The organism is Bradyrhizobium sp. NBAIM14, from assembly GCF_020193895.1.
Lineage (GTDB): Bacteria > Pseudomonadota > Alphaproteobacteria > Rhizobiales > Xanthobacteraceae > Bradyrhizobium > Bradyrhizobium yuanmingense.
Genome location: NZ_JADYVQ010000002.1, coordinates 115,343 through 172,434 on the forward strand (window position 1 = coordinate 115,343; position 57,092 = coordinate 172,434).

General features: G+C 65.2%; 52 protein-coding genes and 1 pseudogene (2 of these 53 running past the window's edge). 34 read left to right on the forward strand and 19 right to left on the reverse strand.

All coding sequences use genetic code 11. From position 1 onward, the window contains the following. Together I6F28_RS06315 and I6F28_RS06320 are read left to right on the forward strand one after the other, a co-directional pair. Positions 1-235 carry the 3' portion of a DUF5330 domain-containing protein gene (locus I6F28_RS06315; protein WP_036023185.1) on the forward strand. It extends 224 nt beyond the left edge of the window, so the window shows 235 of its 459 coding nt (coding positions 225-459); the start codon falls outside the window, past its left edge; its stop codon occupies positions 233-235. Between the two features lie 70 nt (positions 236-305). Next, positions 306-734 (forward strand): SufE family protein, encoded by a 429-nt coding sequence (locus tag I6F28_RS06320; RefSeq protein ID WP_225139497.1) that lies wholly within the window; start codon positions 306-308, stop codon positions 732-734. A gap of 111 nt (positions 735-845) precedes the next feature. On the opposite strand, the gene I6F28_RS06325 is transcribed toward I6F28_RS06320, so the two are convergent. Beyond that, entirely contained in the window at positions 846-1,262 is a 417-nt protein-coding gene (locus I6F28_RS06325; protein WP_036005917.1) for a Ros/MucR family transcriptional regulator, read from the reverse strand. A gap of 147 nt (positions 1,263-1,409) precedes the next feature. Beyond that, a complete protein-coding gene (locus tag I6F28_RS06330) occupies positions 1,410-2,276 on the reverse strand; it encodes a hypothetical protein (protein WP_074447485.1) in 867 nt (288 codons plus the stop codon). A gap of 329 nt (positions 2,277-2,605) precedes the next feature. Between I6F28_RS06330 and I6F28_RS06335 the strand changes: the two genes are divergently transcribed. Together I6F28_RS06335 and I6F28_RS06340 are read left to right on the forward strand one after the other, a co-directional pair. Beyond that, the gene (locus I6F28_RS06335; RefSeq protein ID WP_074447486.1) at positions 2,606-4,255 is read left to right on the forward strand and encodes a glycosyltransferase family 39 protein; all 1,650 of its coding nucleotides are present in this window, start codon (positions 2,606-2,608) and stop codon (positions 4,253-4,255) included. 208 nt (positions 4,256-4,463) lie between these two features. Then, on the forward strand, positions 4,464-5,243 hold the full coding sequence (locus I6F28_RS06340) for a class II aldolase/adducin family protein (RefSeq protein ID WP_036005973.1): 780 nt from the start codon (positions 4,464-4,466) through the stop codon (positions 5,241-5,243). Between the two features lie 297 nt (positions 5,244-5,540). Here the strand turns inward: I6F28_RS06340 and I6F28_RS06345 are convergent, their stop codons facing one another. The 3 genes from I6F28_RS06345 to I6F28_RS06355 form a co-directional block, all read right to left on the reverse strand. Beyond that, on the reverse strand, positions 5,541-6,935 hold the full coding sequence (locus tag I6F28_RS06345; RefSeq protein WP_225139498.1) for a M20/M25/M40 family metallo-hydrolase: 1,395 nt from the start codon (positions 6,933-6,935) through the stop codon (positions 5,541-5,543). A 5-nt stretch (positions 6,936-6,940) separates the two neighbouring features. After that, the gene (locus tag I6F28_RS06350; protein WP_225139499.1) at positions 6,941-8,287 is read right to left on the reverse strand and encodes a glycosyltransferase family 87 protein; all 1,347 of its coding nucleotides are present in this window, start codon (positions 8,285-8,287) and stop codon (positions 6,941-6,943) included. A gap of 170 nt (positions 8,288-8,457) precedes the next feature. Beyond that, a complete protein-coding gene (locus tag I6F28_RS06355) occupies positions 8,458-10,086 on the reverse strand; it encodes a helicase HerA-like domain-containing protein (RefSeq protein WP_057027177.1) in 1,629 nt (542 codons plus the stop codon). Between the two features lie 337 nt (positions 10,087-10,423). Between I6F28_RS06355 and I6F28_RS06360 the strand changes: the two genes are divergently transcribed. From I6F28_RS06360 to I6F28_RS06405, 10 genes are all read left to right on the forward strand, one after another. Further along, positions 10,424-10,789 carry a DUF2267 domain-containing protein gene (locus I6F28_RS06360; protein ID WP_225139500.1) on the forward strand — a complete coding sequence of 122 codons (366 nt, stop codon included), beginning with the start codon at positions 10,424-10,426 and terminating at the stop codon, positions 10,787-10,789. A gap of 24 nt (positions 10,790-10,813) precedes the next feature. Then, a complete protein-coding gene (locus tag I6F28_RS06365) occupies positions 10,814-11,221 on the forward strand; it encodes a DUF4332 domain-containing protein (RefSeq protein WP_036005985.1) in 408 nt (135 codons plus the stop codon). 238 nt (positions 11,222-11,459) lie between these two features. Then, positions 11,460-12,320, forward strand: a complete 861-nt coding sequence (folP, locus tag I6F28_RS06370) for a dihydropteroate synthase (RefSeq protein WP_225127230.1) — start codon at positions 11,460-11,462, stop codon at positions 12,318-12,320. Then, complete coding sequence (folB, locus tag I6F28_RS06375) at positions 12,317-12,685, forward strand: dihydroneopterin aldolase (RefSeq protein ID WP_036005989.1); 369 nt, start codon at positions 12,317-12,319, stop codon at positions 12,683-12,685. Before folP ends, folB begins: the two co-directional genes overlap by 4 nt. Before the next feature lies 1 nt (position 12,686). After that, a complete protein-coding gene (gene folK, locus I6F28_RS06380) occupies positions 12,687-13,178 on the forward strand; it encodes a 2-amino-4-hydroxy-6-hydroxymethyldihydropteridine diphosphokinase (protein WP_036042932.1) in 492 nt (163 codons plus the stop codon). An 82-nt stretch (positions 13,179-13,260) separates the two neighbouring features. Beyond that, positions 13,261-15,132 carry a methylmalonyl-CoA mutase family protein gene (locus I6F28_RS06385; RefSeq protein WP_225139501.1) on the forward strand — a complete coding sequence of 624 codons (1,872 nt, stop codon included), beginning with the start codon at positions 13,261-13,263 and terminating at the stop codon, positions 15,130-15,132. Continuing rightward, positions 15,129-15,593: a GFA family protein gene (locus tag I6F28_RS06390; RefSeq protein ID WP_057027174.1), complete on the forward strand. Its 465-nt coding sequence runs from the start codon at positions 15,129-15,131 to the stop codon at positions 15,591-15,593. The genes I6F28_RS06385 and I6F28_RS06390 overlap by 4 nt, the downstream gene beginning before the upstream one ends. Before the next feature lie 23 nt (positions 15,594-15,616). After that, entirely contained in the window at positions 15,617-17,773 is a 2,157-nt protein-coding gene (gene scpA, locus I6F28_RS06395; RefSeq protein WP_109145873.1) for a methylmalonyl-CoA mutase, read from the forward strand. Positions 17,774-17,808: 35 nt separating this feature from the next. Next, positions 17,809-18,105 carry a nucleotidyltransferase family protein gene (locus I6F28_RS06400; protein ID WP_225139502.1) on the forward strand — a complete coding sequence of 99 codons (297 nt, stop codon included), beginning with the start codon at positions 17,809-17,811 and terminating at the stop codon, positions 18,103-18,105. Positions 18,106-18,136: 31 nt separating this feature from the next. Further along, positions 18,137-18,907, forward strand: coding sequence for a DUF3298 domain-containing protein (locus I6F28_RS06405; protein ID WP_524536099.1), 771 nt, complete (start codon positions 18,137-18,139; stop codon positions 18,905-18,907). Positions 18,908-18,914: 7 nt separating this feature from the next. Here I6F28_RS06405 and I6F28_RS06410 read toward each other — a convergent pair whose 3' ends face one another. Then, positions 18,915-19,394 (reverse strand): SRPBCC family protein, encoded by a 480-nt coding sequence (locus tag I6F28_RS06410; RefSeq protein ID WP_128262638.1) that lies wholly within the window; start codon positions 19,392-19,394, stop codon positions 18,915-18,917. Positions 19,395-19,611: 217 nt separating this feature from the next. On the opposite strand from I6F28_RS06410, the gene I6F28_RS06415 reads away from it, so the two are divergent. The 8 genes from I6F28_RS06415 (at position 19,612) to I6F28_RS06450 (ending at position 26,738) form a co-directional block, all read left to right on the forward strand. Next, positions 19,612-20,604, forward strand: a complete 993-nt coding sequence (locus I6F28_RS06415; protein WP_225139504.1) for a tripartite tricarboxylate transporter substrate binding protein — start codon at positions 19,612-19,614, stop codon at positions 20,602-20,604. 140 nt (positions 20,605-20,744) lie between these two features. Then, the gene (locus I6F28_RS06420) at positions 20,745-21,236 is read left to right on the forward strand and encodes a tripartite tricarboxylate transporter TctB family protein (protein WP_074447490.1); all 492 of its coding nucleotides are present in this window, start codon (positions 20,745-20,747) and stop codon (positions 21,234-21,236) included. 3 nt (positions 21,237-21,239) lie between these two features. Continuing rightward, positions 21,240-22,751 carry a tripartite tricarboxylate transporter permease gene (locus tag I6F28_RS06425; protein ID WP_057027170.1) on the forward strand — a complete coding sequence of 504 codons (1,512 nt, stop codon included), beginning with the start codon at positions 21,240-21,242 and terminating at the stop codon, positions 22,749-22,751. A 94-nt stretch (positions 22,752-22,845) separates the two neighbouring features. Continuing rightward, positions 22,846-23,160, forward strand: coding sequence for a nucleotidyltransferase family protein (locus tag I6F28_RS06430; RefSeq protein ID WP_036006010.1), 315 nt, complete (start codon positions 22,846-22,848; stop codon positions 23,158-23,160). Further along, positions 23,161-23,502 carry a HepT-like ribonuclease domain-containing protein gene (locus tag I6F28_RS06435; RefSeq protein WP_057027168.1) on the forward strand — a complete coding sequence of 114 codons (342 nt, stop codon included), beginning with the start codon at positions 23,161-23,163 and terminating at the stop codon, positions 23,500-23,502. Positions 23,503-23,529: 27 nt separating this feature from the next. Beyond that, positions 23,530-24,516: a methylmalonyl Co-A mutase-associated GTPase MeaB gene (meaB, locus tag I6F28_RS06440; RefSeq protein WP_225139718.1), complete on the forward strand. Its 987-nt coding sequence runs from the start codon at positions 23,530-23,532 to the stop codon at positions 24,514-24,516. Next, the gene (locus tag I6F28_RS06445) at positions 24,513-25,160 is read left to right on the forward strand and encodes a pyroglutamyl-peptidase I (RefSeq protein WP_225139505.1); all 648 of its coding nucleotides are present in this window, start codon (positions 24,513-24,515) and stop codon (positions 25,158-25,160) included. The genes meaB and I6F28_RS06445 overlap by 4 nt, the downstream gene beginning before the upstream one ends. A gap of 207 nt (positions 25,161-25,367) precedes the next feature. Then, the gene (locus I6F28_RS06450; protein WP_225139506.1) at positions 25,368-26,738 is read left to right on the forward strand and encodes a TIGR03808 family TAT-translocated repetitive protein; all 1,371 of its coding nucleotides are present in this window, start codon (positions 25,368-25,370) and stop codon (positions 26,736-26,738) included. Here I6F28_RS06450 and I6F28_RS06455 read toward each other — a convergent pair. From I6F28_RS06455 to I6F28_RS06470, 4 genes are all read right to left on the reverse strand, one after another. Next, the gene (locus I6F28_RS06455; protein ID WP_225139507.1) at positions 26,735-27,496 is read right to left on the reverse strand and encodes a TIGR03809 family protein; all 762 of its coding nucleotides are present in this window, start codon (positions 27,494-27,496) and stop codon (positions 26,735-26,737) included. The two genes, I6F28_RS06450 and I6F28_RS06455, sit on opposite strands and share 4 nt — an antisense overlap. Positions 27,497-28,040: 544 nt before the next feature. Next, positions 28,041-29,750, reverse strand: coding sequence for a S8 family serine peptidase (locus I6F28_RS06460; RefSeq protein WP_225139508.1), 1,710 nt, complete (start codon positions 29,748-29,750; stop codon positions 28,041-28,043). A 16-nt stretch (positions 29,751-29,766) separates the two neighbouring features. After that, positions 29,767-30,462, reverse strand: a complete 696-nt coding sequence (locus I6F28_RS06465; RefSeq protein ID WP_036023136.1) for a hypothetical protein — start codon at positions 30,460-30,462, stop codon at positions 29,767-29,769. Further along, on the reverse strand, positions 30,459-31,028 hold the full coding sequence (locus I6F28_RS06470; RefSeq protein ID WP_036006024.1) for a sigma-70 family RNA polymerase sigma factor: 570 nt from the start codon (positions 31,026-31,028) through the stop codon (positions 30,459-30,461). The genes I6F28_RS06465 and I6F28_RS06470 overlap by 4 nt, the downstream gene beginning before the upstream one ends. A gap of 437 nt (positions 31,029-31,465) precedes the next feature. On the opposite strand from I6F28_RS06470, the gene I6F28_RS06475 reads away from it, so the two are divergent. Both I6F28_RS06475 and I6F28_RS06480 read left to right on the forward strand, forming a co-directional pair. Continuing rightward, the gene (locus I6F28_RS06475) at positions 31,466-32,623 is read left to right on the forward strand and encodes a GGDEF domain-containing protein (protein ID WP_225139509.1); all 1,158 of its coding nucleotides are present in this window, start codon (positions 31,466-31,468) and stop codon (positions 32,621-32,623) included. A 63-nt stretch (positions 32,624-32,686) separates the two neighbouring features. Further along, entirely contained in the window at positions 32,687-33,790 is a 1,104-nt protein-coding gene (locus tag I6F28_RS06480; RefSeq protein ID WP_225139510.1) for a DUF2336 domain-containing protein, read from the forward strand. A gap of 112 nt (positions 33,791-33,902) precedes the next feature. On the opposite strand, the gene I6F28_RS06485 is transcribed toward I6F28_RS06480, so the two are convergent. Then, positions 33,903-34,541 carry an NrsF family protein gene (locus I6F28_RS06485; RefSeq protein WP_036023131.1) on the reverse strand — a complete coding sequence of 213 codons (639 nt, stop codon included), beginning with the start codon at positions 34,539-34,541 and terminating at the stop codon, positions 33,903-33,905. 2 nt (positions 34,542-34,543) lie between these two features. After that, entirely contained in the window at positions 34,544-35,089 is a 546-nt protein-coding gene (locus I6F28_RS06490; RefSeq protein WP_036006032.1) for a sigma-70 family RNA polymerase sigma factor, read from the reverse strand. Positions 35,090-35,379: 290 nt separating this feature from the next. Between I6F28_RS06490 and I6F28_RS06495 the strand changes: the two genes are divergently transcribed. From I6F28_RS06495 to I6F28_RS06515, 5 genes are all read left to right on the forward strand, one after another. After that, complete coding sequence (locus tag I6F28_RS06495; protein ID WP_109144412.1) at positions 35,380-36,036, forward strand: hypothetical protein; 657 nt, start codon at positions 35,380-35,382, stop codon at positions 36,034-36,036. A 109-nt stretch (positions 36,037-36,145) separates the two neighbouring features. Continuing rightward, a complete protein-coding gene (locus I6F28_RS06500; protein WP_036006037.1) occupies positions 36,146-36,925 on the forward strand; it encodes an enoyl-CoA hydratase in 780 nt (259 codons plus the stop codon). Between the two features lie 187 nt (positions 36,926-37,112). Next, a complete protein-coding gene (locus I6F28_RS06505) occupies positions 37,113-38,543 on the forward strand; it encodes a TolC family outer membrane protein (RefSeq protein ID WP_085972056.1) in 1,431 nt (476 codons plus the stop codon). Positions 38,544-38,568: 25 nt separating this feature from the next. Beyond that, a complete protein-coding gene (locus I6F28_RS06510; RefSeq protein ID WP_225139511.1) occupies positions 38,569-39,126 on the forward strand; it encodes a P-loop NTPase family protein in 558 nt (185 codons plus the stop codon). A 52-nt stretch (positions 39,127-39,178) separates the two neighbouring features. Further along, the gene (locus tag I6F28_RS06515) at positions 39,179-40,141 is read left to right on the forward strand and encodes an amidohydrolase family protein (protein WP_225139512.1); all 963 of its coding nucleotides are present in this window, start codon (positions 39,179-39,181) and stop codon (positions 40,139-40,141) included. A 3-nt stretch (positions 40,142-40,144) separates the two neighbouring features. Here the strand turns inward: I6F28_RS06515 and I6F28_RS06520 are convergent, their stop codons facing one another. The 3 genes and pseudogenes from I6F28_RS06520 to I6F28_RS06530 all read right to left on the reverse strand — a co-directional run. After that, positions 40,145-43,261, reverse strand: coding sequence for an efflux RND transporter permease subunit (locus tag I6F28_RS06520; RefSeq protein ID WP_225139513.1), 3,117 nt, complete (start codon positions 43,259-43,261; stop codon positions 40,145-40,147). A 29-nt stretch (positions 43,262-43,290) separates the two neighbouring features. Next, complete coding sequence (locus tag I6F28_RS06525; RefSeq protein ID WP_225139514.1) at positions 43,291-44,541, reverse strand: efflux RND transporter periplasmic adaptor subunit; 1,251 nt, start codon at positions 44,539-44,541, stop codon at positions 43,291-43,293. A gap of 145 nt (positions 44,542-44,686) precedes the next feature. Continuing rightward, positions 44,687-44,900: pseudogene (locus I6F28_RS06530) on the reverse strand (CoA transferase); the annotation flags it as partial. A 90-nt stretch (positions 44,901-44,990) separates the two neighbouring features. On the opposite strand from I6F28_RS06530, the gene I6F28_RS06535 reads away from it, so the two are divergent. Both I6F28_RS06535 and I6F28_RS06540 read left to right on the forward strand, forming a co-directional pair. Continuing rightward, on the forward strand, positions 44,991-45,278 hold the full coding sequence (locus I6F28_RS06535) for a hypothetical protein (protein WP_036006055.1): 288 nt from the start codon (positions 44,991-44,993) through the stop codon (positions 45,276-45,278). Between the two features lie 200 nt (positions 45,279-45,478). Further along, positions 45,479-46,249 (forward strand): SDR family NAD(P)-dependent oxidoreductase, encoded by a 771-nt coding sequence (locus I6F28_RS06540; RefSeq protein WP_225139515.1) that lies wholly within the window; start codon positions 45,479-45,481, stop codon positions 46,247-46,249. Between the two features lie 167 nt (positions 46,250-46,416). Here the strand turns inward: I6F28_RS06540 and I6F28_RS06545 are convergent, their stop codons facing one another. The 3 genes from I6F28_RS06545 to I6F28_RS06555 are packed head-to-tail and all read right to left on the reverse strand — an operon-like array spanning position 46,417 to position 52,158. After that, on the reverse strand, positions 46,417-49,881 hold the full coding sequence (locus I6F28_RS06545; RefSeq protein ID WP_225139516.1) for an error-prone DNA polymerase: 3,465 nt from the start codon (positions 49,879-49,881) through the stop codon (positions 46,417-46,419). Then, positions 49,878-51,473, reverse strand: a complete 1,596-nt coding sequence (locus I6F28_RS06550) for a Y-family DNA polymerase (protein ID WP_225139517.1) — start codon at positions 51,471-51,473, stop codon at positions 49,878-49,880. The genes I6F28_RS06545 and I6F28_RS06550 overlap by 4 nt, the downstream gene beginning before the upstream one ends. Next, positions 51,370-52,158 carry an ImuA family protein gene (locus tag I6F28_RS06555; RefSeq protein ID WP_074447494.1) on the reverse strand — a complete coding sequence of 263 codons (789 nt, stop codon included), beginning with the start codon at positions 52,156-52,158 and terminating at the stop codon, positions 51,370-51,372. Before I6F28_RS06555 ends, I6F28_RS06550 begins: the two co-directional genes overlap by 104 nt. A gap of 162 nt (positions 52,159-52,320) precedes the next feature. On the opposite strand from I6F28_RS06555, the gene I6F28_RS06560 reads away from it, so the two are divergent. Beyond that, the gene (locus I6F28_RS06560; RefSeq protein WP_036023108.1) at positions 52,321-53,556 is read left to right on the forward strand and encodes a putative DNA modification/repair radical SAM protein; all 1,236 of its coding nucleotides are present in this window, start codon (positions 52,321-52,323) and stop codon (positions 53,554-53,556) included. Beyond that, on the forward strand, positions 53,556-54,998 hold the full coding sequence (locus I6F28_RS06565) for a UdgX family uracil-DNA binding protein (protein WP_225139518.1): 1,443 nt from the start codon (positions 53,556-53,558) through the stop codon (positions 54,996-54,998). Before I6F28_RS06560 ends, I6F28_RS06565 begins: the two co-directional genes overlap by 1 nt. Positions 54,999-55,103: 105 nt before the next feature. On the opposite strand, the gene I6F28_RS06570 is transcribed toward I6F28_RS06565, so the two are convergent. Continuing rightward, positions 55,104-56,276, reverse strand: a complete 1,173-nt coding sequence (locus I6F28_RS06570) for a M20 aminoacylase family protein (RefSeq protein ID WP_036006072.1) — start codon at positions 56,274-56,276, stop codon at positions 55,104-55,106. 171 nt (positions 56,277-56,447) lie between these two features. On the opposite strand from I6F28_RS06570, the gene I6F28_RS06575 reads away from it, so the two are divergent. Then, positions 56,448-57,092 carry the beginning of a GMC family oxidoreductase gene (locus I6F28_RS06575; protein ID WP_036006074.1) on the forward strand. 975 nt of this gene lie beyond the right edge of the window, so 645 of the gene's 1,620 nt are visible here — the first part of the coding sequence; the start codon lies at positions 56,448-56,450; its stop codon lies off the right edge, out of view.

Below are 57,092 nucleotides of genomic sequence, written 5' to 3' on the forward strand. Positions count from 1 at the left end.
CGGCGCGAAGAAGCTCTATCAGATCATCAACGACAAGAAGGAGCAGATCACCAACGACAAGAACGACGGCGGCAGGAACGACGGCAGCAAGACCGACAGCAAGAAGGCGCCCGACCATACCGGCTCGATCGCGCTGGCCGGCGAAGGCGATTTTGCAGCGAGCGAGGCGCCGCGCGATACCCTGACCCAGGACGACCTTGCGCTCGAATGGCGCGGACCGGGGCCGGCGAATTAAGCGTCCAGGCCCTATCGATTTCAGGGCTTCGCGTCTCTATATTGGCGGTAGGCGGGGACTGCGGGCCGATATGACGACGATTGACGACATCAGGGACAATTTCGAGCTTCTGGACGAGTGGGACGACCGCTACCGGTACGTCATCGAGCTCGGCCGCACTCTGGAACCGCTGCCGGAGGCGGAACACTCGGCCGAGAACAAGGTGCAGGGCTGCGTCAGCCAGGTCTGGCTGCAGAAGACGGTCGATCGCAGCAATGGCGAGCCGGTCCTGAAATATCGCGGCGACAGTGACGCCCATATCGTGCGCGGGCTGGTCGCGATCGTGCTCGCGCTGTATTCGGGCCGCACGCCGCGGGAGATCCTCGATACCGACGCGATCGCCGTGTTCAACGAGTTCGGCTTTCGCGATCATCTGACGCCGCAGCGCTCCAATGGCCTGCGCTCGATGGTCGAGCGCATCAAGACCGATGCGAGAGAGGCGCTCGCGGAAGCGACCTAAGATGCTCTCGTAGGGTGGGCAAAGCGGAGCGTGCCCACCTTCTGTGTGCAATCAACGTAAACGCGTGGGCACGGCGCTTTGCGCCTTTGCCCACCCTACGAAATCCTCCTACTATTTCCGCTTCCGCTGCTGCTGCCCGAGGCCCATCTGCTTGGCCAGTTGCGAGCGCGCCACCGCATAGTTCGGGGCGACCATGGGATAGTCGGCCGGCAAGCCCCACTTCTCGCGGTACTGCTCCGGCGTCATGTTGTACTGCGTGCGCAGATGGCGCTTCAGCGACTTGAAGCGCTTGCCGTCTTCGAGGCACACGAGATAATCGGGCGCGATCGACTTCTTGAGCGAGACGGCGGGCTTGGCCGGCTCCAGCGGCGCGGTCTCGGTGCGGCCTGACGAAACCCGCACCAAGGCGCCATGCACCTGACTGATCAGGTTCGGAATCTCGGCCGCCGGCGTCGGATTGTTGCTGAGATAGGCCGACACGATGCTCGCGGTCAGCTCGATGAAATTCTTCGCCCCCGCATCCGACATGCGCCCTCCCTTGTCCGCTTGTGGCTTACAGGATTGACGACACCGAAGTATTCCCTGTCAAGAATACATTCGGCTGAAACACGATGACTGACGGCGACGCACTGATTACTGGTGAAAGGCGCCGGTCTACTTGAGCGCGCGGTCGCTTTAACCGCGCTGGTCGAGATGGGCACGGAGCTCGTCGATCGAGGCAAAGCGCATCATGCCCTCCGGCATCTGCGCCTCGATGGAGCCATCGGAATAGAGCGAATAGGCCATGCCATCGACGACGCCGGACTTGAGCACCGTCACCGGCGGGGGCTCCACGGGCGGCGGCGGCTCGGGCGCTGGCGCAGGAGCGGTCTCCGCCAAGGTCGACGGCGAGCGCGGCGGCGGCGGACGGCGTTGGGCGGCCGGCGGCTCCGGCGGGCGCGCACGGTCCGGCTTCGGCCAGGCGACGTCGAAGCTCGCAGGGGGCGAAAGGTTCGGGGCCTCGCTGGGCTCCGCAGACGGCGGGGCAGTTTCAGTGGATTTTGCCTCCGCGCGCTCGCGCTCCTTGCGCGAGGTCGAGGCGAACAGCAGGTTGCGCCGGCGCGACGCTTCCGGAGCGGGAGGCGGTGTCGGGGCTTCCGGCTCCTGCTGCGGTGCCTCGGCACGCGGCCGCTCGCGCGCTGCAGCTTCGCTCTGCCACGGCGGCGGACTTGCGGGCGGTGGCGGCGGCGCCGGCTCGGCTCTCACCGCCGCAGCGGGCACCGGCTCGGGCGCGACTACGCCAGGCACAGCGAGGCCCGGCAGCGCGGGCCTGACCCGAACCTCCGATGGCGCGACCGCACCGGCCAGCCGGCGTGCGATGCCCCTGAGCTCGAGCAGCACCAGATGCAGGCCGACCAGTAACATTCCGGAGCAGACGCCAATGGTGCCGGAGACTATGAGAGTCCCACCGAGGCTGAATTCCCTGATCGTCATGCCGAAAATCACCGCGAGGAGACCCGCCAGCACGGCGCAAATCCCCACGATCAGCAATGCCAAATTCATCGAACTCACCCCCGGCCGCGCATCACGCGCGAGAACCGCTACGCCACGATACCGTCATACGCTGTTCCACGCCAACGGCCAATTCTGGGCAGTGTTCCTAAAGGGAAGGAAATCAGGGACTTATTCACATTCCCTTCAGCCGGGGCTCGCTACTGCTAAAGCTGCTCGCAAAGTCATCTGAATGGGTGCCAACCGGAATTGCTGCGTCGCATCAGGAATTTAGCCATAATGCCCAATTACTTGGTAATGGAACTGCGCTATAGGGAGTCCGGGGTTGAGGCCCGCGCGCGCCAGCAGGGCCAAAAGGGGATTCCGGGGCACCGATAGCCATGACATCCATCACGACTTCGGCGATCGACACGCCTCAGCGGCGCTCGATCGAACGGACTTGCGACGATCTCGCCATGCTGGTGCTGGCCGCGGTCGCCGTCATTGCAGGCTTGACCTTCCGCGACTACGGGCTCGGCTGGGACGACTACACCCACGCCGAATATGCCGACCTGCTGCTGCGCATGTTCGGTTCCGGCTTCAAGGACACCGCGGCGCTCTCCTTCGCCAATCTCTACATGTATGGCGGCGGCTTCGACATGGTCGCGGCCCTGCTGCACAAGGTCATTCCGCTCGAGCTGTTCGAGACCCGCCGTCTGGTCGGCGCCATCGTTGGCGTAATCGGGCTTGCCGTGACATGGCGGCTCGGCCGCCGCATCGGCGGACCGCTTGCCGGTCTGGCTTCCCTCCTCCTGCTTGCGCTCTGCCCGACCTTTTACGGCCACATGTTCATGAACCCGAAGGATGCACCCTTCGCGGTCGCCATGGTCGTCCTGATGCTCGGCCTCGTCCGGCTCGCCGAGGAATATCCGCAGCCATCGCCGCGCACGATCCTGATCGTCGGCTTGGGGGCCGGCCTTTCGCTCGGCTGCCGTGTTCTCGGCGGACTCGCGCTGGTCTACGCCGTGGTCGGCTTCGTGCCGCTGTTCCTGGAGGAATTGCGCACCGAAGGTCCGCGCGAATCCGTTCGCCGCTTCGCCCATGTCGTCTATGTGTTGCTGCCAGGCCTCGTGCTCGGCTACCTCGTGATGGGCCTGATCTGGCCGTGGTCGATCATGGAGCCCGGCAATCCCTTGGCGGCGCTGACCTACTTCTCGCATTTCTTCGAGAAGCCATGGAAGGAGATGTTCGACGGTGCGATCGTGTCGGTGCCCGACATGCCCTGGTCGTATCTGCCGACGCTGTTCGCCCTGCAGCTGCCCGAGGTGATGCTGGTTCTGATGGGCGGTGCGATCGTCAGCACCTTCGCCATGCTGCCGCGGCGCGAGGTTCCGGCACGCCGCAAGACCATCCTCCTGATGCTGACGCTGGCTGCTACCCTGCCGCTCGCGATCGCGATGGTGAAGCGCCCGGCGCTCTACAACGGCATCCGCCATTTCGTCTTCGTGATCCCGCCGATGGCGGTGCTCGGCGGCGTCGCCTTCGCCTGGACCATGGAGCGCCTGCGGGCCAATCACCGCACCTGGCAGCCGGTCGTGCTCGCCACCTTCTGCTTCGGCCTTGCGCTGTCGCTCGCCGAGATGATCCGGCTGCACCCCTATCAATACACGCACTTCAACCACATTGCCGGCACCGTGCGCGGCGCCGACGACCGCTTCATGCTGGACTATTGGGGCCTCGCCTTGAAGCAGGCCTCCGACGGATTGCGCGAGCAGCTCGTCGAGCGCCAGGAAGTGCCGCCCGGCAACCGCAAATGGAAGGTGGCGGTGTGCGGTCCGCAGCGCCCGGCCCAGGTGGCGCTCGGGCCCGACTTCACCATCGGCTGGGATTCCAACGCGGCCGATTTCGCCATGACGCTCGGCGAGTTCTACTGCAAGGGCCTCACCGCCCCGGTCATGGTCGAGATCAAGCGCGACGACGTGGTGTTCGCCCGCGTCTACGACATCCGGGGGCGCGGCATTTCCAGCCTGCTGTCGATCCCGGCACCGTAGGATTTCTCCGTATCCGTAGCCCGGATGGAGCGAAGCGTAATCCGGGACCTGTGGCATCGTGCGAGCTGCCCCGCATTCCGCTTCGCTCCATGCGGGCTACGCGCTCCATGCGGGCCACGCTTGACAGCCACGCTCCTCGCGCCTTGCCGCAAGTCTCTCCCGCGACTACGCTCCTCCTCCGCAACAACGAGGTTCGGAGAGATCAGCCATGTCGCCAGCAGAAGCCCGCCTGAGGGAAGTCCCCTCCAACATGACGGAGGCGGAGTGGCAGCAACGGGTCAATCTCGCCGCATGCTATCGCCTGGTCGCGCTGTACGGCTGGGACGATCTGGTCGACACCCACATCTCCGCGCGCGTGCCCGGTCCCGACCATCACTTCCTGATCAATCCCTACGGGCTGATGTTCGAGGAAATCACGGCCTCCAGCCTCGTCAAGGTCGACCTGCACGGCAATCAGCTCTCCGAGAGCGAGTACAGCATCAATCCTGCCGGCTTCACCATCCATTCGGCGATCCACGAGGTGCGCGAGGACGCGATCTGCGTGCTGCATCTCCACACCCTCGACGGAACCGCGGTGTCGAGCAGCGCGGAAGGGCTCTTGCCCCTGAACCAGACCGCCCAGCTCGTCACCCACGACCTCGCCTATCACGACTATGAAGGCATCGCGCTCGACCACGAGGAGCGGCCACGGCTGCAGAAGGATCTCGGCGACCACAACCACATGCTCCTGCGCAATCACGGCACGCTGACGGTCGGCCGCTCGGTCGCCTCCGCGTTCGAGCGCATGTACCATCTCGAGCGCGCCTGCTCGATGCAGGTGCGCACGCGCGCGCTCGGCACGCCGGTCTATCCGGTCGAGGAGATCGCGATCGAGAAGAACACCGAGCTGCTCGCCAACCGCGACCGCGCCGAGCTGCGCGCAAACAACCTCGTGTGGCCGCCCTTGCTGCGCAAGCTCGACCGCGTCAATCCCGGCTACCGGTCTTGAGATATTCACGAAATTGAGGTAGTGTTTCCGTCGAACTACCTCTGCACGTATTGGAATGAAACGCCGCCCAATTCCGGGCGGCGTTTTTGTTTGAGCCGTCATTGCGAGCGCAGCGAAGCAATCCAGAATCCCTCCGCGGAGATAGTCTGGATTGCTTCGCTGCGCTCGCAATGACGGGAGAGAGTCTTCGTAGCGAATACTCTCGTAGGGTGGGCAAAGCGAAGCGTGCCCACGTCTTCTTCCGGAGAGATGGTGGGCACGGCGCGTTGCGCCTTTGCCCACCCTACCGCACCGTGCCTATTTCACCTCCGCCAGCGCGGCGAGGATCCTTGCCCAGGAGCGGATGCCCTTCTGGAAGCTCTGCAGGTCGTATTTCTCGTTCGGCGAGTGGATGTTGTCGTCGTCGAGGCCAAACCCCACCAGCAGCGAGTCGAGGCCGAGCGTGCGCTTGAAGTCGGCGACGATCGGGATCGAGGCGCCCGAGCCCATCAGCACGGTCTCCTTGCCCCATTCCTCCGCGAGCGCCTTGCTGGCGGCGGCGAGTGGCTTCATGGTCCAGTCGAGCGCGACTGCGGGCGCGGCGGAATGGTCGCCGAACTCGACCTTGCAGTCGCCGGGAATGCGCGCCGTCACGTAATCACGGAAGGCCTTGCGGATCTTTTGCGGGTCCTGGCCCTGAACCAGGCGGAACGAGACCTTGGCCGAAGCATGCGAGGGGATCACGGTCTTGGAGCCCTCGCCGATATAGCCGCCCCAGATGCCGTTGACGTCGCAGGTCGGGCGCGTCGAGGCCTGCTCGACCAGCAGCCTGCCCTTCTCGCCAGCCGGGAGCGACAGCCCGACCGGCTTGAGAAAGGTCTCGGGCGTGAAATCGAGCTTCTTCCACTGCTCCAGGATATCGGGCGGCGTGTCCTTCACGCCGTCATAGAAGCCGGGGATGGTGATGCGGTTGTCGTCGTCGAACAGGCCACCCAGGATCTTCGTGAGCAGGCGGATCGGGTTCATCGCGGTGCCGCCGAACACGCCGGAATGCAGATCGCGATTGGCGGCGGTGATCTTGAGCTCTTCATAGAGCAGGCCGCGCAGCGAGGTCGTGATCGCCGGCGTGTTGCGGTCCCACATGCTGGTGTCGCACACCAGCACGTAATCGGCCTTGAACTCGTCCTTGTTGGCCTCGATGAAGGGCACGAAGTTCTTCGAGCCGACCTCCTCCTCGCCCTCGATCAGGAAGGTGACGTCGACCGGGAGCGAGCCCGTCACCTTCTTCCAGGCGCGGCAGGCCTCGACGAACGTCATCACCTGCCCTTTGTCGTCCTCGGCGCCGCGAGCGACGATGATCTTGCGGCCGTCGGCATGATCGGTGACGACGGGCTCGAACGGCGGACGGTGCCAGAGATCGAGCGGGTCGACCGGCTGCACATCGTAATGGCCGTAGAACAGCACGTGCGGCCGGCCGCCCGCGCGGGTCTTGCCGACGACGGCGGGATGACCCGCGGTCGGCCTCACCTCGGTGGCAACACCGAGGCTGGCGATGTCCCTGGCGAGATGCTCGGCGGCAGCCTTGCAATCATCGGCGAAGGCGGGATCGGCCGAGATCGACTTGATCCGCAACAACGAGAACAGGCGCTGCAGGCTGTTATCGAAATCCTTGTCGATGTGGTCGAGCACGGATTGGAGCTGCGCGTTGGCCATGATTGCTATCCTGATTGTTGAGTCTCAAGAGGTCCGGGTTTTAGCGCCGGTGCGGCCTTAGGGCTAGCCGCAAGCGGCGGATGCCGGATGTGCCAGGCGAGACACCCTGCGAGGATGGCGGTCGCAGCGAGGTTGTTGCCCCAAGCCTGGAAGGCGAGCGGAAACCACGGCAGCGACAACAGCATGAGGATGCCGGCCGCACTGAGGGCAAGCCAGGTTCCCAGGCGCACATGCGCTCGCTCGTCGAAGGCGGCCCGATGCATCAACACCGTCACCGGGAAGTACAGCCACATGAAATAGTATTGCCGGGCCAGAGGCGAGGCGACCGTCATGAGGCAGAACAAGATGCCGAGCTCCTCGGCATCCGAGTGCGCCGTCCGCCGCGCTTGCCGCGGCATGATCGCAACGAAGCCGAGCCCGAGCAGCGCCGACAGCGCGAGCACGATCCAGTTCGCCGTCCTGTAGTCGACCTCGATCAGATTCATGGTGCGCGGCGGCTTGCTGGGATCGTCCTGATTGTAGTTGATCGGCCGGACCAGCCGATGCGTGACGGCAATGAGGGACTGGTTGACCCACGACCAGTTCTGCTCGTCACGCTGGCCAAAGCCCTTTTCCGAGCTGGTCTCGACCATGCCCTGGTACCAGGTCGCCAGCTCGGCCGCGTTGCGCTCGAAGCCGCGGATCGGTGCCGGCACGACATAGAGAAGAATGCCGGTGAAGACGATCGCGCTGACCAGGGCCGCCCATTTGCGCCGCCAGGCCAGATAGGGCAGCACGGCGATCGGGAACACCTTGATGGCGGCGGCGAGCGCGAACATGAAGCCGGCCAGCCACGATCGCTGATGCCGCAAGCTCCAGAAGCCGTAGAGCATCATCGCCAGAAGGAGGAGGTTCGGCTGGCCGAGGTCGAACATGTCGAACACGAAGGTCACGGTGGCGACGACCGGCAGCGCCTCGAGCCAACGACCCGGCGCGCGGTCCGAGCCGGTCATGACCTGGGAGAACGCCGCGGTGTACCACCACGCCACGGCGTTCAAGATCGACAGGACGACATAGAGCGGGATCTTGCCGAACCAGCTCGGGATCGCCAGCAGGATTGCCGGCAGCGGTGGATAGATGAAATCGAAATGCTCGACGGCCGTGGCAGGATACAGCGGCCCACCCTCCAGGACCTGCTGTCCGGCCCAGTACCAGAGCGAGTAGTCCTTGGTCTTGCCGCGGCCGAAAATCTCGGGGACGAGCACGTCGGCGATCAGGAGGACGCAGCAGAGCAGAAAAAGCAGATCCAGCGGCGCACCCAGCGACGGGCGTCTGGGTGCGTCAGGCTTGGCCAACGGGGCGGGCGGGGTCACGATGTAGTCCTGAGCGGCGACGACACAGGACCTAGCAGACCGGCGAAGGCTTGCAGAGCCCTTCACCTGAATTTGTGCGCCGTGGTAGCTCGGACGAGCAGATATCAGGCGACGGTCAACGTTCTAGAGCTTCACCGGATACGACGACTGCCTCAAACCGGGCGCTCTGCCTAACGCCGTAGCAATCCGCCGAGCGCGCCGCGGACCAGCGTACGGCCGATCGAGCCGCCGAGCTGGCCGCCGAGCGACTTGCCGATATTGGCGGCCATCCCGCCGATCACCTGGTTGGTGACCGATCGCGTCACGTCGCGGGCAATGACCTGGCCGGTCGACAGACGACCCCGCTTGACGTTGGTGCCGAAGATGGTGCCCACGATCGAGCCGATCTGGCCAAGGATTCCGCCGCCTGCGCCGGCTCCACCATTTTGTGCGTCGGCAGGCGCAGCCGTGCCGGCTACGCGCTTCTGCAGCATCTCATTGGCGGACTCACGATCCACCGCGGTATCGTATTTGCCCTTCACCGGACTCCTGCTCATGATCGCCTTGCGCTCCTCGGGCGTGATCGGCCCGATCCGCGCCGTCGGCGGCCGGATCATCACCCGCTCCACCATCGAAGGCGTGCCGTTGCCCTCGAGGAAGGACACCAGCGCCTCGCCCTTGCCGAGCTCCGTGATCACCTTGGCGGTGTCGAGTTTCGGGTTGGGCCGGAAGGTCTGCGCCGCAGCGGCGACCGCCTTCTGGTCGCGCGGCGTGAAGGCGCGCAGCGCATGCTGCACGCGACCACCCAATTGGGCCAACACCTTGTCCGGCACGTCGATCGGATTCTGGGTGACGAAATAGACGCCGACGCCCTTGGAACGGATCAGACGAACCACCTGCTCGATCTTGTCCATCAACGCCTTCGGCGCATCGTTGAACAGCAGATGCGCCTCGTCGAAAAAGAACACTAGTTTTGGCTTCGGCAGGTCGCCGGCTTCCGGCAATTCCTCAAACAACTCCGACAGCAACCACAACAGAAAGGTAGCGTAGAGCCTGGGGCTCTCCATCAGCTTGTCGGCAACCAGGATGTTGACGATGCCGCGACCGTCGCTATCGGTCTTCATGAAATCCTTCAGCTCCAGTGCAGGCTCACCGAAGAATTTCGTTCCGCCCTGGTTTTCCAGCACCAGCAGCTGGCGTTGAATGGTTCCAACCGTCGCCTTGCTCACATTGCCGAAGCTCTGCGCGGCCTTCCGGATCTCGGCTAACGGATCTTCCTCAGCATCCGGTCCCTTCTTGCCGCTGGCGGGCACGATCGCATCCAACAGCGATCGCAGATCCTTCATGTCCAACAATGGCAGGCCGTTCTCGTCCGCGACGCGGAATGCGACGTTGAGAACCCCTTCCTGCACCTCGTTCAGGTCGAGCATCCGCGCCAGCAATAGCGGCCCCATTTCGGTGACGGTCGCGCGCACCGGGTGGCCCTGCTCGCCGAACACGTCCCAGAACACGGTCGAGAACTGGTCCGGCTGAAACTTGAGACCCATTTCGCCGGCGCGCTTGAGGATGAAGTCTTTGGCCTCGCCGACTTCCGAGATGCCGGAGAGGTCGCCCTTGATGTCGGCCGCGAAGACCGGAACACCGGCGCGCGCAAATCCTTCCGCCATCACTTGCAGCGACACGGTCTTGCCGGTTCCGGTTGCACCCGTGACGAGGCCGTGGCGATTGGCCAGCGCAAGCGTCAGCCAAGCCTGCTCGTCTCCCTTGCCGACGAAGATCTTGTCGTCGGTATCGCCGAGCTTGCTGTCCTGTGCGGTCATTATTCTCTCTGATCTTTCTGCCGAGTTTCGCGTCGCGAAACCCGAATGCACCAATCCGTAGTTTAACGCATCTCGTGCGCCGATTAAATCGGTTCAGCGGCTCCTGCGCATGCGACATTGTCGGACCGGACGGACGCGATCAGCCCAAAGTAGCAACGAGGCGTTCGCATAGCGGCAATTTTTCGCCGATTCGTTCTAGGCTCTTGCACGGCGGCAACACTTTTCGCGCGTTCGCGACGGCGCCTGCGTTCATCGCTTGTATTTCACGTCACACCGGCTCAAGATCATTCTCGAAAGCAATATTCCGGCATGCAAACCGGCTGAGGGGCGGGGTCTTATGGACGAGCTGATCGGACGGCTGGCGACAAACGCCAGCATAGATGGTGCTGTCGCTGAAAAGACCGTCGGCATTATCCTGGCCTTCCTTCGCAACGAGGGCCCTTCCGACAGTGTGCAGGCCCTGATCGACCAGATCCCCGGAGCGGAAGCTGCGAGCGAAGCCTCCAAGAGCGGTGGCGGTCTGTCGCGGCTGATGGGCGGCGGCTTGATGGCCGTCGGCACCCGCCTGATGAGCCTGGGGCTCGGCATGTCCGAGATTCAAAACGTCGCCCGTGAACTTTTCCGCTACGGGCGAGACAAAATCGGAGCGGATCAGATGGGCAAGATCATCGCGGGGACGCCGGGCCTCAGCCAGTTCGCCTGAGCGACGCTTTTCACATCGAGCATCATGACATATCCGATTTCCGAGATTGAGGGCCTGCCGGCCTTTGCCGCCAACAAGTTGAAGGCGCAAGGAATCCGCACCACCGACGCGCTGCTCGAGGCGGCGTCCACCGTGAAGGGCCGCAAGGCGCTTTCGGCCAAGACCGGCATCAGCGAGCAGCAATTGCTGGAATGGGCCAACGTCTCCGACTACATGCGCATCCCCGGCATGGGCAGGGCCAAGGTCGGGCTCGTCCGCGCCGCCGGCGTCACGACGGTGCGGGAGCTCGCCTATCGAAATCCGGCAAGGTTGGCGCAGAGCATGCGCGAGGCCAACGAGAAGAAGAAGCTGGTCCGCGTCCTGCCTTCCGAGAAGTCGGTCGGCGACATCATCGCCAAGGCCAAGAAGCTGCCGCCGAAGATTACGTATTAGCGCTGCGGACCAAGCTGGAGAGGTTGGGGTACCACTGCTCCCAGATCGTCATTGCGAGCGCAGCGAAGCAATCCAGAATCTTGCCGCGGTGACAGTCTGGATTGCTTCGCTGCGCTCGCAATGACGGAGGGTGAGCAAGAACATCGCATCCTCTCGGCCGTCTGCACGCATCGGAATGGCCGCGAATGGCCCCAATCCCGTCTTGACTCCCCCTGCCCGACAGCGCAATGCCACGCGCATGAATGCCTCGCCCTCCCCTTCCGTCCCGCCGGCCGGCTCGGCCGGGATCGGCGCACTGCGGACGCTCGTGGGCCGGCGGCTTCCTGCGGTGATGGGCGTGCTCAACATCACCCCGGATTCCTTCTCCGACGGCGGCGAGTTCATCGCGCCAGCGCGCGCGCTGGAGCGGGCGCGGGCGATGATCGCCGCCGGCGTCGACATCATCGATATCGGCGCCGAATCCACCCGGCCCTACAAGGGCGCCCGGCCAGTCACGGCGGCGGAAGAGCTCGCGCGGCTGAAGCCGGTGCTCTCGGACGTCGTGGCGCTCGGTGTGCCCGTCTCGATCGACAGCATGAAGGCGGAGGTGGTGGCCTTCGCGCTCGACCAGGGCGCGGGGATCGCCAACGACGTCTGGGGCCTGCAAAACGACACCGCCATGGCGCCGCTGATCGCCGCGAGGGGCGTGCCCGTCATCGTCATGCACAACCGCGACAGCGTCGATCCCGCCATCGACATCGTCGCTGACATCAAGACATTCTTCCTGCGCTCGCTCGATATTGCCGCGAAGGCAGGTATCGCGCGCGAAAAAATCGTGCTCGATCCCGGGATCGGCTTCGGCAAGACCGCCGAGCAGAGCATGACCGCGCTGGCGCGCTTGCGCGAGCTCGACATGTTCGGCCTGCCGATCCTGGTCGGCGCCTCGCGAAAACGCTTCATCGCCTCGGTGTCGCCGTCGGAACCATCGGAGCGGCTCGCCGGCTCGATCGCCGCGCATCTGATCGCCGCGCAGCGCGGCGCCAAGATCATCCGGACCCACGACGTCGCCGAAACCCTGCAGGCCCTGCGGGTGGCGCAGGCCATCGAGAGCAAGCAATGACCGACACGATCTTCGTCACCGGCCTGTCGATCCATGCCCGCCACGGCGTGATGGATCACGAAACCGAGGTCGGCCAGCGTTTCGTCATCGATCTCGAGCTCTATACCGACCTGTCCGAGCCTGCGCGCAGCGACCGGCTCGCGGACACGGTGTCCTACGCCGATGTCGTGGCGACGACGACGGCGGCGTTCAAGAACACCAATTACAAACTCCTGGAGCGCGCGGCCGGCGCGGTGGCCGATGCCATCCTGTCGCACTTTCCGCGCATCCGCGCCGTGAAGGTCACCGTGCACAAGCCGCATGCGCCGATCGCCGCGATCTTCGACGATGTCGGCATCGTGCTGACGCGCTCGCGGCATCCCTAGCATGGCGAGCGTGCTGATCGCACTCGGCGGCAATGTCGGCGATGTCCGCGCGACGTTCAAGAAGGCGATCGCTCATATCTGCGGCATGGCACAGGCGGCGCTGATCGCGCGCTCGTCCGACTATACGACCCCGCCCTGGGGCGACGAGGACCAGGATCCCTTCATCAATGCCTGCATCGAGATCGAGACCAGCCTCGATCCGCATGCGCTATTGTTCGTGCTGCAGAAAGTCGAGCAGAAGTTCGGCCGCGCGCGAACCAAGGCGCGGCGCTGGGGTCCGCGCACGCTCGATCTCGATATGATCGCCTATGACGATGTCTCCTTGCGGAAGCCCGACCTGACGCTGCCGCATCCGCGCCTGTTCGAACGCGCCTTCGTGCTGGTGCCGCTGGCCGAAATCGCACCTGACCGCGTGATCTCGGGCATTCGTGTGCGTGACGGGCTCGCCGGCGTCTCGACGCAAGGCATTGAGCGGCTTCCGGATACCGGTTAACCAAAAACAACCGTTTGCAGGAACGGTCCGCCGTGGCAATTTCGCCTGCGAATAACAAGACGTTTCGGGAGCCCCGCGCCGCATGACCTCCGTGACTGACGACCTGCCGCTGGCGGCGGATTTTCCCAAGGCCACGCCTGAGGACTGGCGCAAGCTGGTCGACGGCGTGCTGAAGGGCGCGCCGTTCGAGAAGCTGGTCGGCAAGACCTATGACGGCATCAAGATCGAACCGCTCTATCCGCGCGTGAAGGGCGTTGCGCCGGTGATGGGCCGGCCGCCGGCCGCACCGTGGCAGGTCTTGCAGCGGATCGACCATCCCGATGCGGCGCTCGCGAATGCGCAGGCACTGCAGGATCTGGAGAACGGTGCGACCGGGCTCGCGCTGGTGTTCGCCGGCGCCAATGGCGCGCGCGGTTTCGGCCTGGAACCGTCGGCCGAGGCGGTGGCAAAGATCCTGAAAGACATTCACCTCGACGCCGGCATCGGCATCGAGCTCGAGATCGGACCGCAATCGCGGATGGCCGCGATCCATGTCGCGGAATATGTGAAGAGCAACGGCCTCGATCCCGGCACCTGCAACATCCGCTTCGGGCTCGATCCGCTCGCGGCGGGCGCGGTGTGGGGCCACAGCCCCTATACCTGGGACGAAATTGCTCCCGCGATTACGGGCGCCATCAAGGGCCTCGCCGGGCTCGGCTTCAAGGGGCCGTTCGCCTCCGCCGACGGCCGCGTGGTCCATGATGCCGGCGGCTCGGAGGTGCAGGAGCTCGCTTTCGTGCTCGCCTGCGGCGTCGCTTACCTGCGCGCGATCGAAGGCGCGGGCATTCCGCTGGAAGCCGCGCAGGACATGGTCTATGCGCGGCTCGCCGCCGATGCCGACCAATTCCTGACCATGGCCAAGTTCCGCGCCCTGCGGCTGCTATGGGCGCGCATCGAGACCGCTTGCGGACTGACGCCGAAACCGCTGTTCATCGCGGCCGATACCGCCTGGCGCATGCTGACGCAACGCGATCCCTACGTGAACATGCTGCGCGCGACGATGGCGGCGTTCGCCGCGGGACTGGCCGGTGCCAACGCCATCAACGTGCTGCCGCATACGCTGGCGCTCGGCCTGCCCGATCCGTTCGCGCGGCGCGTGGCGCGCAACACGCAGCTTCTGCTGCTGGAAGAATGCAACCTCGCCAAGGTCAGCGATCCCGCGGCGGGGGCTGGCGGCATCGAGACGCTGACGGCGCAGCTGTGCGATGCCGCGTGGGCCCTGTTCCAGGAGAGCGAGAGCGCCGGTGGCGCGTTCGCGGCGCTTCAGCAGGGTGTGTTCCAAAGCAAGGTCGCGGCCACGCGAAAGGCGCGCGAGGCCAATATCGCGAAGCGCCGGGACATACTGACCGGCGCCAGCGAGTTTCCGAACCTGCACGAGAGCGAAGCCACTGTCCTGAAGGCAGCGCCGATCGCGCTTCCGCCCTACGGCGGAGAGACCTACAAGTTCGAGGCGCTGCCTCCGATCCGTCTCGCGGAACCGTTCGAGGCTCTGCGCGACAAATCCGACGCGAGTTTGAAGGCTCGGGGCGCACGGCCAAAGGTGTTCCTGGCCAATCTCGGCACGCCCGCCGATTTCACCGCGCGCGCGACGTTCGCGAAGAGCTTCTTCGAGGCGGGCGGCATTGAGGCCACAGGCAGCGAGGGCTTTGCCGATCCGGCCAAGCTGGCTGCGGCCTTCAAGGCCTCCGGCGCCGAGCTGGCCTGTCTGTGTTCCAGCGACAAGGTCTATGCGGAACACGCCGAAGCCGCGGCAAAGGCCCTGCAATTGGCCGGCGGGCGACATATCTACCTAGCGGGCCGGCCGGCCGAGGCCGAGGCGGCGCTGCGAGCCGCCGGCGTCACGGGCTTTGTCTTCGCCGGAGGCGATGCGCTTGCGGCACTGCAGGACGCCTACCGACGGATGGAACAGCGATGACTGACACCAGCAAACCCGTTCTCACCGGCGGCTGCCAATGCGGCGCCGTGCGATTTGCGGTCATGACGGCGCCGACCAGGATTTCGATCTGCCACTGCCGGATGTGCCAGAAGGCGAGCGGCGCGCCGTTCGCCTCTTTGGCCGACATCAACAAGACCGATTTCGCCTGGACCAAGGGCAAGCCGTCGTTCTTCCGCTCCTCCTCGATCGCCGATCGCGGCTATTGCGCCGCCTGCGGCACGCCGCTGAGCTTCGGCCGCATCGACGGCGATCGCATCGAGATCATGACCGGTACCTTCGATCGCCCTGACCGGGTCGTGCCGACGCGGCAGTTCGGCATCGAATCCCGCCTCGGCTGGGTGGTCGGCATCGCCAACCTGCCGAGCCAGACCACGCAACAGAACTACGGACCGGAGAAGATGGCGACCATCGTCAGCCATCAGCATCCGGATCATGATTGAGCGCTTATGAAATGGTTGAAGCCATGAGCCGCATTCCGAATTTCGCCGACGTCGCCTTCGAGCGGACCGCAACCGCCGCGCCCACTGGCAGCGCCGAGCCGTGGCTGACACCGGAGGGCATCCTGGTGAAGCCCGCTTATGGCGAGGCTGATCTGACCGGGCTCGATTTCCTCGAGACCTATCCGGGCATCGCGCCGTATCTGCGCGGCCCCTACCCGACCATGTATGTCAACCAGCCCTGGACGGTCAGGCAATATGCCGGCTTCTCCACGGCGGAGGATTCCAACGCGTTCTATCGCCGCAATCTCGCGGCGGGGCAAAAGGGCCTCTCGGTCGCGTTCGATCTTGCCACCCATCGCGGCTATGACTCGGATCATCCGCGCGTCGGCGGCGATGTCGGCATGGCCGGCGTTGCCATCGATTCCATCTACGACATGCGCACGCTGTTTGCAGGGATTCCGCTCGACCAGATGAGCGTGTCCATGACCATGAACGGCGCGGTGCTGCCGATCCTCGCGCTCTATGTCGCCGCCGCCGAGGAACAGGGCGTGCCGCCGGAGAAGCTGTCGGGCACCATTCAGAACGACATTCTGAAAGAGTTCATGGTGCGCAACACCTACATCTATCCGCCGGCGCCCTCGATGCGGATCATCTCGGACATCTTCGCCTACACCTCTCAAAAGATGCCGAAGTACAATTCGATCTCGATCTCCGGCTATCACATGCAGGAGGCCGGTGCGACGCAGGATCTCGAGCTCGCCTATACGCTGGCTGACGGCGTCGAATATTTGCGCGCCGGCCTTGCCGCAGGGCTCGACGTCGACCGCTTCGCGCCGCGGCTGTCGTTCTTCTGGGCGATCGGCATGAACTTCTTCATGGAGGTTGCCAAGCTGCGCGCGGCGCGCCTGCTTTGGGCCAAGCTGCTCAAGCCGTTCAACCCGAAAGACCCGCGCTCACTGTCGCTGCGCACGCACAGCCAGACCTCGGGCTGGTCGCTGACCGCGCAGGACGTCTTCAACAACGTGATGCGTACTACGGTGGAGGCGATGGCGGCCACCCAAGGCCACACCCAATCGCTCCACACCAACGCGCTCGACGAGGCCTTGGCGCTGCCGACCGATTTCTCGGCGCGCATCGCCCGCAACACCCAGCTGTTCCTGCAGCAGGAGAGCGGCACCACCCGCATCATCGATCCCTGGGGCGGCTCGTATTATGTCGAGCGGCTCACGCGCGACCTCGCCGCCAAAGCCTGGGGCCACATCCAGGAGGTCGAGGAACTCGGCGGCATGGCGAAGGCGATCGAGGCCGGCGTGCCAAAGCTGCGCATCGAGGAGGCCTCAGCCAAAACGCAGGCGCGGATCGACGCCGGCAAGCAGGCGGTGATCGGCGTCAACAAGTACAAGCCGACCGACGAGGACAAAATCGAGATCCTGAAGGTCGACAACACCAATGTGCGCCGGCTTCAGATCGACAAGCTCAAGCGACTGAAAGCCGAGCGCAACCAGCAGGAGGTCGATGCCGCCCTCGCCGCGCTGACGCGCTCGGCCGGCGAAGGCAACGGCAATCTGCTGGCGCTCGCGATCGATGCGGCCCGCGCCAAGGCGACCGTTGGCGAAATTTCTGACGCAATGGAGAAAGTGTTCGGCCGACATCGCGCCGAGATCAAATCCATCACCGGCGTCTATAAGCGGGAGGCGTCCAGCATGGGCACCCAGGTCGAAAAGGTTCAGGCGCTGATCGACGCCTTCGAGGAGGCCGAGGGCCGCCGCCCGCGCATCCTGGTCGCCAAGATCGGCCAGGACGGCCATGACCGCGGCCAGAAGGTGATCGCCTCGGCGTTCGCCGATATCGGCTTCGACGTCGACATCGGGCCGCTGTTTGCCACCGCCGACGAAGCCGCGCGGCAGGCGGTCGAGAACGACGTGCACATTCTCGGTGTCTCCTCGCTGGCCGCCGCCCACCTCACAGCAGTGCCGGAGCTGAAAGCCGCACTGAAGAAGCAGGGCCGCGACGACATCATGATCATCGTCGGCGGCGTGGTGCCGCCGCAGGATTACGATGCGCTCTATGCCGCCGGCGCCGAGGCGATCTTCCCGCCCGGCACGGTGATCGCGGACGCCGCCGAGGAGCTGATCCGCAAGCTGAACGCCCGGCTGGGGCATAGCGAGGCGGCGGAGTAGATGATAGACTGGCCGTGTGACGGCCAGGTGTGTCCATGACGCGTGACGAAATCGTCGCTGCGATACGCAAGAACGCGGATGCCATCCGAGGCAAGGGCGTAGCAAAGCTTGCCATCTTCGGCTCGCGAGCCGGCAACGATTATCGGCCTGATAGCGATATCGACGTGCTCGTCGAGATCGAGCCGGACACCTCGTTTTCCCTGCTCAACTTGATCGATGTCGAGCACATCATCGAGGATGCGACTGGCTTGCAAGCACAGGCAACTGTTCGCCGCTCCATCTCTCCCCGCTTTGCGGAGCGGATCGCAGTCGATATTGTCGAAATATTCTGACGCTCACGCAGGAGCACTAACCTTGAAGTTCATCGCCGGTTTGAGCGTCGCCCTGGCGCTGAGCGCAACATGTGCGTTTTCCGCCCACGCCGCCGATCCCAAACCCGATGCGATCGTCAAGACCAAGAGCATCGAAGCGCGCGTCTTCCTCGGCGACAGGATCAAGGCGGATGCGGCGCTGGCGGCGGACTGCCTCGCGGAGGGCAAGAAGTGGCTCGACAAGAATGCCGCGGAAGCCGCTGCCGCGCGCAAAGCGGACCCGCAGTTCTTCAAGGAGGGCGGCTGGGAGTTCGAGCGCAAATATGAAATCCGCTCCGTGGCTACCGACCGCTATGTCAGCGTCCTGCGCAACGACTACATGAACACACGCGGCGCCCATCCTAATTCGGACGTGAACACGATCCTGTGGGACAAGGCCGCCAACAAGCGCATCTCGATCCGTCCATTCTTCACCGAGACCGCCGATGGCGGCCCCACCATGAAGGCGATGGTGAAGGCCATCATCGCTTCGCTGACGGACGAGAAGAAGAAGCGCGGCGCCGGAGAGACCGCGACCGACGAGTGGTTCAAGTCCGTGGAGCCGCGCCTCCTCAAGATCGGCGCGGTGACGCTCGCGCCCTCCACCGAGGCCGGCAGGAGTTCCGGCCTCAACTTCCACTATCCGCCCTATGCCGTCGGCCCCTACGCTGAGGGCGAGTATGTCGCTTTCGTGCCGTGGGAGACGCTGAAACCTCACCTCACATCGGAGGGCGCCCGCATCTTCGGCGGCGCGCGGCCCAAGGGCGACGCGGACGAGCCGTGAGCTGAGGCTAACGGGATCGCAAACGGGTCCGGGCCAATGTCCGCGCGAGGGAATCCGTCCAATCGGGAATCCAGGAGGCAAACAGCGCTTTCCAGCGCTCGGCGTCCGCAGGTTCAGTTTCGAGCGCAACCGACCATTCGATGAAGGTTCGGTTGCCCTCGATGATCGGACGCAGATGCATGGTGCCTTGGTAGCGCGTCGGCGCCGGACTCGGGCTAGCGTCGTCTTGCGGATAGGGTATCGCTTCGAGACCGGCATAGGTCAGGCTGTGCTGCAGGTCCGAGTGATCGACCAGGCGCTGGCGGATCCAGTTTCCGAGATAGCAGAAGCGCCTGACGGCGCCGACTTCATCGCCGCGCCTGTTGTCTTCGATCTCGCTCTCGCTCACGCCGTCGATATAGGCGGGGTAGTTGTTGAAATCGCGGATCAGGGACCAGACGTCGTCGAGCGGGTGGTCCAGCACGGCGCTGTAATAGGCTTGGGTCATCGGTGGCTTGCCTTTGGTTTCGTTGCGCGCACAGGTTGGCTAGGCGCGCGGACAAAACCCACCCGATTTCCGACCGCCCATTCGACGGGCCGTCTGCTTTCACACAACATGGCGATTCCAGTTGGTAGCGCTACCTTGCGGCGGCGACGTAAAGCCGACTAGAATGCCGGAGTTGACAAGAGCGCCCGACATCACGGGCGCCGCTGGGAGGCATTAAATGTCCAAGATTTCGCGCCGCAGCTTTGCGGCTTCCACCGCCGCTATCGCGGCCTCCGCCGCTTTCGGCTTCAAGCCCGCGCTCGCACAAGCCTATCCGGCGCGGCCCGTCACCGTGATCGTGCCCTGGGGCGCCGGCGGCGGCACCGATGCCACTGCGCGCATCGTCGCAGCGCTGCTGGAGAAGGACCTCGGCCAGCCCTTCAACGTGGTCAACCGCACCGGCGGCTCCGGCGTGGTCGGCCATAGCGCGATCGCGACCGCGCAGCCCGACGGCTACACCATCGGCATGCTGACCGTCGAAATCTCAATGATGCACTGGCAGGGTCTCACCGACCTGACGCCGAAGAGCTACACGCCGCTGGCGCTGATGAACGAGGATCCGCCCGGCATCCAGGTCTCCTCCTCCTCGCCCTACAAGACGGTCAAGGAGCTCGCCGACGCGATCAAGGCGGCGCCTCCGGGGAAGTTCAAGGCTTCCGGCACCGGCCAGGGCGGCATCTGGCATCTGGCGCTGGTCGGCTGGATGCAGGCGATGGGCCTGCCCGCCAACCAGGTCGCCTGGGTGCCGTCGAACGGCGCGGCACCCGCAATGCAGGATCTCGCGGCCGGCGGTGTCGATCTCACCACCTGCTCGGTGCCGGAAGCGCGCGCCATCATCGAGGCCGGCAAGGCCAGGAGCCTTGCCATCATGGCGCCCGCGCGCAATCCGGTGTTCAAGGACGTGCCGACGCTGAAGGAGGCCATGGGCATCGACTACGCAACCGGCGCCTGGCGCGGCATTGCCGGGCCGAAAAATCTGCCGCCGGAGATCGCAACCAAGCTCACGGCGGCGCTGAAGAAGGTCTACGACTCCGCCGAGTTCAAGGACTTCATGAGCAATCGCGGCTTCGGCACCGTGTGGGGCGATGCGGCCCATTTCGCGGGCTTCATGGACAAGGGCGACGCTCAGATGGGCCAGGCGATGAAGGCCGCGGGCCTGAGCAAGGCGTGATCCGCACCTGCGACGCCGTGATCGGGGTGCGAGGAACTCTCCGCGAGTCCATCTCTCACCTCCCCCGCGGAGACTTCCCCTCACCCCAACCCTCTCCCCGCAAGCGGGGAGAGGGAGCGCACCTCCTGTAGGACTCCCCTATGCGTCTTCCCGACTCCGTCACGGGATCGTTTCTCGTCGCGCTCGGCGCGGCTGCCGCCTACGGCGGCTACATTCTGCCGCCGGTGCCGGGGCAGCCGGTCGGCCCCAATGTATTTCCGCTGGTGATCGGCTGCGGCCTTGCACTGTGCGGGCTCGCGATCGTGTTCGGCATCGGGCGCTCCTTCGAGGAGGAGGAAGAGCTGGTCCCGTTCGAGGACGGCCAGGCGGCTGCTCCGCCACCGCAGGGCAAGCTCTACGGCCTGCGCGCGCTGCTGCCGCCGGCGCTGCTGCTGTTCTACGTTCTTGCCGCCGACCGGCTCGGATTCGTCATCACCGCGGCGATCATGGTTTACGTGACCTCGACCGCGCTCGGGGCGAAATGGAAGCTGGCGCTGCCGCTCGCGGTGCTCTCGCCGTTCGCCATTCATCTCATCTTCGGCAAGCTGCTCCGCGTGCCGCTGCCGGTTGGCCTGCTGCCGACGCCCTGGTGATCGATGTTGAAGACCCTGATTGATGCGTTCGCGCTGATCTCCACCTGGGAGGTCATCATCTCCATGTTCGCAGCCTCCGTGTATGGGCTGGTGATCGGCTCGCTGCCGGGCCTGTCGGCGACGATGGCGACCGCCCTGCTCGTCCCGGTCACCTTCTATCTGTCACCGATCGCGGCGATCGCGACTATCGTCGCGGCGTCCTCGATGGCGATCTTCTCCGGCGACATTCCCGGCGCGCTGCTGCGTATCCCGGGCACGCCCGCATCCGCGGCTTACGCGGATGAAGCCTACGCCATGACGCGCAAGGGCCAGGCCGAGCTGGCGCTAGGGGCCGGCGTCTGGTTCTCCGCGGTCGGCGGCATCGCCGGCGTGCTGTCGCTGATGATCCTGGCGCCGCCGTTGGCCGAGATCGCGCTGTCGTTCTCGACCTTCGAGTATTTCTGGCTGGCGCTGCTCGGCCTGATGTGCGCCACCCTGGTGGCGCGTTCCTCCCCGGTGAAGGCGATCGCCGGCATGTTCATCGGCCTGCTCGTCGCCTGCATCGGCATCGAGAATCCCGGCGGCGTCCCGCGCTTCACCTTTGGGCTTACGGACCTGTTCGGCGGCATCGAGCCGATCCCGGCCCTCGTTGGCGTGTTCGCGGTGGCGCAGGTGATGCGCGCGATGCTGACGCCCGAGCCGCCGCCGCTGCCGCGGCGCAAATTCGGAAGCATCATGGCCGGCCAATGGAAGCTGACCAAGCTCTATCGCTGGCAGATGACGCGCGGGAACATCGTCGGCATCATCATCGGCGTGCTGCCCGGCGCCGGCGCCGACATGGCCGCCTGGGTCTCCTATGCGATGTCGAAGCGTTTCTCCAAGGAGCCGGAAAAGTTCGGCACCGGCCATGTCGAGGGCCTGGTCGAGGCCGGCGCCAGCAACAATGCCAGCATCGCCTCCGGCTGGGTGCCTTCGCTGCTGTTCGGCATCCCCGGCGACACCATCGCCGCGATCGCGATCGGCGTGCTCTACATGAAGGGCCTCAATCCCGGCCCGACGCTGTTCACCGAGAAGGCGTCGAGCATGTATGCGATCTACCTGATGTTCATCATCGCGAATATCTTGATGATCCCGCTCGGCATCGCGATGATCCGCGTCGCCACCTACATCCTGCTGGCACCGCGCTCGGCGATCATGCCGATCATCATGCTGTGCTGCGCGGTTGGCTCGTTCGCGATCGGCAACAACATGTTCGGCGTCGTCACCGTCGCCGCCTTCGGCGTGATCGGCTATGTCATGGAGACGAACGGCTATCCCGTCGCCGCCATGGTGCTCGGCATCGTCATGGGCACCATGGTGGAGCAGGCCTTCGTCACCTCGCTGATCAAGTCGGACGGCAGCATCTTGCCGTTCTTCGAGCGTCCGGTCGCGGCCATCCTCGCCGCGATGGCGATCGGCGCGCTGCTCTGGCCGGTCATGGTGTGGATCTGGCGCAAGGTGAAACAGCCGCAGACCGCCGCGGCAACGACCCGGTGATATCGGGCGGGCGGGCCTCGCCTGCCCCGCCGGGGCAGGCCGAGCAGGCCCGCTATCGCTGGGCCGGGCCCTCGCCCTGTGCTAATGTCCGGCCATGACCGAGGTCGCAGACATTCCACTCCAGACGATTGTCGGAAAGCTCCGAGAGCTTGCTCCCGCCTTGAGGGCTGCGGGCATCAATCGCCTGTTCCTGTTTGGGTCCCGAGCGCGCGGCGACGCGCGCCCCGACAGCGACCTCGATGTTCTGGTCGAGACGACCCCGCATGGGCAAGAGCCACGTTTCGATTACTTCAAGGCTGTAAAACTGATCGAGGATCACATCGGCCTCGAAACTCAAATATCGATGCGAAACTTACTGAAGCCCCGCATGGCAGAACGCATCGCCGACGATTTGGTCGAGGTATTCTGAATGCCGCCCACCGTCGAGGACCGGTTGCGAGACATTCTCGAGGCCATTGTCGAGATCGAGGCGTTGCTTGCGGGCTATGACTTCGCGCGATTCACCGCCGACAAGACCAGCCGTATGGCCACTGAACGCTATTTGGAAGTCATTTGCGAGGCCGCACGGCGGTTGCCCGACGAGATGAAGAAAGATGCGTCGAGCATAGATTGGCAAGCAATGGTGAATTTCGGCAATCGTTTGCGTCACGCCTATCATGCAACGGATGTTGGGATTGTATGGGCGATCGTTCAAGATCATCTCTCTCCATTGAAATCTTTCGTCGAAGGGCGCGTGCGACCGTCGAGTTGACGTGGACTCGCGCGCCCATAAGCAATGATGACTGTTCCCAAATCCACCGACATCAGATCCCTCGCCCGTGACCTTCGCGCCGGCAGTCGTGCGGCCCTCGCCCGGGCGATCACGCTGGCGGAGAGCCGGCGCGCCGACCATCAGGCGCTGGCCCGGGAGCTGGTGCAGATGCTGCTGCCCGACACCGGCAAGGCATATCGCGTCGGCATCACCGGCTCGCCCGGCGTCGGCAAATCCACCACGATCGATGCGTTGGGTACGTATCTCATCGAGCAGGGCCACAAGGTCGCGGTGCTCGCGGTCGATCCGTCCTCGGCGCGCAGCGGCGGCTCGATTCTCGGCGACAAGACCCGCATGGCGCGGCTGTCAGCCTCGAACGACGCCTTCATCCGACCCTCGCCGTCCTCGGGCACGCTTGGCGGTGTCGCGGCGAAGACGCGCGAGGCGATGCTGTTGTGCGAGGCCGCGGGCTTCGGCGTCGTGCTGGTGGAAACCGTCGGCATCGGCCAGTCCGAGACCGCCGTGTGCGACATGACCGACTTCTTCCTTGCCCTGATGCTGCCGGGCGGCGGCGACGAGCTGCAGGGCATCAAAAAGGGCCTGGTCGAGCTCGCCGACATGATCGCGATCAACAAGGCCGACGGCGACAATTTGAAGCGCGCCAAGATCACCGCGGCCGATTATCGCGGCGCGCTGCATATCTTGGCGCCGCGGTCCGAGCATTGGCATCCGCCGGTCGAGACCTATTCGGCGCTGACCGGCGACGGCATCGCAAAGATCTGGCAGAAGGTTCTGGATCACCGCAAGGCGATGAACGCCTCCGGCGATTTCGCCGCGCGGCGGCGCGAGCAGCAGGTGAAGTGGATGTGGTCGATGCTGGAGCAGCGCATGCTGGCACGGCTGCGCAGCGAGGCCTCGGTGCGGACCAAGGTTCGCAAGATCGAGGCCGAGGTCGCCGATGGCCATCTCACGCCGGCGCTCGCCGCTGATCAGATTCTGGAGTTGCTGCAATGAGCGACAAGCTCCGCATTCTTCTCACCGGCTTCGGCCCGTTTCCCGGTGCGCCCTATAATCCGACCCAGCCGCTGGTGGCGCGGCTGGCGCAATTGCGCCGGCCCGCGCTCGACGATGTCGTGCTCTCGAGCCACATCTTCCCGGTCACTTATGCCGCGGTCGACTGCCAATTGCCCGACGTGCTCGCTAGGCAAAAGCCCGACGCGCTGCTGATGTTCGGCCTCGCCGCCCGCACGCCTTATCTGCGCATCGAGACGCGGGCGCGCAACGCCGTCACCATGCTCTGGCCCGACGCCGCCAACACCCGCTCGACCAAGCGCGGCATCGCCGGCCATGCCGACGCGATGATGTTCGGCCCGCACACCGCAAGGCTGCTGCGCGCCGCGCGACTCACCGGCATCGACGCGCGTCCCTCGCGCGACGCCGGCGCCTATCTCTGCAACTACTTAAGCTGGCGCGCGATCGAGCGCGTGAAGGCGGGGGGACCCAGGCTTGCGGCGTTCATCCACATTCCGCTGCTCGCGCGCAGCGGCGGCGTGCGCCGCAAGGGCGCATCCCGCATCACGCTGGAGGAACTGGTGGATGCGGGGGAAGCGATGCTGATGGAGATGGTGCAGTTGGCACGCAAGGCGCGCGCTTCGTAGGGTGGATTAGCAAAGCGTAATCCACCTCATCTCCATCAACGGTTCCGTACTCGCGGTGACATGGTGGGTTATGCCTACGGCTAACCCACCCTACGCACCGTCTTTTGCGTAAACATTTAACCCTACCGCGAACAATCCTCACGGTCCTCGCCCTGCTGCGCTACGAAACCGCTGCGGACACCTCCCGCGTCCGCCGGAGGACGCGTCATGAACCTCAATCGCCGTCATCTCATCGGGGCTTCGACCGCGGGCATTGCCGGTGCGCTGGCCATGCCGGCCGATGCCGCGCGCGCCGCGCCGCTAACGTCGCTGCTCGGCCGCGATGCTACGCAATATGGTGTGCGGCCCGGCAGCAGCGAGGACCAGACCCGCGCGCTGCAGCGTGCCATCGACGAGGCCGCGCGGGCGCAATTGCCACTCGCCTTGCCACCCGGCGTGTACAGGACCGGTCTGTTGCGGCTGCCGAACGGCGCGCAGCTGATCGGCGTGCGCGGCGCGACCAAGCTCGTCTTCACCGGCGGCGCCTCGGCGATCCAGAGCGACGGCTCCGATGCGATCGGCCTCACCGGCATCACCTTCGACGGCGGCGGCATCCCGCTGCCGACACGGCGCGGCCTGATCCACGCCCTCGGCGGGCGCGACGTGCGCATCAGCGAATGCGCTATCACGAGCTCGGGCGGCAGCGGCATCTGGCTCGAGCAGGTCGCGGGCGACATCTCCGGCAATATCTTCACCGACATCGCGGTGACAGCGGTCGTGTCGTTCGACGCCAGGGGCCTCAGCGTCTGCCGCAACACGATTCTCGGCACCAACGACAACGGGATCGAGATCCTGCGCACCGCGATCGGCGATGACGGCACGCTGGTCGCCGACAACCGCATCGAGAACATCAAGGCCGGCCCCGGCGGCTCGGGCCAGTTCGGCAATGCCATCAACGCCTTTCGCGCCAGCAACGTGATCGTGCGCGGCAACCGTATCAGGAATTGCGACTATTCGGCGGTGCGCGGCAACTCGGCTTCGAACATCCACATCAGTGGCAACAGCGTCAGCGACGTGCGCGAGGTCGCGCTCTATTCCGAGTTCGCATTCGAGGCCGCGGTGATCGCCAACAACATCGTGGACGGCGCGGCCGTCGGCGTCTCGGTCTGTAATTTCAACGAGGGCGGCCGCATCGCGGTGGTCCAGGGCAACATCATCCGCAACCTGATCCCGAAGCGGCCGATCGGCACCGTGCCCGACGATGATGCCGGCGTCGGCATCTACATCGAGGCGGATTCTTCGGTGACCGGCAACGTGATCGAGAACGCGCCGTCCTACGGCATCGTCGCCGGCTGGGGCAGATATCTGCGCGACGTCGCGATCACGGGCAACGTGATCCGTAAGGCGCTGGCCGGCGTCGGCGTCTCCGTCGTGCCGGGCGCCGGCACCGCGCTGGTCAACAACAACATGATCTCCGAGACGCCGCGCGGCGCCGTGGTCGGCCTCGATCACGCCCGCGCGGTGACGTCGGATCTATCGGCCGAAGGCGCACAACGTTTTGCGCAGCTGGTGGTCGGCGGCAATGCGGTGCGGCGCTAGAAGGCGTTCCGCAGCAGCGGGTACTTCGCTTCCAGGCCGTCGAGGCTGAAAGTGAATTCGACGACGCGCTCGGGGGCGGCGACGATTTCCTCGGCGGGCGGGGCGAACTGCGGCAGGAGCGCCGCCATCGCTGCGGGCGCGGTCTTCGGCGGCTTCGCGGCAGGCACCGGCGGCCTCACTTCCGGCGCGGCGAATGGCCGTGTTGCGGCCGGCTCCGCGAGCGGCGATCTCACGGCAGGCGCAGTGAACGGTGCCTTCGCAGCGGGTGCCCTCAGCGGCGGCATCTCGGCAGGCGCGGTGAACGACGGCCAAGCTACGGGCATAGCAAGCGGCGCGATCGGGGCTTCGGTGATCTCCGCGAGCACGTCGGGCTTCGGATCGAGCCTGACCGGCGTGGTGGTCTCGGGGACGATGTGAACGGCCTTGGGCTGCATCGTTTGCGCCTGCTGCTCGCGCGGCGCCATGCGAGGCATCGTCGCCGGCGACCAACCGAATGCCGGCGTCACGCTCGCAGCCGCCTCGGCGACATCCGCGCCGGTCGCAAGCGCGCGCCAAGTCTGGACGGCGCGCTTGGCTTCCTGGATGTTTTCGAGGAAGGCGATCTCAGAATGATAGCGGCGCCAGCGGCCGGTCTCAAACATCTCGGAGAGATGTTGCAGGCGCTGCTCGGCGAGAGCGCACCAGCGCGCTGCGATTTGGCGGCTGCCGGCCGCGTCGCGAACGAACTCTTCGCGAGCAAATTCTTGGCGATGTGTCATGAACCAGCCCGTCAGGAGAAAACACGGACGCGGGGGACGCAACGCACACGAATCAATTTAGACGCGACATGAATATTTTGTGGAAAAGTTTTGACTTGTCCAGCAACGACGCGGCATTCGTCGTCAAACACCGTAGTCGTGCGGTGATTTTCCGTGTTTTCGAGTCAAGCTTCGCACAAGCATGACGGAGTTGCGGCGGGACTCGCTCGCGACGGCGACCGAGGCCACGGCGACCTTCAACTGCAAGCTGAACGGATGCGAAGCTTCGAAAAACGGACGCCAGAATCTTGTCTTGACGCGTTTTCTTCACGCGAACCGGCACCCACTTCGCTCGAAAACGCTCTGAAAAGAAGAGACCCGTCCGGGGGGACAACCGGACGGGTCGAGCCATATGGGCGCTTGGGGTGGATGGGCGCTCGCGCCTGATATGACTGATGGGGAGGGATGACCGCTCCCACATCAGTTGGTCGGGGCAGCGGGCTGAACGTTCAATCCGGGGTTCGCTTTTTTGACGCCGTCCCGTCGCGCAGATTTGTCGCGACCGCTATCGCGCCGCCGGCCTATCTGCCTGAGAAACCGCGGATTTATCCTCCGCGCTCGACAGCGAGGTTTGCTCGATCGCGCGTGCGCCGGGCTCCTCGCGACGCTTCGGAGCATCTTCACGTTTTGTTGTACCGGGGGCAGCAGCGACCGGCGTCGCGCTGTCGGCAGGAACAGCCATGACGGCGGCAAACGCGTCGGCCTGGCCGTCGCCGAAGAGGTCGTCGCGCCCGGGAGAGCCGAGGTCGCGTGCGGTCTTGACCAGCGTCATGCGCAGCGCTTCCGGCTTGAGTGTGTGGTTGCGCTCGAGCAGCAGCGCCGCGACGCCTGAGACATAGGCGGCCGAGAACGAGGTTCCCGACGTCACCTGGTATTTGCCGTCGGGTGCCGGCAGGAAGATGTCGACGCCGGGGGCCGCGACGGCGATGTAGTTGCCGCGGTTGGAGGCGGAGAACAGCCTGTCCTGCCGATCCGTCGCACTGACCGCAATCACGTTGGGGTTGGCCGCCGGATAGAGCGGCGGCGATTTCGCCCCGGCATTGCCGGCGGCGGCGATCAGAATGAGACCACGCGCGGCCGTCGCCGCGATCGCGCGCTCGATCACCGCGTCCTTCGGACCGGCAAAGCTCATGTTGACGATCTGCGCGCCGTGCTCGGCGGCGTAATTCAGGGAACGCAGGATGATATAGGACGAGCTCTCTGCACCGCCATTGGCACCGCCGAAGGCGCGGATGGCGATGATGCGGGCCTCGGGGGCGCTGCCCATCAGACGGGCATGGGCCGCGATCGCCCCGGCGATGCCGGTGCCATGGACGTGCGGCCCTTCGGCACTGCCGAGCGCGTCGAAATTGTCGGCGATGGAATTGGCGAGCTCTGGATGCCGGGCGTCGATGCCGGAATCGATTACCGCGATCGTGACGTTGGCCCCATGCGCCAACGTATGCGCCTGCGGCAGGCGCAGCTTTGCCAGCGCGTATTGCGCAGGATCGCCCTCGGTGGCGGCCGACGATTTCTGGTCCTGGAGCACGTAGCGGAAGTTCGGCTGCAGCGAGCGCACGCTGCCGTCGGCCGCGAATTCGCGCCGCACGGTCTCATAGGGCCGGCCGTCGGCGATGCGGAACAGGCCGAACGTGGCTCCGATCAGCGGGAAATTCTCGGAAGCGAGGCGGGTCAGGCCGTGGCGACGCGCCAGCTCGTCGGCCTCGGCCGTCGACAGCGCGCCGTCGATCTCGGCGACGAATTCGCCTGCGAAGCTGCGCGAGGTCAGCACCACCGGCGTGTTGTTCCCACGCCCTTTGCCGGCGCTCTTCTTGCCGGATTTTCCGGTGCCCTCGCCGCCCGCGTTCGGCTGCGCCAGACATTCGCCGTCGGCACTGCGATAGGCTGCGGTGCAGGCCGGATAGAGATTCGGCGAGTAACGCGCATGGGGCAGCACCGGCGTCGTCGGCCGGATGCGCGACGTCGTGGGAATGCTCGCCATCGTCCGCGGGCCGCGGCCAACGCTCACCGCGCGCGCAGCGATGTTCGGGCTGACCCGCGGGGTGATGTTTGGAGAGACGGTCGGCGTGCGCGAGGGAACGCTGATCGTCGGCGTGCGCATGATCGCCTGCGCCTGCGCAAGCTCCACGCCGAAACAGAAGGCGACCAGAAGCGCAACGCCGACGGATGAAGCGCGAGCCCCAGTGCGCACCCTGCTCTCGGATTTGCCCGTCATTGGCTCGGCGGCGCGCCTAGGGCGCCGCGACGGCGAGGTTGACGAACTTCTCGCGCTGCATCCTGCCGAGCAGCGAAGCGAGTTCGTCCTGGCCCATCGCCTTGTCGAACTGGAGGCGGAACATGCCGCCCTTGGCATCGCCGATGATCGAAGCCTGGTAGCTGTCGAGCAGCGCGGTGATGTCGGCGACGCGCGCCTCAGGGGTGAAGCGCACCAGCGCGCGCGCCGGCGCGGCGGCGCTACCAAGCTCGCGCGTGATCGGTGCGCTGGTCGAGAGCGAAGCGGTTTGGAAGGTCGCCGGCTGGTTCTTCATCAGCACGGCGCCGATGATGCCGGCCTGCAGCACGAGCGCGACGGCACCGAGGCTCGCCGACCACGCCAGCGTGCGCGGCGACAAGCTCGCGAAGAAGGTCGAGATACGCGCCGACAGCGGCAGCGAGCCGCTCGCCCTCGCCGGCTCGGCATCGATCGCGGCGAACAGCTTCTGCATCGCGCGCGCCGACGGAGCGCCCAAGCTCTCGTTCAGATGAATGGTCTCTTCGTACTCGCCGCGGATCGCCGCATATTGCTTCGCCAGGTCCGGATCGCGCGCCAGCGCTTCCTCGACACGGCGCGCATCGCGCGCGTTCAGCGTGCCGGCAGCGTGCCAGGGCAGCAGCAGTTCAATTTCACTGGGCTCTTGCTCCAGCATCTTCTTGCTCAAAGCCATCATGGCCAGCCTCGCTCGACGCCGGCTGCCTTCAGCAGTTCGGCCAGTTTCTTGCGCGCATAGAACAAGCGCGTCTTCACAGTGTTCTCTGGTATCCCGACGATTTCGGCCACCTCTTCCACGGACTTCTCGTGGTAGTAGACGAGATCGACGATTTCCCGATGATCCGGCGAGAGGCCCGTCAGACACTCCCGCAACGCCTCACTGGTATCCTTCTTCTGCACCACCGTTTCCGGATCGTCGGACGTATCCTCGATCGCGTTGGCGGCGTCTTCGTCCAGCTCGAAATCCTTCCTGCGCCGGAGCGCAGACAGGGCCTTGAATCGGGTGATTGCCAGCAGCCAGGTGGAAACGGCAGATCGGCCCTCGAATTTGCCCGCTTGACGCCAGACGTCGAGAAACACCTCGCTGATGAGGTCTTCCGCCGCCTGCTCGTCCCGCACGAGCCTCAGCCCGAACCGGTAAACCCTGACATGGTGCCGCCCGTACAGCACCTGCATGGCGAGCCGGTCACCTTGAGCGATCCTGGCGATCAGGATCTCGTCTGAAGCCGCCTGTGTCGCGCTCAATGGCCGTCTCGCAAGGTTGGTCGGGTCGATGCGGTGGCCGGTTCGATGTGGGGGGCAAAATTGTTGAACCTACCGCAGTCATACGGGGGCTTGTGTGAGCTACCCCACATCCGGGCATTTTTCTTGTCCCACCCGTGGTGGTCAGCGTCGCTCATCCGGATCGGTACCATAATACTGCGATATTCCCTGCGGAATGCCTGCCCGGACATAGGCAGCCCGGCCTCATCCGGTTCCATAGCAGCCCCGCACCACCTTTGTCGCGCCAAGCCTCGCTTCGGCTCGACCGCAGCGCACACGATGCGTGATCATTGGTAAAATTCTCACGCTAGATGATCGCCTTGTTCCCTGCTGCACGGTTCGGATTCGATTTCAAAGGATACCAAACCTAAAGGCTTGCCACGTAGGTTTTTACGCTGACATCCACCATTGGCGGGACCATGGGTACGGCCGCGACGTCCTTTCCAGAGAGGAATGCCGCAGAGGTCGCGGATCTCGTCCTTGCGCCCGAGACGACGGCGCCCGAGGTCAGGGCGCGCCGCGTCTGGCAGCGTCGCCAGATGTATATCGGCCAGGTCGCGAGCTACTCGCTGGGCGGCGCGGTCCTGCTGCTCTACGCCTATGACGGCGCGGTCTCCATGGCCGTTCCGACGCTGTTCTGGGTCGGCGGCCTTCTGATCATCGGGACTTTCACGGTGCTGTCGGAGGCCGGTTTCGGCGACCGTTTCGACGATCATTACCTCACCGTCTATCAGATCTCGGCGCATATGGCGCTGCAACTGGTGTTCCTGCTCGCGGTGCCCACCATCGGGGTCGCGTTCCTTGCCGTATTGTTTCTGATCTTCGCGTTCGGCACGCTGCGGATGACGTCGAGCCAGGCCATGCTCACCTGGGGCCTCGCCACCTGCGGGCTCACCGTGGTGTTCCTGGGGTCGGACCTGCCGATCGGACTGCCGGTCGCGACCCGGCTGCAGCGGACCGCCTCGATGCTCTGCTTCGTGCTGGTGATCGGGCAGTGCGCCTTCCTCGGCCTGTTCGGCGCCACGTTACGCAAGATCCTGTACAAGCGCAGCATCGAATTGAAGGCCGCCTATCGACGCATCGAGGAACTGGCCGAGCTCGACGAGCTCACCGGCTCCTACAACCGCCGCTGCATCATGCGGCTTCTCGACACCGAGATCGAAAAGTCGCGGCGGGGATCCACGCCCTTCGCGATCGCGCTGATCGATCTCGACTGGTTCAAGCGCATCAACGACGCTTACGGCCATCCCATTGGCGATGAGGTGCTGCGCACCTTCGCGATCACCATTTTCGCCAACATCCGCCCGGCCGACAGTTTCGGCCGCTACGGCGGCGAGGAGTTTCTGCTGCTGCTGCCGGATACGTCGGGTGACGTCGCGCTCCGCACGCTCGAGCGCCTGCGCGGCATCGTCGCCGATCTCGACTGGGGCGCGTTCTCCCCCAGCATGCGGGTGACCATTTCCGCGGGCGTCGTGACGCTGCGCGACGTCGATACTGCCGACACGTTTCTCGCGCGCGCCGACAGCGCGCTCTATTCCGCCAAGGCGCAAGGGCGCAACTGCATTGCAGCGAGCTGACCGATCCTTTTTGCTCCGGCGCGACAGAAGCCGCTGCCGGACCGACCGCTCCAGGACAGAGCAATGAGATCCAATTCCGCAAGACCATCCGAAAGCCTGCTCGAGGAGTTGCAGGCTGCCCTCTCGCACGGCACCGTCGCGCGCCGGGTGGAGACGCTCCGCCGCGTCACCGATCTCTTCGTGGGCAACGCGGTCGACTATTCCGACGACCATATCCGCGTGTTCGACGACGTGTTCCAGTGCCTGATCGAGCAGATCGAGACGTCGGCCAAGGCGCTGCTCGCCGAGCGGCTCGCGCCGATCGCGGCTGCGCCGCCGCAGATCATCCGCACGCTCGCGCTCGACGAGGTGATCGAAGTCTCCGGCCCCGTGCTGTCGAAGTCGGAGCGGCTGGATGAGGCAACATTGGTCGAGATTGCGCGCACCAGGGACCAGGCGCATCTCAAGGCGATCTCGCTGCGGCGGACGCTGTCGGAAGCGCTGACCGACGTGCTGGTGGCGCGGGGCAATGAGGACGTGGTGCAGTCGACGGCCGGCAATCCGGGCGCGCGGTTCTCGGAGGAGAGTCTCGCCGACCTCGTCGTCCGCGCCGAGCGCGACGACGACCTCGCCGGCTGCATCGGCCTGCGGCCCGACCTGCCGCGCCATCACTATCTGAGGCTGGTCGCCAAGGCATCCTCGAGCGTGCGCAGGAAGCTCGCGACTGCGCATCCCGAGCTCGCGGACGAGGTGTCGAGGGCCGTCGAGGAAGCGGCCCAACGGGTTCGCGCCGTCGCCAGGACGAAACAGACGGAGATGGCTCGCGCGCTGGTGAAGTCGCTGCACGAGGACGGCCGCCTCAACGAGCTCCAGGTCGCCACCTTCGCCGAGCAGGGCAAGTTCGACGAGACGAACGCGGCGCTGGCCGCGCTCGCGGGGATCGCGGTCGAGACGGCGGAGACCATGATGATCGAGAGCCGCACCGAAGGCGTGATGATCCTCGCCAAGGCCGCGGGCATGCAATGGTCGAGCGTGCGCGCCATCATCGCCTTGCGCGAGAAGCTCTCCGGCGGGTCGCAGACCGACATGCTGAAGCTGCGCGACACCTATGAGGCGCTGCGCCCATCGACCGCGCAACAGGTGCTGCGCTTCCACCGCATGCAGTTGCACGCGACGCCGGCGGCATGAAGCCGGCGCGACTAAAGCGCGATGAGATTTCGATGGATCGTCATCGCGCTTTAGGTTGTTGGTTGCGCGTGATCTTTCCGGAAAACCGCTTCGCACTTTTCCGGATCATGCTTTAATACCGCAAGACCCTCGATCCGACCGCCGCGCCGATCGCCGTCACCAGCGCGGTCGCGAGCGTGTACCAGGTCGCGACGAACAGCGGGGAATCGTCGGTGCAGTGCGAGGCATAGAGGGTCGCCGCAAGTCCCGCCGACACCAGCCCTGCGAGCGCTCCGGCGAGCGCGGGACTAGACGGCGCGCCGTGGCGCAGGCCGAACAGCGCCCCCGCAAGCAGCGGCAGCGCCATTGCGGGGATCGCGACCATGCAGACCCTGGAGTTCTTACCCACCAGGCGCATCGTCATCGGCATCGCCGGCGCCATCATCGCCTCGCTGCCAATCGCCACGGCGAGCAGCCCGACGGGAAGCAGCAGCAGCCAGCCCCAGCCGCGCAGCAGGGCTTCGGGACGCGACAAATGAAGGCTGACGATGATGGCGGGGATCGCGAGCGACAACGTCACCGCGAACTTCATGTCGAAGAACGGGTTGCGCATGGCGCTCATGACGTCGGCGCGCACGCCGAAGAACGTCACAAAGATCAGGATCGACAACGGCGCAGCCACCAGCAGCGCCATGCTCAGCACGGCGCCGACGCGGGGCGCGCGGTGCGGATTGTCGGCGGCGAGCGAGCGAATGAGTTGATCGGTGTCCATGATCAATGGTCCCGCAATTTGGCGGTCAGCGCCGCAAGTCCGCGATGCAGCGCGACCCGGACCGCACCCTCGCTCATCGACAACCTTGCCGCCGTATCCTTGATCGAGGCGGCCTCGACCGCGATCGATTGCAGCACGTCACGCTGACGCTGCGGCAGGGTTCCGAGCTGGGCGGCGACCTCGCCGGCTGAAGCGGTGTCCTGCGGCGCCTCGCCCGGCAGCGTCTCGGCGAAATCGTCGATGTTGACGAACACGCGCCTGCCGCGCCGCCGGAGCGCATCGATCAGCTTGTTGCGGCCGATCGCAAACAGCCAGGGCGCGAAGGGGGCTTCGCTGTCCCAGGTATGCCGCTTCAGATGTACCGCCAACAGAATCTCCTGCACGATATCCTCGGCCTGGTCGGGCGGCTGACCCGCCCGCGCCAAGCCACGCCTCGCGGCGGCCCGCAGCACCGGCGCGACTGCCTTCAACAGACGATGATACGCCGCATCATCGCCAGCCATGGCCGACCGCATCAGGCCGGTCCACTCGTCCTCACGTCCGCGCACGCGCGCCCCTCACCATGCAATTCGGCCGCTCTTTCAATTTGTTACGCGGGCGCCAAACATATCACGAATTCGTGATCAAGATCCGGGCCGCGCGACCGATGCGGCCGCAAACATCTGCGACGGCTCTTAACACCGATCGGTGCGTCCTGCATCGGGCGGGCGGCTGCGGGAGGGGTCTGCCGCGTTTTTGCCCGGTGTAGCCCGAAGATTCCCATTTTCTGCCCCGCTGTCGTCACGCCCCGGGGTCTCTGTTCGCTGCCGGGACGGGCGGAATTGGGGAGATCGTCGACATGATGAAAACCAGCGCGCGCGCGGCCCTGATCGTTTTGGCCGGGCTTGTCTTGCTATCCGGGGGCCTCGCACAGGCGGCGCCGAACTCGGCCGCAGGCAACAAATCGGAGAGCGCCGACAAAGGGGCCGATACGGCCAAGCACCGGCGCCAAGACTCGCGCCGCACCGACAGCAGGAAGACGGGGCAGAAATCCGAGGACAAGGCCGACAAGAAGGACACGGCGGCCAAGCCCGACGAAGCCAAGAACGACAAGGCCGACAGTCAGGTCCCGGCCTCGAGCCAGCTGGCTCCGGAGGTCGCCAACGCCAATGCGCAGCTCGCCGCCGACACGCCGACTGCCGCGGCAGCCTCCGCGATGACGAACCGCGCCAACGACAACGTCCAGGCAGCCGCCGATAATACCAGCGCCGAGAGCCCCGAAAGCCAGGTCGTCGCGCCCGATCAACTCAACGACATCGATCGGGCCTTGCAGGAGACCCGGCCGCCGCAGAAGGCGGTGATCGCCGCAACCGAGGCGCAGCCGCGGCCGGCGCCGGTGATGGCCAGCAGCCAGCAGAGCTCGGCCTGGGACCAGAGCTCCCTGATCGGCAAGATCTTCATCGGCGTCGGCACATTGCTGACCCTGGCCTCCGCCGCGCGCATGTTCATGGCCTGATGGCCGGTTCCGCCGGGACGCGACCCCGCGCGCGTCCCGCGTCCGGCCCCCTTGAAGGCATCCGCGCCAGCGGGCACATTGCCCGCTCAATCGAAAGCGTGGGTGGAGCATGAGCACGTTCGAACACATCATCGTCGAGAGCGTCGGCGCGGTCGGCATCGTCAAGCTGAACCGGCCGAAGATGCTCAACGCGCTCTCGTTCGGCGTCTTCCGCGAGATCGCAGCTGCGGTCGACGATCTCGAGGCCGATGACGCCATCGGCTGCATCGTCGTGACCGGCAACGAGAAGGCCTTTGCCGCCGGCGCCGACATCAAGGAGATGCAGCCCAAGGGCTTCATCGACATGTTCTCCGAGGATTTCGCCGCGATCGGGGGCGACCGCATCGCGCGCTGTCGCAAGCCAACCATCGCCGCGGTCGCCGGCTACGCGCTCGGCGGCGGCTGCGAGCTCGCCATGATGTGCGATTTCATCATCGCCGCCGACACCGCGAAGTTCGGCCAGCCCGAGATCACGCTCGGCACCATTCCCGGCATCGGCGGCACCCAGCGGCTGACGCGCGCGATCGGCAAGTCCAAGGCCATGGACCTCTGCCTCACCGGCCGGATGATGGACGCCGCCGAAGCCGAGCGCTCCGGCCTGGTCAGCCGTATCGTACCCGCCGACAAGCTGATGGACGAGGTCATGGCGGCCGCCGAGAAGATCGCCGCGATGTCGCGCCCTGCGGCCGCGATGGCCAAGGAAGCGGTGAACCGCGCCTTCGAGACCACGCTCTCCGAAGGCATGAGCGTCGAACGCAACCTGTTCCATTCGACCTTCGCGCTCGAGGACCGCTCGGAGGGCATGGCGGCGTTCATCGAGAAGCGCAAGCCTGTGAACAAGAACCGGTAGCGCACGAGCCGGTCAGGCCGGTGTAAGGCTCTGGCGCTTTCCCGCGCACAGCCTGTGACGCGCCTGCAACAAGCACGGAATACATGGGAGTTTTGCCCGCGGCAGTTTGCCTGCGGGACCTCGGCTGGCTAAACAGTTAAGAGGCCATCGTCGGCGGGGGCGGACAGCCGGGGTTAAGCGAGATTACATGATTGGGCGTACCGCCAGAGCTGGTCGCGGGGTGACGCGACGTCGATCGAGCGCGGGTCATGCGCTTGCGACATGGACCACGCTGGCGTTCTCGTGCGCCCTTCCCTCCGCGGCATGGGCCGAAGCCCTGCCGGACGCCTTGGCAAAAGCATATCAGACCAATCCGCAGCTCAATGCCGAGCGTGCGCGCCAGCGCGCCACCGATGAGAACGTGCCGCAGGCGCTGGCCGGCTACCGGCCGCAGATCGTGGCGAGCCTCAGCGCCGGCCTGCAATCGGTGCGCAATCTGTTGCCGGACAACACCATCCAGACCGGCAATCTGAAGCCCTGGATCATCGGCGTCACCGTGACGCAGAGCCTGTTCAACGGCTTCCGCACCGCCAACGGCGTGCGGGCCGCCGAGCTCCAGGTGCAGTCGGGCCGCGAAGCGCTCCGCAATGTCGGCCAGGGCGTGCTGCTCGATGCGGTCACCGCCTACACCAATGTTCTCGCCAACCAGTCGCTGGTCGAGGCGCAGCGCTCCAACGTCGCCTTCCTGCGCGAGACGCTCTCCGTCACCCAGCGCAGGCTCAATGCCGGCGACGTCACGCCGACCGACACCGCGCAGGCCGAGGCCCGCCTCAATCGTGGCCTTGCCGATCTCAACGCGGCCGAGGTCGCGCTTGCGGTCAGCCAGGCCACCTATGCGCAGGTGATCGGCAATGCGCCCTCGCAGCTCAGGCCTGCCGAGGCCGTCGACCGCTATCTGCCGAAGAGCCGCGAGGATGCCATGACGATGGCGATCCGCCAGCATCCGGCGGTGATGGCCGCCAGCTTCGACGTCGATGTCGCCTCCACCAACATCCGCATCGCCGAAGGCACGCTGCTGCCGAGCGCGACGATCCAGGGCAGCGCCAGCAAAAGCCGCAACAACGACCCGGCGCTCAGCACCCTCGCCGAGGACCAGGCTTCGATCGTCGCCAATGTCACCGCGCCGATCTACGACGGCGGCCAGGCCGCGGCGCAGACTCGGCAGGCCAAGGAGATCACGGCACAGAGCCGGCTCGTGCTCGACCAGGTGCGCAATCAAGCGCGTACGGCGGCGGTCAGCGCCTGGGTTGCCAACGAAGGCGCCAAGATCACGGTGTCGGCCTCGGAGTCCGAGGTGAAGGCGGCCACCGTCGCGCTGCAGGGCGTGCAGCGCGAGGCCGCCGGCGGCCAGCGCACGACGGTGGACGTCTTGAACTCGCAGGCCGACCTGATCCAGGCCAAGGCCCGCCTGATCGGCGCGCAACGCGACCGCGTGATCGCCTCCTACACGCTGCTCAGCGCCATCGGCCATCTCGACGTCAAGACGCTTAACCTGAACACGCCGGATTATCTGCCCGAGGTGCACTACCACCAGGTCCGCGACGCTTGGCACGGCCTGCGCACGCCGTCGGGGCAGTAGCCTCAAATCTCTCTGGTGGAGGCCGATGAAAAGCCGCCGCATCCATCTGATGGGAGCCTCGGGCTGCGGCGTGACCACGATCGGTCGTGCGCTCGCCGGGCAGCTTGCGCTGCCGCATCACGACAGCGACGACTATTTCTGGCTGCCCACCGTGCCGCCCTATCGGACGACCCGCCCGGCCGCCGACCGCCTGCGCCTGATGCGCGAGATGTTCTTGCCGCGTCTCGACTGGGTGCTGAGCGGGTCCGTCACCGGCTGGGGCGAAGAGCTCGTTTCGTACTTCGACCTGGTCGTCTTCGTGAGCGTGCCGCGCGAGATCCGGATGATGCGACTGCGCGCCCGCGAAGCCGCCCATTTCGGCGCTGATGCCGTCGCGCCGGGCGGCTGGCGCCATGGCGAGACCGAAGACTTCGTCGAATGGGCCTCCCATTACGAAGCCGGCGATCGCGAAGGCCGCAGTCTCGCCAAGCACGAAGCGTGGCTCTCGGGCCTGCCCTGCCCGGTCGTGCGCGTGGACGGCTCACGTCCGCTTGCGGAGCTTGTCGAGCAGCTATGCAGCGAAGCGGAGCGGTTGCCCGGTTGATGTGATATTCTCCTCCCACTCGCCGATAAAAAAACAAACCGGGAGAGAAACCGTGCTCAGCCGACGCAGCGTCCTGCTTGCCTCCCTTGCGGCCGGAGTAGCCATGACCAGCAAAGCCCATGCCCGCGCGGCGCAGCCTGCGACGCCGATCAATTTCGATGTGCCGGCGCATGCCTGCGACTGCCACACCCACATTCATGGCGATGTCGAAAAGTTTCCGTTCTTCACGGGCCGCGTCTATACGCCGGAGCCGGCTTCGCCGGAAGAAATGGCGGCGCTGCACAAGGCGCTGCATATCGAGCGCGTGGTGATCGTGACGCCGAGCGTCTACGGCACCGACAATTCCTCCACACTGTTCGGCATGAAGGCGCGCGGCGAGACCGCGCGCGGCGTCGCCGTAATCGACGACAAGACGCCGGAGAGCGCGCTCGATACGATGCACCAGGACGGCTTCCGCGGCATCCGCCTCAATCTGGCGACCGGCGGCGTCAATGACCCGAATATCGGCCGGCCGCGCTTCACCGCCGCCGTCGAGCGCATGAAGGCGCGCGGCTGGCACGTGCAGCTCTACACCACGTTGGCCATGATCTCCGCGATCAAGGACCTCGTTGAGACGGCGCCGGTGCCGGTCGTGTTCGACCATTTCGGCGGCCTTCACGCTTCGCTCGGGCTGGAGCAGCCGGGCTTCTCCGACCTCGTCGCGCTGGTGAAGTCCGGCAAGGCCTATGTGAAGATCTCGGGCGCCTATCGCTCGTCGAAGCTGGCGCCCGACTATCAGGACATGGTGCCCTATGCCCGCGCGCTGATCGCGGCCAATGTTGACCGCATCGTCTGGGGCACCGACTGGCCGCATCCGGATTCGAGCCGCGTCGAGGGCCGCAAGCCCACCGACATCGCGCCGCTCTATCAGATCGACGACGGCCGCCTGCTCAACCAGCTTCCGGTGTGGGCGCCGGATGCCGAGGTGCGCAAGAAGATCCTGGTCGACAATCCGGCGCGGCTCTACGGGTTCTGACGGTCAGCGCGCGCGGCGGGAGAAGAAGGAGATCAGCACCGGCAAGGTCACCAGAATCACGACCGGCGCCAGCATCATGCCGGTGACGACGACAACCGCGAGCGGCTTCTGCACCTGCGAGCCGATGCCTTCGGACAGCGCTGCCGGCAGGAGGCCGACGCCTGCGACGACACAGGTCATCAGCACCGGCCGGAGCTGCAGCTCGCCGGTGCGTACCACCGCGCTCATGCGGTCCATGCCCTCTTCGATCAGCTGGTTGAACTGCGACAGGATGATGATGCCGTCCATCACCGCGATGCCGAACAGCGCGATGAAGCCGATCGCCGCGGAGACGCTGAACGCGGTGCCCGAGATCAGGAGGCCGAGCACGCCGCCGAAGATCGCCATCGGGATCACGCTCATCGCGAGCAGTGTGTCGGTCATCGAGCCGAAATTAAACCAGAGCAGCACGCCGATCAGCGCCAGCGAGATCGGCACCACGATCGAGAGCCGCCGGATCGCGTCCTGGAGGTTGCCGAACTCGCCGACCCATTCCATGTGCGAGCCCGGCGGCAGCTGCACCTGCGCGGCGATTTTGTCCTGCGCCTCGCGGATCGCGCTGCCGAGATCGCGTTCGCGCACCGAGAACTTGATCGGCAGATAACGCTCCTGCTGCTCGCGATAGATGTAGGCCGCACCCGAGACGAGGCTGATGGTCGCGACCTCGCTTAAGGGGATCTGCGTGACGGTGCCGTTCGGCCCGGGCGCACCGATCCGCAAATTCTGGATCGCCTCGGCGCTGCGGCGGTATTCCGGCGCGAGGCGCACGATAATCGGGAAGTGGCGGTCGCTTCCGGGCTCATAGAGGTCGCCGGCGGTGTCGCCGCCGATCGCAACCTTGATGGTGGCGTTGATGTCGCCCGGCGCGAGGCCGTAGCGCGCCGCCTTGGCGCGGTCGATGTCGATCTGCACGGTCGGCTGGCCCAGCGAGGTGAACACCGCAAGGTCGGTGACGCCTTGCACGGTCGACAGCACCTGTTTGATCTTGTTGGCGGTATCGGTGAGCGCCTGGAGGTCGCTGCCGAACAGCTTGATCGAATTCTCGCCCTTCACCCCGGAGACGGCTTCGGAAACGTTGTCCTGAAGATATTGCGAGAAGTTGAACTCGACGCCGGGAAAGCGATCGTCGAGCTGCTTGAGCAGCTGCGCGGTCAGCTCTTCCTTGTCGCGGGTGCCGGGCCACTGGTTCACGGGCTTGAGCGGCGCAAAGAACTCGGCGTTGAAAAAGCCTGCGGCGTCGGTGCCGTCGTCCGGGCGGCCGTGCTGCGACACGACCGACTCCACCTCGGGCCGGGCGCGGATCACCTTGCGCATCTCATTGACGTAGCTGTTGCCTTCCTGCAGCGAGATGGTCGGCGGCAGCGTGGCGCGGATCCAGAGGTTACCCTCCTCCAGCTTCGGCAGGAATTCGAGGCCGAGCAGCCGGGCGAGCGCGACCGTCATCAGCACCAAACCGACCGCGGCGCCGAGAACAATGTTACGGTTGGCGACCGCCCAATTCAGCACAGGCATGTAGAGCCGGTGCAGGATCAGCATCACCTTGGTCTCGGTCTCCTGGACGTGCACCGGCAGGATGATGGCGGACAGCGCCGGAGTCACGGTAAAGGTGGCAAGCAGGCCTCCGGCCAGCGCATAGGCATAGGTGCGCGCCATCGGCCCGAAGATGTTGCCCTCGACGCCTGAAAGCGTGAACAGCGGCAGGAACGCCGCGATGATGATCGCCGCGGCAAAGAAGATCGATCGCGAGACGTCGGCGGCCGCGCTGAGAATGGCATGGCTCTTCATGCCGAACAGAGTCTCGGGCGACCTGTGCTCGGATTCCGAGATCGGCGTCGTTTGCGTGAGGCGGCGGAAGATCGCCTCCACCATGATGACGGTTGCATCCACGATCAGGCCGAAATCGATCGCGCCGACCGACAAAAGGTTGGCCGATTCCCCGCGCAGCACCAGGATGATGACCGCAAAAAAAAGCGCGAACGGGATGGTGGCGCCGACGATCAGCGCGCTCCGGAGATCGCCGAGGAAGATCCACTGCAACAGCACGATCAGCAGGATGCCCACCACCATGTTGTGCAGCACGGTGTGGGTGGTGAGCTCGATCAGGTCGCCGCGGTCGTAGATGCGCTCGATGCGCACGCCGGGCGGCAGGATGCTGGAGTTGTTGATGGATTGAACGAGCTCGTGGACGCGCCTGATGGTCGGCGAGCTCTGCTCGCCGCGCCGCATCAGGACGATGCCCTGCACGATGTCGTCGGAATCGTCGAGGCCGGCAATGCCGAGACGTGGCTTCTGACCGACGGTGACGGTGGCGACGTCCTTCACCAGCACCGGATTGCCGCCGGTCTGCGCCACCATGGTGTTGGCGAGGTCGTCGATCGAGCGGATCAGGCCGACGCCGCGCACCACGGCGGATTGCTGGCCGATATCAACGGTGTTGCCGCCGACATTGACGTTGGAATTGCCGACCGCCTGGAGCAGTTGCGGCAGCGTCAGGCCATTGGCGACCAGCTTGTTGAAATCGACCTGGATCTCGTAGGTCTTGCTCCTGCCGCCCCAGCCGGTGACGTCGATTACGCCGGGCACCGCGCGGAAGCGGCGCTGCAGCATCCAGTCCTGGATGGTCTTGAGGTCGAGCACGCTGTAGTTCGGCGGACCGACGAGGCGATAGCGGAAGATCTCGCCGATCGGGCTGAGCGGAGAGATCTGCGGCTGCACATTGCCCGGCAACGGCGCAAGCTGCGCCAGGCGATTCAGTACCTGCTGCAGCGCCTCGTCATAGGTGTAGGCGAAGGAGAACTGGATTTTGACGTCGGACAAACCGTAGAGCGAGATGGTGCGGATGGTCTTGATGTTCTTCAGGCCGGCGACCTGGGTTTCGATCGGGATCGTGATGTAGCGCTCGATCTCCTCCGCCGACAGGCCCGGGCTCTGCGTCACGATGTCGACCATCGGCGGGGTCGGGTCGGGATAGGCCTCGATGTTGAGCCGGTTGAACGCGATCAAGCCGCCGATCAGCACGGCGACGAACATGCCAACCATCAGGAAACGCCGGTTGACGGCAAGGGCAACGAGACGATCCATTCAGGTCTTCAATTTTCTTGGGTCGTCGATCAGCTGCCGGAGGCCGCGCGGTCGATGAACAGACTGCCTTTGGTGACGATCTGCTCGCCGGGTTTCAGATTGCTGGTGACCTCGACGAGGTTGCCGTTGATGAGACCGATCTTGATCTGGCGCAGCTCGACCGACTTGTCCTCGCGCGCGACCCAGAGGCGGACCTTGTCGGCCTCGTAGATCAGCGCCTGCTTCGGCACCGCCGGCGCGGCGCGGTCGCCGGCCGAATAGATCGTGACGTTCGCGAACATTTCCGGCTTGAGCAGCCCGTCCTTGTTGTCGATCGTGGCGCGGACCTGCAGGCGGCGGGTGGCGGGGTCGATCGCGGCGGCAACGTAGTTGATCTTGGCGCTGAACGGACGGCCCGGCAGCGCCATCACGTTGACGGTGATGTCCTGCCCGATGCACACCGCGGCCGCATCGCTCTCGCGCACGAAGGCGGTGAGCCAGACCGTGGAGAGGTCGCCGACCACGAAGACAGGATCGCTAGCGCCGGAATTGACGTATTGCCCCGGGCCGATCTTGCGTTGCACGACGGTGCCGGAGATCGGCGAGTAGATCGTGATCTCCCGATCGATGACGCCCTTTTCCTGGAACGTCTTGATGGCCTCGTCGGTGAAGCCGAGGATGCGCAGCTTGTTGCGCGCGGCTTCCAGCGCCGCCACAGAGGAGCGCATGTCATTGCGCGCCTGCACCTGGGCCGCTTCCGCCTGCTGGTAATCCTTGAGCGGAATGGCATGGCCCTCGTAGAGGTCCTTGGCGCGCTTGAATTGGATGTCGGAAAGCTCGAGCGCCGACTTCGCCTTATTCTGCGAGGTCATCGCCGCGATGAAATCGTTCTGGGCCTGCACGGTGTCGGCGGCCTCGATCGTAAACAGCGGTTGACCTTGCTTCAGCGTCTCGCCGGGCTTGGCGAGCAGCTTGGTGACACGGCCTGCATAGGGCGAGAACACCGGCGTCGAACGATCCTCGTCGACCGCGACCTTGCCCTCGGTGACATACTCGGCCCGGAAGCTCCTGGCGGCGACCGGCTCGATCGTCAGCGTCGCCCATTCGGACGGTGTCGGCGTGAAGGTCTGCGCATTCCTGCGCGACTGGCTGGAGATCTCGGAGTGCTTCTTTGCCTTCGGGCCCGAAGAGAACAAGCCGTACGCTCCGACACCGGCGCCGGCGAGGGCTAGTAAAACTACGGATGCGATCACCCGTTGTTTTGCAATCACGTGCAATCGCTTGGTAATCTCAACTGCCATGGGGCCCGGTCGTGTCTGCGACGATCTCGGCAAATGATTGCCTCATCGCTCGCGCTAATAGTGCCGAATTGGGATTTCAAACAACCTAAAAAACGCGTCGGCCCTTTCCGTCTGCGTTAAAATTTTGCGACATGTCAGCTTCATGTCAGCTTCGGCCCGGCCATTGTGCCGGATGACTGCCGAGCGGCATCGCCGGACGGCTCCAGGCGTCGGCGTCTTCGACAGCCGAGCGGAATGCTGCACCGCCTTCAACGTGCCGAAGCCAAATTGCATGTGCTCTATGAACGCAGCATGTACAGCCTCTCCCGTAACATCCGGGTATTCAATCCGCCCTCGAGCCGGCCGAGATTCCACAGCCAGAATGTCGGCGGGGCTCTGCATGGCTGCTTCTCTCCCCGCTCATTTGCTGTACTTTTCGCGACCGTGTCATGATCGCAGAAAGGATTGCAATGGCCGCCATCGATCCCCTCATCGCAGGTGCCGTGTTCATCGCGACTGCGGCCACCGACGCCGTCTATGTCATGTTCACCTCGGCCGTGATCGCGCGCAAGCGCATCCCGGCGGCGAACTGGAGCGCGGTCTGGTACCTGCTCTCCTCTTACGCCGTGATCAGCTACACCGAGAACGTCTTCTACGTTGCCTTTGCCGCAATCGGCTCCTGGGCCGGCGCCTATGCCTCGTTGACCTTCCTGCACCGCCCGCCCGGCGGCCCGCCGGTGGGAGCGGCGCCGGAGTGAAGTCTCTCCGCGTCATTGCGAGGAGCCCTTGCGACGAAGGAATCCAGGATCCTTCCGCGGATGCATTTCTGGATTGCTTCGCGGAGCCTGTCATCGGGCCGCGCTTTGCGCGGACCCGGTGGCTCGCAACGACGACGTGGAGGCTTCTGGGCGCCTCGCGAAACAGCTACACTCGCAGCACCAACAAAAAGGAGCCAACAATGGATCTCGGTCTCAAAGGCAAGAACGCTGTGGTGCTCGGCGGCACGCGTGGCATCGGGCGGGCGATTGCGGCGACGCTGGCCGGCGAAGGTGCCAATGTCGCGGTGTGCGCGCGCAACGCCGATCAGGTTGCGGCCACCGTCGGGGAGTTGAAGGCGAGCGGCATCCGCGCCACCGGCGGCGCGGTCGACGTCACCGACGGCGCGGCGCTCAAAAGCTGGATCGAGGCTGCAGCAAAAGAGCTCGGCGGCATCGACCTGCTATTCTCCAATGCCGGCGCAATGGCGCAAGGGCACGATCCGGCGTCCTGGGAGCAGAATTTCCGCCTCGACCTGCTCGGCGCCGTGCATGCCTTCGACGCCGCCCGGCCATTCCTCGAGACAAGCGGCGCCGGCAGCGGCGATGCGGCCTTCGTGATCATCTCGTCGATCTCCGCGGCGCAGGCGGACACGGCCAGCTCCTACGGCCCGATCAAGGCCGCGCTGATCCACATGGCCAAGGGACTGGCGCGGCAATACGCGAAGAAGAAGATCCGCGTGAATGTCGTGTCGCCCGGCACCGTCTATTTCAAAGGCGGCGTCTGGGAGATGATCGAGAAGAACATGCCGGAGCGGTACCAGGACGCGATGAAGCGCAACCCGACCGGCCGCATGGCAACGCCGCAGGACATCGCGAGCGCGGCGGTGTTTCTGGCCAGCCCGGTGTCGGGATTCACGACGGGTTCGAATTTCGTCGTGGACGGCGCGATTTCGAACAGGGTGAATTTTTGAGGGCAGCTTGCCGAGCTCTCTCTCCTCCGTCATGGCCGGGCTTGACCCGGCCATCCACGCACTGCTGCGCACTCCGAAAGACGTGGATGCCCGGGTCAAGCCCGGGCATGACGACTGAGAATGAGGCGCAATCATCGCAACAAACGTCGGCAGTAGCCCGCGCTCGCTCAATGAAAATCCCGCGAGGGCGGCAGGATACGGACGTTGCGGGGGTGACGGATTTTTTGCGCGGGCATGTCCGTAAGCGCGCGAGGGTCTTCGTTCAGCGGTTCGACCACGGTGGCGCCTGCGGGCAGCGGATGCTTGCGGCCGAGCGCATCGTTGGCCAATCCGACCAGATCGTGCGAGCGATCGATCATGCGCTGGGCGATGAGATGCGTCACCTTCTCCGGGCTGCTCTGGATGTAGCCTTCGACCAGGATGAGGCGCGCGCCCATCACCTCTTTCCGGTACTGCTCCATGATCTTGGGCCAGACCACGACATTGGCGATGCCGGTTTCGTCCTCCAGCGTCATGAACACGACGCCGCTGGCGCTGCCCGGCCGCTGCCGCACCAGGACCACACCGGCGCAGCGGACGCGGCGCCGCTCGTTCTCATGGCTGATCTCCTTGCAGGCCACGATGCGCTCGCGCGTAAACATCTCGCGCAGGAATTCCATCGGATGGCCCTTCAGCGACAGCCGGATGGTCTGGTAGTCCGCGACCACCTGCTCGGCGCGCGGCATCACCGGAAGCGGTTTTGCGCCTTCGTCCGGCTGCTCGCGCGCGGTCGCCGCCTCGAACAGCGGTAGCGGCACGTCGTCGGGCAGCCGCCGCACCTGCCACAGCGCTTCGCGGCGATCGAGCCCGAGCGAGCGGAACGCATCGGCATCCGCCAAGAGGATCAGCGCGCGCTTGGGCAGACCGGTGTCGCGGGCGAAATCCTCCAGCGACGTGAAGGGACGACGGTTGCGCGCGGCGACGATGCGGTCGGCCCAATCGGGTACTCTCTCCACACCGTCATTCCGGGGCGACGCGTCAGCGTCGAGCCCGGAATCCATTCCTCCGCCAGGCGTATGCGGCGCGATGGATTCCGGGTTCGCGCTACGCGCGCCCCGGAATGACAGCTGAGAGCGTTTCAGCCTCTCTTCATCCTCGTCCAGCCAGTGGAATCCATCGATCTGGCGAAAGCCGAGGCGCACGGCGCAGAATTTGCCGCTTCCCTCCTCCAGTGTGTTCTGCGCAAAGCTGTAGGACACGTCGATGTCGCGCACCTCGACGCCGTTCTTGCGGGCGTCGCTGACGATCTGCGCCGGCGCATAAAAGCCCATCGGTTGCGAATTCAACAGACCGCAGCAGAAGGCGTCGGGATGGTAGTGTTTCAGCCACGACGAAATGTAGACCAGCTGTGCAAAGCTCGCGGCATGGCTCTCCGGAAAGCCGTAAGAGCCAAATCCCTTGATCTGGTCAAAGCAGCTTTTGGCGAAGTTGGGATCGTAGCCGCGCGCCACCATGTTGCCGATCAGCTTCTCCTCATATTGGCCGATGGTGCCGACATTGCGGAAGGTCGCCATCGAGCGGCGCAGGCCGTTGGCTTCCTCGGAGGTGAAATGCGCGGCCTCGATCGCAATGCGCATCGCCTGCTCCTGGAACAGCGGGACACCGAGCGTCTTGTGCAGCACCTTGTAGAGTTCGTCCTTGTCGCCATGCTCCGGCGACGGAGACGGATAGCTCACCTTTTCCAGCCCGTTCCGCCGCCGCAAATAAGGATGCACCATGTCGCCCTGGATCGGCCCGGGGCGCACGATCGCGACCTCGATGACGAGATCGTAGAAGGTGCGCGGCTTCAGCCGCGGCAGCATGTTCATCTGGGCGCGGCTCTCGACCTGGAACACGCCGAGCGATTCCCCGCGGCACAGCATGTCGTAAACCCTGGGGTCGTCCTGCGGGACGCTCGCCAGCATAAAACGCTCGCCCTTGTGCTGGTCGATCAGATCGAAACATTTCCTGATGCAGGTCAGCATGCCCAGCGCCAGCACGTCGACCTTCATCATGCTCAGTGCATCGACGTCATCTTTGTCCCATTCGATGAAGGTGCGGTCGTCCATCGCGGCATTGCCGATCGGCACATAGGTGTCGAGCCGGTCCTGTGTCAGCACATAGCCGCCGACATGCTGGGACAGATGGCGCGGGAATTCGATCAACTCGGTCGCAAGCTCGACCGCGAGGTTGATCATGGGATTGTTCGGATCGAGCCCGGCCTGCCGGACCTGCATGTCGTTGAGGCCCTTGCCCCAGCTGCCCCAAACGGTGTCGGCGAGCGCGGCAGTGACGTCCTCGGTCAGGCCGAGCGCCTTGCCGACGTCGCGGATGGCGCTGCGCGGGCGGTAGTGGATGACGGTGGCGATGATCGCGGCGCGGTGGCGGCCGTAGCGGCGATAGACATATTGCATCACCTCCTCACGGCGCGAATGCTCGAAATCGACGTCGATATCGGGCGGCTCCAGCCGCTCCTTGGAGATGAAGCGCTCGAACAAGAGGTCCACCTTGGTCGGATCGACCGAGGTGATGCCGAGCACGTAGCACACGGCCGAATTCGCCGCCGAGCCGCGCCCTTGGCACAAAATGTTCTGGCTGCGCGCGTAGTGGACGATGTCATGCACGGTGAGGAAGTAATGCGCGTATTTCAGCTCGGCGATCAGCGCGAGCTCCTTGTTCAAGGTGGCGCGCAGCTTGTCGTCGATCTTGCCGCCGAAATATTTGTCGACGCCCGCCCAGGTCAGGTCCTCCAGATGCCCCTGCGCGGTCTTGCCCGGCGGTACCGGCTCGTCGGGATATTGATACTTCAGCTGATCGAGCGAGAACTCGATTGCGTCCGCAAAGCGCATGGTCTGCGCAATCGCCTCGGGAAAATCGCGGAACAGCCGCGCCATTTCACGCGGCGTCTTCAGGAAGCGCTCGGCATTGGCCTCTAACTTCCGCCCAATCGCCTCGATCGTGGTCTTTTCCCGGATGCAGGTCAGCACGTCCTGGAGCGGACGGCGGCGGGGATCGTGATACAGCACCTCATTGGTTGCGAGCAGCGGCACCTTTGCCTTTGCGGCGAGATCATCGAGCCGCAAGAGGCGACGCTTGTCGTCGCCGCGATAGAGCAGGCTCGCCGCCAGCCACACGCCCTCGGCACGGCTCGCCTTCAGCTTTGCGAGGACATCCAGCGCCCGCGACAGCTCGAGACGATGCGGCAGCGTCAACACCAGGAGCTGGCCTTCCGAGAATTCCAGGAGATCGTCAAGCCTGAGATGACACTCGCCCTTTTCGATCCGCGTGATGTCGTCGCCGCGCTTGCCCCTCGTGAGGAGCTGGCACAGCCGGCCATAGGCGGCGCGATCGCGTGGATAGACCAGGATGTCGGGCGTGCCGTCGATGAAGACGATGCGGGCGCCGATCAACAGTTTCGGCTTGTGCAGCACCTCGTCATTGTCGAGCTCGTTCCAGGCGCGCACCACGCCGGCGAGCGTGTTGTGATCGGCAATGCCGATCACCGGAATTCCTAAAGCGCTCGCCTGATGCACATAGGCGCGCGGATCCGAGCCGCCGCGCAGGAAGGAGAAATTGGTGGTGATGCCGATCTCGGCATAGCTAAGCGTATTCATGCGAAGAGACCGTGCACATACCAGCCGGGAGACGCAGGCTTGCCGTCACCGTCGAACACCTCGCCTTCATAGAGACCGTCGCGAAAGATCCAGAAGCGCAGGCCTTCGGCATCCTCGATGCGGAAATAATCCCGCGTCAGCTGCTTGCCGTCCTGCCGCCACCATTCCATCGCGATGCGCTCGGGCCCCTCTACCCGCACCACCGCATGCAGCGCGCGCCGCCAGGTGAATTGATGCGGCGGACCGTCTGGCACGGTCGCGAACGGCACCTTGATCGGCTCCGGCTTGTCGAACAGCCGCAAGGGACGCAGCGGCGGCTCGCTCGCGACGCGCGCCGGCCATTCGGCCTGCATGGCAGCAGCGAGATGATGCTGCGCCGATGCGGCCAGCACCGCGCTTTCGGGGATGTGGGTATCCTGCGGCAGGTGCACGACGACACGCCTGCCGCCGATCCGCGCGGCGATGCGGTCGATCAGCGCCGCGAGTTCGTCATTGTCGTGGACATGGGCATCGAGATCGCGCTGCTCCTGCACCACGATCTCGGTGCGGCTCGCCGACAATCGCACCATGTCGAAGCCGAAGCCGGGATCGAGGGGATCAGCGAGTGCATCGAGCCGCTCGCGGAACAAGCGGTCGACCACGGCGCTTCTGGTCACGGGACGTCCGGTCTCGACCGTGATCGTGCGCACCACGCCGTCGGTGCGGAAGAACGCGGCTTCAAGCCGCCGCGCGCCTTTGCCCTGCTTCTCCATGGACGCGATCAACGTGTCGGCGAGCCGCGACAGCGTCATCGCGATCATGGTGTCGGTCGCGATCGGCTCGGCAAAGCGTTTTTCCACGATGTAGTCGGGCGGCGGTTTGCGCGGGCTGATCGGCGCATCGCCCTGCCCCAGCGCATGGGCGAGCAGCGTGGAGAAGCGCGCGCCGAACCGCGCCGTGATCTCGGAGGCGCTGCGCGAGGCGACGTCGCCGATGGTCTTCAGCCCGGCGCGGCGCAGGCCGGTGGTGATGGCTTCACCCGCACCGAGAGCGGAGACTGGAAACGACCTGATCGCCTCCGCCTCGCCGCCATCGGCCACAATGGTGCCGGATACCTGCCGCGTCAGCGTGCGGGCGCAGACCGAGGTGCCCGCGATCGCCGCGCTGACGGCAAAGCCTTGCCAGTCGAGCGCCCGGACCAATGTCCGCAACAGCGCGGCCTCGCCGCCGAACAGATGCGCGCAACCGGTGATGTCCAGGAACAGCCCGTGCGGCGGATCGAGCGCCACCAGCGGCGTGAAGCGGTCGCACCAATCGGCGATGTCGCTGATCGTCTTCGTATCGGCCACGGTATCGGCGTCGAACACACGCAAATCCGGGCACATCGCCCGCGCATTGGCCAGCGGTTGGCCGATATACAGGCCGAGGCGCTCGGCGGCCTCGTCCAGCGCATGGATCACCAGCGCATTGTTGTCCTTGATGACGACAATGCTCGGCTCATGGTTGGTTTTACCCAGCCCGGCGCTGCTGAAGAACCGCTGGATCCTGTCGATGGGCAGGCGCGGCAGCCACAGGCTGAGGATACGTCGACGGTTCACTGAACTGGCACTCATCACAATTCCATTCCATGATCCACCGGCCGCAGGGGCCATGACGATTGCGCAAGAGCTCGGCATCGAACACCGGCGCGCCCCAGGCACTCCACACCGAGCCCGGCGGCGAAGGCGCCGCACGCAGCATCCATCGTGTCTCCGCGGTCGAGGGCAGCGGCTGCGCGGCCATCCGCAGCAAGAGGCCGGTCACGCCCGAGCCTTGCGCGGCCAGCGTCAGCTTGCGGCTCGCCACCAGATCGAACTGCCTGGTCTCGCCCCAGAGCTCGAGCACGACGGCGCCCAGCGCATCGCAGGCGAGCGCGTCGGCCGAGGTGCGTAGCGCGCTCTCGACATCGGCGGCGCGCACCATCACCACACAGCGCGGATCGAGGCCGAGCTCGGATAGCCCGCTCATCGACAGCGCGCCGGTTTCGAGCTCCGAAAAATCCTGCCGCACCCACAATAGCGGCCGGCGTGCGCTCACGCGTCCCGCAAGGCCCATGACAAACCCCGTCGCGGCCGCGCCCTGTCGCCCCTCGCAAAACACCTCGTGGATCGCCGCGCGCGCGAGCCCGCCCTTCAGCGCGGCGTCGGCCGCGCCATGGCCGAGTACGATGCGATCGCGCGGATGCACGACTTCCGCCGTCTCGATGCGCTCGATCTGGCCGCGCAGGATCGCAAGCGCGCTCATACGTGCGCCGCTCATGCTCGCCGCTCCTCAGAGGTGATTGCCGATGGCTCTCAAAAAGAGAACCAGCGGCTGGCTCATTTGTTCATGATATGTTCTAATATAAAGCTAACGGCGCCGGCAGAGTCAATCGAATTGGCGCATCCAAAGATTCATGAGCGGAATCAAAGAGATTCAAACATGGACGTACAACGCAAGCTGGAGATTCTGGCGGATGCCGCCAAATACGACGCATCCTGCGCCTCCAGCGGTACCGAGAAGCGGGATTCCAGCGACGGCAAGGGCATGGGCTCGACCGCGCCGGGCATGGGCATCTGCCATTCCTACGCGCCGGACGGACGCTGCATCTCCCTGCTCAAGGTGCTGCTGACCAACGCCTGCAATTACGATTGCCTTTATTGCGTCAACCGCGCCTCCTCGAATGTCCCACGCGCCCGCTTCACCATCGACGAATTGGTCAGGCTCACGCTCGACTTCTACCGGCGCAATTACATCGAGGGCCTGTTTCTCTCCTCCGGCATCATCCGCAGCCCTGATTACACGATGGAGCAAGTGGTGAGCGTCGCGCGAAAACTGCGCGAGGAGCATCATTTCCGCGGCTACATCCATCTGAAGACCATTCCCGAGGCCGACGACGCGCTGATCGCCGAGGCCGGCAAATATGCCGACCGCCTTTCGATCAACATCGAGATGCCTGAGGAGACGAGCCTGCAGCAATTCGCGCCGGAGAAGGACGTGCGCGCGATCCGCCGCACCATGGGCCGGCTGCGGCTGAAGCTGGACGAGGCCGAGGAGAGCCGCAGCGCCAAGACGAAGGCCAAACCGCAGCGCTTCGCGCCCGCCGGACAAAGCACGCAGATGATCGTCGGCGCAGATAGCGCCTCCGATCACACCATTCTCCACACCAGCGCCAATCTCTACGGCGCCTACCGGCTGCGGCGCGTCTATTACTCCGCCTTCAGCCCGATCCCCGATGCCAGCCGCGCGCTACCCCTGCGCGCGCCGCCGCTGCTGCGCGAGCACCGGCTCTACCAGGCCGACTGGCTGATGCGGTTCTACGGCTTCGATGTCGGCGAGATCGTCGACGACAGCGCGATGCTGCCGCTCGACATCGATCCCAAGCTGGCCTGGGCGCTGCGCCACCGCGACCGCTTCCCGCTCGACGTCAACCGCGCCAGCCGCGAGGAGCTGCTGCGCGTTCCGGGCTTCGGCACCAGGACGGTCGAACGCATCCTCGCGACGCGGCGCACCACCACGATCCGCCTCGCCGATCTCGCGCGGCTGCATGTGCCCCGCAACAAGGCGCTGCCGTTCATCGTCCTCAGCGATCACCGTCCCTCACCGCATCGTCTCGATGCCGCCGGGTTGATCGAACGGTTCAAGCCGAAAGCAACGCAACTGGGATTTGGCTTCTGATGCAGTACATCATGCTCGACACCGAAACCGATTTCGACGGCTGGCGCAAAGCCGCGCGCAGCCTCGTGCTCCATCACGTGCCGCCCGGCGCGGTCACCTGGACCGTGCAGGGCCACGAAGCCGAGCTGTTCGCACCGTCCTCGCCGTCTCCGATCCTCGAGGTGAACGACGGCACGTTCACCGTCTCGGCAAAATTCGTCGAGCTTGCCAAGGCGGCGATCCTGCATCGCGACGGCGAGCGCTTTGCGATCCTCTATCGCTTGCTGTTCCGGCTGAAGGAAAATCACGATCTCATCGAGGTCGCGACCGACCCCGATGTCGCGCTTGTCACGGCCATGGCGAAAGCGGTCTATCGCGACGAGCACAAGATGCATGCCTTCGTGCGCTTCCGCGAGATCGGCCGGGAACGCCAGGCGCACTACGTCGCCTGGTTCGAGCCGGAGCATCACGTCGTCGAGCTCGCCGCGCCGTTCTTCGCCAAGCGCTTTGCCGACATGCCCTGGTCGATCCTGACGCCGGACCTCTGCGCGCATTGGGACGGCCATGCGCTCTCGTTCACGCCGGGCGTCAGCAAGAGCGAGGCGCCGGGCGAAGACCGGCTGGAGGAAACCTGGCGGCGCTACTATGCCAGCATCTTCAATCCGGCCCGGCTCAAGGTGAAGGCGATGCAGGCCGAGATGCCGAAGAAATATTGGAGGAACCTGCCCGAGGCTTCGATCATTAAGCCCTTGATCGAGGACGCCGAGCGCATGACCGGCGCCATGATCGCCAATGCCGCAACCGATCCGCACAAGCCTCAGAAGCGGCCGGAGGCTCCGATGAAACGCAAGTCAGCTGCCGACGATCTCGAAACGCTCCGCGAGGAGGCCGCGCATTGCCGCGCCTGCCATCTCTACAAGGACGCGACACAGACCGTGTTCGGCGAAGGGCCTGAGAATGCCAACATCATGCTGGTCGGCGAGCAGCCCGGCGACAAGGAAGACCTCGCCGGCCATCCCTTCGTCGGCCCGGCCGGGCAAATGCTCGATCGCGCACTGGAGGAGGCCGGCGTCGACCGCAAGAAGGTCTATGTCACCAACGCGGTGAAGCACTTCAAATTCGTGCCGCGCGGAAAGATCCGCCTGCACCAGAAGCCGAACACACCTGAGATCCGGGCGTGCCGGCAATGGTATGAGCGGGAAGTTTCGACAATCCAACCGGATCTCATCGTGGCGATGGGCGCCACCGCCGCGCAAAGCGTGTTCGGCAAGATCACCCCCATCGGGAAGAACCGCGGCCGGTTGATCGATCTTCCCGAAGGCCGCAAAGCGCTCGTGACGGTGCATCCGTCCTATCTGCTGCGGCTGCCGGATCCCGAAGCCAAGGTTCTGGAATATCGGCGCTTCGTCGAGGATCTGAAGATCGCCGCCGGCCTGCAGAAGAAGGCCGCACGGGCTGCGTGAATACAGCGGGAAATGGCTTCACGCCGTTGTTGACGATCCGATCTCTTAAATAGACAAGTGCCTGTGGAATGCACGGGCCCTTTCATCTGTGCTTCGGACCCGGTCCTACGACGCCGCGAGCTGCTCCTCGACCAGCTTCACCCAATAGGACGTGCCGTAGACGATCGCCTCGTCGTTGAAATTGTAGGCGGGGTGATGCAGGCCGGCGCTGTCGCCGTTGCCGCAGAAGATGAAGGCCCCGGGCCGCGCTTCCAGCATGTAGGCGAAATCCTCGCCGCCCATCAGCGGCGCCATCTCGTGGACATGGGCCTCGCCCGCGACCTGCGTGGCGACGCGCCGTGCCACTTCGGTTTCCGCCGCATGATTGTTCACGACCGGGTAATTGCGCTTGTAGTGCAGGTCGATCTTGGCGCCCGTGATCTGCGCCATGCCCGCCACGACCTCATGCACGCGCTTCTCGACCAGCTTGCGCACCTCAGGCGACAGCGTGCGGATGGTGCCTCTCAGGGTCGCGGTCTGCGGAATGACGTTGCGGGCATTGCCGGCGTGGAATTCGCAAATCGATACAACCGCCGATTCCAGGGGATCGACGCTGCGCGAGACGATCGACTGCAGGGCCGTGATCACCTGCGCGCCGACCAGCACGGAATCGATGCATTTGTGTGGACGCGCGGCGTGGCCGCCGACGCCCTCGATCATGATGTCGACCTCGTCGGTCGCCGCCATGATGGGGCCTGGCCTGATCGCGAACGAGCCGACCGGGATGCCCGGGCCGTTGTGCATGCCATAGACCTGTTCGATGCCGAACCGCTCCATCAGGCCGTCCTTGACCATGGCCGCGCCGCCGGCGCCACCCTCCTCGGCGGGCTGGAAGATCACCACGGCATCGCCGGCGAAATTGCGCGTCTCGGCGAGATAGCGGGCCGCGCCGAGCAGCATCGCGGTGTGGCCGTCATGGCCGCAGGCGTGCATCTTGCCGGGGATCTTGGAGGCGTAAGGCAGATTGGTCTGCTCCTCGACCGGCAGCGCGTCCATGTCGGCACGCATGCCGATCACCTTGAGCCCCTCGCCGGTTGGCTTGTTGCCCTTGATTACGCCGACGACGCCGGTCTGGCCGAGACCGGTCACGACTTCGTCGCAGCCGAACTCCCGCAACCGGTCAGCAACGAATGCTGCGGTGCGGTGGACATCGTACAACAGCTCGGGGTGCTGATGGATGTCCCGCCGCCAGGCCTGGATATCGGGTTGAAGGTCGGCGACGCGGTTCACGATGGGCATGGAAGGTCTCGAACTGTTGGAAATGCAGGTCTGTCTACCATGCAAGCATCGGTCCACCCAACCGCCGGCAATCGGGGTCTAGCCCTGTTCACCCGGCATGGCCGGGCTTGTCCAGGTCGGCTGCGTCTGCCTATTAACGGAAAGCAAAGAGACCATCCGGGTGGAAGCAGAATGCCGAGGCGGCTTGAAGGTGAGTTTGACTACATTGTCGTCGGAGCCGGCACCGCGGGCTGCATCGTCGCCAACCGGCTGTCGGCTGTCCCAGGCAACCGCGTTCTCATCCTTGAAGCCGGCGGCGACGACAACTGGATCTGGTTCCATATCCCGGTCGGCTATCTCTTCGCCATCGGCAATCCGCGTTCGGACTGGATGTTCAAGACCGAGGCCGAGCCCGGCCTGAACGGCCGCTCGCTGGCCTATCCGCGCGGCAAGGTGATCGGCGGCTGCTCGGCAATCAACGCCATGATCTCGATGCGCGGACAGGCTGCCGACTACGATCATTGGCGCCAGCTTGGCCTGACCGGCTGGGGCTATGACGACGTGCTGCCGTTGTTCAAGCGCCTCGAGGACCACTTCCTCGGCGCCAGCGAGCATCACGGCGCCGGCGGTGGCTGGCGCATCGAGGCACCGCGGCTGTCATGGGCCATTCTCGACGCGGTCGGTGACGCCGCCGAGGAGATGGGCATCAAGCGCATCCCGGATTTCAACACCGGCGACAACGAAGGCACCAGCTATTTCCACGTCAACCAGAAGCGCGGCCGGCGCTGGTCCTCGGCGCGCGGCTTCCTCAAGCCGGCCTTGAGGCGCCCCAATCTG

Coding starts and splice junctions, on each gene's coding strand:
- I6F28_RS06450 (WP_225139506.1), top strand. CDS start 25,368: ATGAACCTCAATCGCCGTCATCTCATCGGGGCTTCGACCGCGGGCATT.
- I6F28_RS06360 (WP_225139500.1), top strand. CDS start 10,424: ATGGACGAGCTGATCGGACGGCTGGCGACAAACGCCAGCATAGATGGT.
- I6F28_RS06495 (WP_109144412.1), top strand. CDS start 35,380: ATGATGAAAACCAGCGCGCGCGCGGCCCTGATCGTTTTGGCCGGGCTT.
- I6F28_RS06430 (WP_036006010.1), top strand. CDS start 22,846: ATGACCGAGGTCGCAGACATTCCACTCCAGACGATTGTCGGAAAGCTC.
- I6F28_RS06455 (WP_225139507.1), bottom strand. CDS start 27,496: ATGACACATCGCCAAGAATTTGCTCGCGAAGAGTTCGTTCGCGACGCG.
- folK (WP_036042932.1), top strand. CDS start 12,687: ATGGCGAGCGTGCTGATCGCACTCGGCGGCAATGTCGGCGATGTCCGC.
- I6F28_RS06320 (WP_225139497.1), top strand. CDS start 306: ATGACGACGATTGACGACATCAGGGACAATTTCGAGCTTCTGGACGAG.
- I6F28_RS06385 (WP_225139501.1), top strand. CDS start 13,261: ATGACCTCCGTGACTGACGACCTGCCGCTGGCGGCGGATTTTCCCAAG.
- I6F28_RS06570 (WP_036006072.1), bottom strand. CDS start 56,276: ATGCCCATCGTGAACCGCGTCGCCGACCTTCAACCCGATATCCAGGCC.
- I6F28_RS06545 (WP_225139516.1), bottom strand. CDS start 49,881: ATGAATACGCTTAGCTATGCCGAGATCGGCATCACCACCAATTTCTCC.
- I6F28_RS06510 (WP_225139511.1), top strand. CDS start 38,569: ATGAAAAGCCGCCGCATCCATCTGATGGGAGCCTCGGGCTGCGGCGTG.
- I6F28_RS06480 (WP_225139510.1), top strand. CDS start 32,687: ATGAGATCCAATTCCGCAAGACCATCCGAAAGCCTGCTCGAGGAGTTG.
- I6F28_RS06400 (WP_225139502.1), top strand. CDS start 17,809: ATGACGCGTGACGAAATCGTCGCTGCGATACGCAAGAACGCGGATGCC.
- I6F28_RS06410 (WP_128262638.1), bottom strand. CDS start 19,394: ATGACCCAAGCCTATTACAGCGCCGTGCTGGACCACCCGCTCGACGAC.
- I6F28_RS06335 (WP_074447486.1), top strand. CDS start 2,606: ATGACATCCATCACGACTTCGGCGATCGACACGCCTCAGCGGCGCTCG.
- I6F28_RS06520 (WP_225139513.1), bottom strand. CDS start 43,261: ATGGATCGTCTCGTTGCCCTTGCCGTCAACCGGCGTTTCCTGATGGTT.
- I6F28_RS06505 (WP_085972056.1), top strand. CDS start 37,113: ATGATTGGGCGTACCGCCAGAGCTGGTCGCGGGGTGACGCGACGTCGA.
- I6F28_RS06330 (WP_074447485.1), bottom strand. CDS start 2,276: ATGAATTTGGCATTGCTGATCGTGGGGATTTGCGCCGTGCTGGCGGGT.
- I6F28_RS06355 (WP_057027177.1), bottom strand. CDS start 10,086: ATGACCGCACAGGACAGCAAGCTCGGCGATACCGACGACAAGATCTTC.
- folB (WP_036005989.1), top strand. CDS start 12,317: ATGACCGACACGATCTTCGTCACCGGCCTGTCGATCCATGCCCGCCAC.
- I6F28_RS06535 (WP_036006055.1), top strand. CDS start 44,991: ATGGCCGCCATCGATCCCCTCATCGCAGGTGCCGTGTTCATCGCGACT.
- meaB (WP_225139718.1), top strand. CDS start 23,530: ATGACTGTTCCCAAATCCACCGACATCAGATCCCTCGCCCGTGACCTT.
- I6F28_RS06415 (WP_225139504.1), top strand. CDS start 19,612: ATGTCCAAGATTTCGCGCCGCAGCTTTGCGGCTTCCACCGCCGCTATC.
- I6F28_RS06390 (WP_057027174.1), top strand. CDS start 15,129: ATGACTGACACCAGCAAACCCGTTCTCACCGGCGGCTGCCAATGCGGC.
- I6F28_RS06435 (WP_057027168.1), top strand. CDS start 23,161: ATGCCGCCCACCGTCGAGGACCGGTTGCGAGACATTCTCGAGGCCATT.
- I6F28_RS06540 (WP_225139515.1), top strand. CDS start 45,479: ATGGATCTCGGTCTCAAAGGCAAGAACGCTGTGGTGCTCGGCGGCACG.
- I6F28_RS06425 (WP_057027170.1), top strand. CDS start 21,240: ATGTTGAAGACCCTGATTGATGCGTTCGCGCTGATCTCCACCTGGGAG.
- I6F28_RS06420 (WP_074447490.1), top strand. CDS start 20,745: ATGCGTCTTCCCGACTCCGTCACGGGATCGTTTCTCGTCGCGCTCGGC.
- I6F28_RS06460 (WP_225139508.1), bottom strand. CDS start 29,750: ATGACGGGCAAATCCGAGAGCAGGGTGCGCACTGGGGCTCGCGCTTCA.
- I6F28_RS06500 (WP_036006037.1), top strand. CDS start 36,146: ATGAGCACGTTCGAACACATCATCGTCGAGAGCGTCGGCGCGGTCGGC.
- I6F28_RS06485 (WP_036023131.1), bottom strand. CDS start 34,541: ATGGACACCGATCAACTCATTCGCTCGCTCGCCGCCGACAATCCGCAC.
- scpA (WP_109145873.1), top strand. CDS start 15,617: ATGAGCCGCATTCCGAATTTCGCCGACGTCGCCTTCGAGCGGACCGCA.
- I6F28_RS06475 (WP_225139509.1), top strand. CDS start 31,466: ATGGGTACGGCCGCGACGTCCTTTCCAGAGAGGAATGCCGCAGAGGTC.
- I6F28_RS06340 (WP_036005973.1), top strand. CDS start 4,464: ATGTCGCCAGCAGAAGCCCGCCTGAGGGAAGTCCCCTCCAACATGACG.
- I6F28_RS06345 (WP_225139498.1), bottom strand. CDS start 6,935: ATGGCCAACGCGCAGCTCCAATCCGTGCTCGACCACATCGACAAGGAT.
- I6F28_RS06365 (WP_036005985.1), top strand. CDS start 10,814: ATGACATATCCGATTTCCGAGATTGAGGGCCTGCCGGCCTTTGCCGCC.
- I6F28_RS06550 (WP_225139517.1), bottom strand. CDS start 51,473: ATGAGTGCCAGTTCAGTGAACCGTCGACGTATCCTCAGCCTGTGGCTG.
- I6F28_RS06525 (WP_225139514.1), bottom strand. CDS start 44,541: ATGGCAGTTGAGATTACCAAGCGATTGCACGTGATTGCAAAACAACGG.
- folP (WP_225127230.1), top strand. CDS start 11,460: ATGAATGCCTCGCCCTCCCCTTCCGTCCCGCCGGCCGGCTCGGCCGGG.
- I6F28_RS06555 (WP_074447494.1), bottom strand. CDS start 52,158: ATGAGCGGCGCACGTATGAGCGCGCTTGCGATCCTGCGCGGCCAGATC.
- I6F28_RS06445 (WP_225139505.1), top strand. CDS start 24,513: ATGAGCGACAAGCTCCGCATTCTTCTCACCGGCTTCGGCCCGTTTCCC.
- I6F28_RS06325 (WP_036005917.1), bottom strand. CDS start 1,262: ATGTCGGATGCGGGGGCGAAGAATTTCATCGAGCTGACCGCGAGCATC.
- I6F28_RS06465 (WP_036023136.1), bottom strand. CDS start 30,462: ATGATGGCTTTGAGCAAGAAGATGCTGGAGCAAGAGCCCAGTGAAATT.
- I6F28_RS06560 (WP_036023108.1), top strand. CDS start 52,321: ATGGACGTACAACGCAAGCTGGAGATTCTGGCGGATGCCGCCAAATAC.
- I6F28_RS06565 (WP_225139518.1), top strand. CDS start 53,556: ATGCAGTACATCATGCTCGACACCGAAACCGATTTCGACGGCTGGCGC.